This window comes from Pseudomonas sp. RA_5y_Pfl1_P24, from assembly GCF_963970945.1.
Classification (GTDB): Bacteria; Pseudomonadota; Gammaproteobacteria; order Pseudomonadales; family Pseudomonadaceae; genus Aquipseudomonas; species Aquipseudomonas tritici.
Genome location: NZ_CAXAOJ010000019.1, coordinates 1 through 56,020 on the forward strand (window position 1 = coordinate 1; position 56,020 = coordinate 56,020).

General features: G+C 60.6%; 54 protein-coding genes and 1 pseudogene (1 of these 55 cut by a window edge). 25 read left to right on the plus strand and 30 right to left on the minus strand.

Annotated features, from left to right (window positions below; all coding sequences use genetic code 11):
- Positions 1-158: 158 nt before the first annotated feature.
- Positions 159-779: a TetR/AcrR family transcriptional regulator gene (locus AACY30_RS24830; RefSeq protein ID WP_339468924.1), complete on the minus strand. Its 621-nt coding sequence runs from the start codon at positions 777-779 to the stop codon at positions 159-161.
- A gap of 116 nt (positions 780-895) precedes the next feature.
- On the opposite strand from AACY30_RS24830, the gene copC reads away from it, so the two are divergent.
- From copC to AACY30_RS24875, 9 genes are all read left to right on the plus strand, one after another.
- Positions 896-1,261: a copper homeostasis periplasmic binding protein CopC gene (gene copC, locus AACY30_RS24835; protein WP_339468925.1), complete on the plus strand. Its 366-nt coding sequence runs from the start codon at positions 896-898 to the stop codon at positions 1,259-1,261.
- 3 nt (positions 1,262-1,264) lie between these two features.
- Entirely contained in the window at positions 1,265-2,122 is an 858-nt protein-coding gene (gene copD / locus AACY30_RS24840; RefSeq protein WP_339541268.1) for a copper homeostasis membrane protein CopD, read from the plus strand.
- A 183-nt stretch (positions 2,123-2,305) separates the two neighbouring features.
- On the plus strand, positions 2,306-3,568 hold the full coding sequence (locus AACY30_RS24845) for an OprD family porin (RefSeq protein WP_339541269.1): 1,263 nt from the start codon (positions 2,306-2,308) through the stop codon (positions 3,566-3,568).
- Between the two features lie 141 nt (positions 3,569-3,709).
- Positions 3,710-4,534, plus strand: coding sequence for an NAD-dependent epimerase/dehydratase family protein (locus AACY30_RS24850; RefSeq protein ID WP_339541270.1), 825 nt, complete (start codon positions 3,710-3,712; stop codon positions 4,532-4,534).
- 30 nt (positions 4,535-4,564) lie between these two features.
- Positions 4,565-5,440, plus strand: a complete 876-nt coding sequence (locus AACY30_RS24855) for an SMP-30/gluconolactonase/LRE family protein (RefSeq protein WP_339428165.1) — start codon at positions 4,565-4,567, stop codon at positions 5,438-5,440.
- 51 nt (positions 5,441-5,491) lie between these two features.
- Positions 5,492-6,454: a TRAP transporter substrate-binding protein gene (locus AACY30_RS24860; RefSeq protein ID WP_339428164.1), complete on the plus strand. Its 963-nt coding sequence runs from the start codon at positions 5,492-5,494 to the stop codon at positions 6,452-6,454.
- A gap of 63 nt (positions 6,455-6,517) precedes the next feature.
- On the plus strand, positions 6,518-7,045 hold the full coding sequence (locus AACY30_RS24865; protein ID WP_339420053.1) for a TRAP transporter small permease: 528 nt from the start codon (positions 6,518-6,520) through the stop codon (positions 7,043-7,045).
- A gap of 1 nt (position 7,046) precedes the next feature.
- A complete protein-coding gene (locus AACY30_RS24870) occupies positions 7,047-8,327 on the plus strand; it encodes a TRAP transporter large permease (RefSeq protein WP_339428162.1) in 1,281 nt (426 codons plus the stop codon).
- Between the two features lie 98 nt (positions 8,328-8,425).
- Complete coding sequence (locus AACY30_RS24875) at positions 8,426-9,298, plus strand: aldose 1-epimerase (protein ID WP_339468934.1); 873 nt, start codon at positions 8,426-8,428, stop codon at positions 9,296-9,298.
- A gap of 119 nt (positions 9,299-9,417) precedes the next feature.
- On the opposite strand, the gene AACY30_RS24880 is transcribed toward AACY30_RS24875, so the two are convergent.
- The 8 genes from AACY30_RS24880 to pedF all read right to left on the minus strand — a co-directional run bounded on the left by AACY30_RS24880 (position 9,418) and on the right by pedF (position 17,497).
- Positions 9,418-10,881 carry a DASS family sodium-coupled anion symporter gene (locus AACY30_RS24880; RefSeq protein WP_339436214.1) on the minus strand — a complete coding sequence of 488 codons (1,464 nt, stop codon included), beginning with the start codon at positions 10,879-10,881 and terminating at the stop codon, positions 9,418-9,420.
- Positions 10,882-10,945: 64 nt separating this feature from the next.
- Positions 10,946-12,316, minus strand: coding sequence for an ATP-binding response regulator (locus tag AACY30_RS24885; RefSeq protein ID WP_339436213.1), 1,371 nt, complete (start codon positions 12,314-12,316; stop codon positions 10,946-10,948).
- The gene (gene ercA, locus AACY30_RS24890; protein ID WP_339428159.1) at positions 12,300-13,463 is read right to left on the minus strand and encodes an alcohol dehydrogenase-like regulatory protein ErcA; all 1,164 of its coding nucleotides are present in this window, start codon (positions 13,461-13,463) and stop codon (positions 12,300-12,302) included. The genes AACY30_RS24885 and ercA overlap by 17 nt, the downstream gene beginning before the upstream one ends.
- Positions 13,464-13,591: 128 nt before the next feature.
- Positions 13,592-13,663 (minus strand): pyrroloquinoline quinone precursor peptide PqqA, encoded by a 72-nt coding sequence (gene pqqA, locus AACY30_RS24895; RefSeq protein WP_010209364.1) that lies wholly within the window; start codon positions 13,661-13,663, stop codon positions 13,592-13,594.
- Between the two features lie 146 nt (positions 13,664-13,809).
- Positions 13,810-15,330 carry an acetaldehyde dehydrogenase ExaC gene (exaC, locus tag AACY30_RS24900; RefSeq protein ID WP_339468937.1) on the minus strand — a complete coding sequence of 507 codons (1,521 nt, stop codon included), beginning with the start codon at positions 15,328-15,330 and terminating at the stop codon, positions 13,810-13,812.
- A gap of 29 nt (positions 15,331-15,359) precedes the next feature.
- Entirely contained in the window at positions 15,360-16,292 is a 933-nt protein-coding gene (locus AACY30_RS24905; RefSeq protein ID WP_339541271.1) for a quinoprotein relay system zinc metallohydrolase 1, read from the minus strand.
- Positions 16,289-17,032: a quinoprotein dehydrogenase-associated SoxYZ-like carrier gene (locus AACY30_RS24910; protein ID WP_339541272.1), complete on the minus strand. Its 744-nt coding sequence runs from the start codon at positions 17,030-17,032 to the stop codon at positions 16,289-16,291. Before AACY30_RS24910 ends, AACY30_RS24905 begins: the two co-directional genes overlap by 4 nt.
- A 3-nt stretch (positions 17,033-17,035) precedes the next feature.
- Entirely contained in the window at positions 17,036-17,497 is a 462-nt protein-coding gene (gene pedF / locus AACY30_RS24915) for a cytochrome c-550 PedF (RefSeq protein WP_339541273.1), read from the minus strand.
- 255 nt (positions 17,498-17,752) lie between these two features.
- Between pedF and exaA the strand changes: the two genes are divergently transcribed.
- Positions 17,753-19,645 carry a quinoprotein ethanol dehydrogenase gene (gene exaA / locus AACY30_RS24920; protein WP_339541274.1) on the plus strand — a complete coding sequence of 631 codons (1,893 nt, stop codon included), beginning with the start codon at positions 17,753-17,755 and terminating at the stop codon, positions 19,643-19,645.
- Between the two features lie 166 nt (positions 19,646-19,811).
- Positions 19,812-20,471 carry a pentapeptide repeat-containing protein gene (locus AACY30_RS24925; RefSeq protein ID WP_339541275.1) on the plus strand — a complete coding sequence of 220 codons (660 nt, stop codon included), beginning with the start codon at positions 19,812-19,814 and terminating at the stop codon, positions 20,469-20,471.
- A 66-nt stretch (positions 20,472-20,537) separates the two neighbouring features.
- On the opposite strand, the gene AACY30_RS24930 is transcribed toward AACY30_RS24925, so the two are convergent.
- Positions 20,538-21,164: a response regulator transcription factor gene (locus tag AACY30_RS24930; RefSeq protein WP_339468945.1), complete on the minus strand. Its 627-nt coding sequence runs from the start codon at positions 21,162-21,164 to the stop codon at positions 20,538-20,540.
- A 155-nt stretch (positions 21,165-21,319) separates the two neighbouring features.
- Between AACY30_RS24930 and AACY30_RS24935 the strand changes: the two genes are divergently transcribed.
- Both AACY30_RS24935 and AACY30_RS24940 read left to right on the plus strand, forming a co-directional pair.
- Positions 21,320-21,859, plus strand: a complete 540-nt coding sequence (locus tag AACY30_RS24935) for a PQQ-dependent catabolism-associated CXXCW motif protein (protein ID WP_339428152.1) — start codon at positions 21,320-21,322, stop codon at positions 21,857-21,859.
- A gap of 27 nt (positions 21,860-21,886) precedes the next feature.
- Entirely contained in the window at positions 21,887-22,552 is a 666-nt protein-coding gene (locus AACY30_RS24940; protein WP_049709073.1) for a response regulator transcription factor, read from the plus strand.
- Positions 22,553-22,596: 44 nt separating this feature from the next.
- Here AACY30_RS24940 and AACY30_RS24945 read toward each other — a convergent pair whose 3' ends face one another.
- From AACY30_RS24945 to AACY30_RS24955, 3 genes are all read right to left on the minus strand, one after another.
- On the minus strand, positions 22,597-24,540 hold the full coding sequence (locus tag AACY30_RS24945) for a PAS domain-containing hybrid sensor histidine kinase/response regulator (RefSeq protein ID WP_445261455.1): 1,944 nt from the start codon (positions 24,538-24,540) through the stop codon (positions 22,597-22,599).
- Complete coding sequence (gene nosP, locus AACY30_RS24950) at positions 24,482-25,627, minus strand: nitric oxide-sensing protein NosP (protein WP_339468947.1); 1,146 nt, start codon at positions 25,625-25,627, stop codon at positions 24,482-24,484. The genes AACY30_RS24945 and nosP overlap by 59 nt, the downstream gene beginning before the upstream one ends.
- A gap of 95 nt (positions 25,628-25,722) precedes the next feature.
- Entirely contained in the window at positions 25,723-26,541 is an 819-nt protein-coding gene (locus tag AACY30_RS24955) for a shikimate 5-dehydrogenase (RefSeq protein WP_339541276.1), read from the minus strand.
- A 155-nt stretch (positions 26,542-26,696) separates the two neighbouring features.
- On the opposite strand from AACY30_RS24955, the gene AACY30_RS24960 reads away from it, so the two are divergent.
- Positions 26,697-27,071: a hypothetical protein gene (locus AACY30_RS24960; RefSeq protein ID WP_339468951.1), complete on the plus strand. Its 375-nt coding sequence runs from the start codon at positions 26,697-26,699 to the stop codon at positions 27,069-27,071.
- A 223-nt stretch (positions 27,072-27,294) separates the two neighbouring features.
- On the plus strand, positions 27,295-27,489 hold the full coding sequence (locus tag AACY30_RS24965; RefSeq protein WP_010211349.1) for a hypothetical protein: 195 nt from the start codon (positions 27,295-27,297) through the stop codon (positions 27,487-27,489).
- A gap of 285 nt (positions 27,490-27,774) precedes the next feature.
- Here AACY30_RS24965 and AACY30_RS24970 read toward each other — a convergent pair whose 3' ends face one another.
- A complete protein-coding gene (locus tag AACY30_RS24970; protein ID WP_339468953.1) occupies positions 27,775-28,842 on the minus strand; it encodes an AI-2E family transporter in 1,068 nt (355 codons plus the stop codon).
- A gap of 233 nt (positions 28,843-29,075) precedes the next feature.
- Here AACY30_RS24970 and trhP point away from each other — a divergent pair, with 233 nt between their 5' ends.
- Positions 29,076-30,398, plus strand: a complete 1,323-nt coding sequence (gene trhP / locus AACY30_RS24975) for a prephenate-dependent tRNA uridine(34) hydroxylase TrhP (RefSeq protein WP_339541277.1) — start codon at positions 29,076-29,078, stop codon at positions 30,396-30,398.
- A gap of 59 nt (positions 30,399-30,457) precedes the next feature.
- Here trhP and AACY30_RS27625 read toward each other — a convergent pair whose 3' ends face one another.
- The 4 genes and pseudogenes from AACY30_RS27625 to AACY30_RS24990 form a co-directional block, all read right to left on the minus strand.
- Positions 30,458-31,279: a methyl-accepting chemotaxis protein gene (locus AACY30_RS27625; protein ID WP_445261119.1), complete on the minus strand. Its 822-nt coding sequence runs from the start codon at positions 31,277-31,279 to the stop codon at positions 30,458-30,460.
- A gap of 36 nt (positions 31,280-31,315) precedes the next feature.
- Positions 31,316-32,137: pseudogene (locus AACY30_RS27630) on the minus strand (cache domain-containing protein); the annotation flags it as partial.
- 69 nt (positions 32,138-32,206) lie between these two features.
- The gene (locus AACY30_RS24985; RefSeq protein ID WP_339541303.1) at positions 32,207-33,526 is read right to left on the minus strand and encodes a Na+/H+ antiporter family protein; all 1,320 of its coding nucleotides are present in this window, start codon (positions 33,524-33,526) and stop codon (positions 32,207-32,209) included.
- Between the two features lie 10 nt (positions 33,527-33,536).
- Positions 33,537-33,740, minus strand: coding sequence for a hypothetical protein (locus AACY30_RS24990; RefSeq protein ID WP_339468957.1), 204 nt, complete (start codon positions 33,738-33,740; stop codon positions 33,537-33,539).
- Between the two features lie 24 nt (positions 33,741-33,764).
- Between AACY30_RS24990 and AACY30_RS24995 the strand changes: the two genes are divergently transcribed.
- Positions 33,765-35,912, plus strand: a complete 2,148-nt coding sequence (locus AACY30_RS24995; protein ID WP_339541278.1) for a methyl-accepting chemotaxis protein — start codon at positions 33,765-33,767, stop codon at positions 35,910-35,912.
- Between the two features lie 139 nt (positions 35,913-36,051).
- Here the strand turns inward: AACY30_RS24995 and AACY30_RS25000 are convergent, their stop codons facing one another.
- The 4 genes from AACY30_RS25000 to AACY30_RS25015 are packed head-to-tail and all read right to left on the minus strand — an operon-like array spanning position 36,052 to position 38,643.
- Positions 36,052-37,365, minus strand: a complete 1,314-nt coding sequence (locus tag AACY30_RS25000) for a sensor histidine kinase (RefSeq protein ID WP_339541279.1) — start codon at positions 37,363-37,365, stop codon at positions 36,052-36,054.
- On the minus strand, positions 37,362-38,030 hold the full coding sequence (locus AACY30_RS25005; RefSeq protein ID WP_049709086.1) for a response regulator transcription factor: 669 nt from the start codon (positions 38,028-38,030) through the stop codon (positions 37,362-37,364). Before AACY30_RS25005 ends, AACY30_RS25000 begins: the two co-directional genes overlap by 4 nt.
- The gene (locus AACY30_RS25010) at positions 38,030-38,341 is read right to left on the minus strand and encodes a PepSY domain-containing protein (protein ID WP_339468960.1); all 312 of its coding nucleotides are present in this window, start codon (positions 38,339-38,341) and stop codon (positions 38,030-38,032) included. The genes AACY30_RS25005 and AACY30_RS25010 overlap by 1 nt, the downstream gene beginning before the upstream one ends.
- A complete protein-coding gene (locus tag AACY30_RS25015; RefSeq protein ID WP_065874640.1) occupies positions 38,341-38,643 on the minus strand; it encodes a PepSY domain-containing protein in 303 nt (100 codons plus the stop codon). The genes AACY30_RS25010 and AACY30_RS25015 overlap by 1 nt, the downstream gene beginning before the upstream one ends.
- 158 nt (positions 38,644-38,801) lie before the next feature.
- Between AACY30_RS25015 and AACY30_RS25020 the strand changes: the two genes are divergently transcribed.
- The 7 genes from AACY30_RS25020 (at position 38,802) to codA (ending at position 45,404) form a co-directional block, all read left to right on the plus strand.
- A complete protein-coding gene (locus AACY30_RS25020; RefSeq protein ID WP_339541280.1) occupies positions 38,802-39,881 on the plus strand; it encodes a patatin-like phospholipase family protein in 1,080 nt (359 codons plus the stop codon).
- Between the two features lie 75 nt (positions 39,882-39,956).
- Positions 39,957-40,313, plus strand: coding sequence for a 6-carboxytetrahydropterin synthase QueD (gene queD / locus AACY30_RS25025; protein ID WP_339468964.1), 357 nt, complete (start codon positions 39,957-39,959; stop codon positions 40,311-40,313).
- A gap of 92 nt (positions 40,314-40,405) precedes the next feature.
- A complete protein-coding gene (locus AACY30_RS25030; protein ID WP_339468966.1) occupies positions 40,406-40,852 on the plus strand; it encodes a GNAT family N-acetyltransferase in 447 nt (148 codons plus the stop codon).
- A 3-nt stretch (positions 40,853-40,855) separates the two neighbouring features.
- Complete coding sequence (locus AACY30_RS25035; RefSeq protein ID WP_339468967.1) at positions 40,856-41,479, plus strand: NUDIX hydrolase; 624 nt, start codon at positions 40,856-40,858, stop codon at positions 41,477-41,479.
- A 191-nt stretch (positions 41,480-41,670) separates the two neighbouring features.
- Complete coding sequence (gene codB, locus AACY30_RS25040; RefSeq protein WP_339541281.1) at positions 41,671-42,939, plus strand: cytosine permease; 1,269 nt, start codon at positions 41,671-41,673, stop codon at positions 42,937-42,939.
- Positions 42,936-44,141 (plus strand): PucR family transcriptional regulator, encoded by a 1,206-nt coding sequence (locus AACY30_RS25045; protein ID WP_339468970.1) that lies wholly within the window; start codon positions 42,936-42,938, stop codon positions 44,139-44,141. The genes codB and AACY30_RS25045 overlap by 4 nt, the downstream gene beginning before the upstream one ends.
- Before the next feature lie 27 nt (positions 44,142-44,168).
- Positions 44,169-45,404 (plus strand): cytosine deaminase, encoded by a 1,236-nt coding sequence (gene codA, locus AACY30_RS25050; RefSeq protein WP_339468972.1) that lies wholly within the window; start codon positions 44,169-44,171, stop codon positions 45,402-45,404.
- A gap of 9 nt (positions 45,405-45,413) precedes the next feature.
- Here the strand turns inward: codA and AACY30_RS25055 are convergent, their stop codons facing one another.
- The 5 genes from AACY30_RS25055 to AACY30_RS25075 all read right to left on the minus strand — a co-directional run bounded on the left by AACY30_RS25055 (position 45,414) and on the right by AACY30_RS25075 (position 52,487).
- Positions 45,414-47,564, minus strand: coding sequence for a lipase family protein (locus AACY30_RS25055; RefSeq protein ID WP_339541282.1), 2,151 nt, complete (start codon positions 47,562-47,564; stop codon positions 45,414-45,416).
- Positions 47,565-47,578: 14 nt separating this feature from the next.
- Positions 47,579-48,349 carry a hypothetical protein gene (locus AACY30_RS25060; RefSeq protein ID WP_339541283.1) on the minus strand — a complete coding sequence of 257 codons (771 nt, stop codon included), beginning with the start codon at positions 48,347-48,349 and terminating at the stop codon, positions 47,579-47,581.
- Positions 48,342-49,178 carry a DUF4123 domain-containing protein gene (locus AACY30_RS25065; protein ID WP_339541284.1) on the minus strand — a complete coding sequence of 279 codons (837 nt, stop codon included), beginning with the start codon at positions 49,176-49,178 and terminating at the stop codon, positions 48,342-48,344. Before AACY30_RS25065 ends, AACY30_RS25060 begins: the two co-directional genes overlap by 8 nt.
- Positions 49,178-51,196, minus strand: coding sequence for a type VI secretion system tip protein TssI/VgrG (gene tssI / locus AACY30_RS25070; RefSeq protein WP_339541285.1), 2,019 nt, complete (start codon positions 51,194-51,196; stop codon positions 49,178-49,180). The genes AACY30_RS25065 and tssI overlap by 1 nt, the downstream gene beginning before the upstream one ends.
- A gap of 304 nt (positions 51,197-51,500) precedes the next feature.
- Positions 51,501-52,487, minus strand: a complete 987-nt coding sequence (locus AACY30_RS25075) for a diaminopimelate epimerase (RefSeq protein WP_339541286.1) — start codon at positions 52,485-52,487, stop codon at positions 51,501-51,503.
- Between the two features lie 350 nt (positions 52,488-52,837).
- Here AACY30_RS25075 and AACY30_RS25080 point away from each other — a divergent pair, with 350 nt between their 5' ends.
- On the plus strand, positions 52,838-53,989 hold the full coding sequence (locus tag AACY30_RS25080) for an MFS transporter (RefSeq protein WP_339468979.1): 1,152 nt from the start codon (positions 52,838-52,840) through the stop codon (positions 53,987-53,989).
- Positions 53,990-54,042: 53 nt separating this feature from the next.
- On the opposite strand, the gene AACY30_RS25085 is transcribed toward AACY30_RS25080, so the two are convergent.
- The 3 genes from AACY30_RS25085 to AACY30_RS25095 all read right to left on the minus strand — a co-directional run.
- Positions 54,043-54,960 (minus strand): hypothetical protein, encoded by a 918-nt coding sequence (locus tag AACY30_RS25085; RefSeq protein ID WP_339541287.1) that lies wholly within the window; start codon positions 54,958-54,960, stop codon positions 54,043-54,045.
- Between the two features lie 220 nt (positions 54,961-55,180).
- A complete protein-coding gene (locus tag AACY30_RS25090) occupies positions 55,181-55,435 on the minus strand; it encodes a hypothetical protein (RefSeq protein ID WP_339468981.1) in 255 nt (84 codons plus the stop codon).
- A 169-nt stretch (positions 55,436-55,604) separates the two neighbouring features.
- Positions 55,605-56,020, minus strand: the 3' portion of a protein-coding gene (locus AACY30_RS25095; protein ID WP_339468982.1) for a hypothetical protein. The gene runs 157 nt beyond the window's last position; 416 of the gene's 573 nt are visible here — the last part of the coding sequence; its start codon lies off the right edge, out of view; its stop codon occupies positions 55,605-55,607.

The following is a 56,020-nucleotide window of genomic DNA, read 5'->3' on the forward strand; positions in this document are numbered from 1 at the left end:
AAGCCTGCGTTCGGCCAGCGTGGTTGATGGGGCGCCTGAGATCAAAATCAAAAACAGATCAAAAGCCAGAGCAACCGCTGCTCAGCCGAGCTCGGGCATCGGGCGGAAAGTTGTGTAGATACCTATGCTGCGATGGGGCCTTCAGCCGCACCGTGACATCAAGGTTCCAACCCAATCCCCCGCAAAATCACCCCTGTCACCGTCTGTATCGCCTTCTCGAATTGCATATCCGACAAAGGCTGGTGATCATTCAGGATGTTCACCTGATGATCAAAGTCGGCATAGTGCTGGGTCGAGGCCCAGATCATATACAGCAAGCTCGACGGCTCAACCGGCAGGATGCGTTTGTCCTCCACCCACTGGCGAATTTTCGCTTCCTTCATCTTGGCCCAGTCGTACAGGCTTTCATCCAGCGCCTCCCCGAGTGTCGGCGCGCCGTGGATGATTTCGTTGGCCCAGACTTTCGAGCCATACGGCCGGGTGCGCGAGCGCTGCATCTTGGCGCGGATGTAACTGCTGAGTACCACCCGCGGATCATCAAAGGTCTCGAAGCTCAGGGCGTCCTGCTTCCACACTTCCAACAGGTCGAACAGCACCGCGCTGTACAACTCACTTTTGGTGGTGAAATAGTAGTGCAGGTTTGAGCGCGGCAGTTGCACTTCTTCGGCGATATCGGCCATGGCGGTGCTGCCGTAGCCTTTTTCGGCGAAGATTTTCTCCGCCGCCAGCAGGATTTTTTCGACGTTGACCCGACGAATTCCGATCTTGTGATTGCCCATGAGGGCTCCCTGACAACGAGAGAGCTCAAAGACTACCATTCGCTCTAGATCGGGGCGACAGGCTGAGCCGAAACTTCGTACACTGCCTGCTCCTGCCCAGTGATTGGTATTGAACAATGTTGATCAAGAAAACCCTGACCACCGTCGCCCTGCTCGCGTCCTTGCTGGGGGCTTCGGCGGCGTTTGCCCATGCTCACCTGAAAAGCGCCACACCCGCCGCCGACAGCACCGTCGCCGCCCCCGCTGATCTGCACCTGACCTTCAGTGAAGGCGTCGAGGCCACCTTCACCAAGGTGTCCCTGAGCAAGGACGGCACCGAAATCGCCATCAAGGGCCTGGAAACCCCGGACGCCGACAAGAAAACCCTGGTAGTGACGCCTGCCGCCCCACTGGCTGCTGGCAACTACAAAGTGGTGTGGAACGCCGTCTCGGTCGATACCCACAAGAGCAATGGCGAATACAGCTTCAAGGTCGGCCAATAACCCATGGCAACCCTGCTGGTGCTGTGCCGCTTTGCGCATTTCATCGTCGTGTTGCTGATGTTCGGGGCCTGTGCATTCAGGCCCTGGCTGCTGGGCGCTGAACCGCAGCCGGTGCTGGATCGGCAACTCGAGCGTATCACCCGCAGCCTCGCTGGGTTGGGCCTGTTCTCCGGCGTCGCCTGGCTGCTGTTGATCACCGCCAGTATGGCGGGCAGCTGGGACGCGGCGTTGCAACCGGCCACCCTCCAGCTGGTGCTGGGCAAAACCTTTTTTGGCCAGGTGTGGGCCTGGCATTTGCTGCTGAACCTGTTGCTGGTGATTGTGCTGATCAAACCCTGGCCGCTATTGCGCCTGCCGTTGACCGCATTGCTGCTGGCGACCCTCGCGCCTGTGGGCCATGGCGCCATGCTGGATGGGCTCAGCGGGCAATTGCTGATCCTTAATCAGGTGGGGCATCTGGTCTGCGTGGGCGCGTGGCTTGGGGGGTTGCTGTTGCTGGTGCTGATCCTCAAACAGCCGCAGCCATTCACGCTGGAACCGATCCTCAGGCGTTTCAGCGGCGTGGGTTATGCCCTGGTCGTCGGTTTGCTGATGACCGGATTGATCAATGTGCGCGTGTTGACCGGGCAGCTGTGGCCGACGCCGCTGTTCAGCGGGTTTGCACTGATTCTGTTGATCAAGGTGATGTTGGTGTTCGGTATGCTGGCCCTGGCGGTGCTGAATCGATTGCGTATTGAGCATTGCGAACAGCGGCTGGGCGCTTTGAAAACCAGTGTGATGCTTGAATGGTTACTAGGTGTTTCAGCGGTGGCGGCCGTTTCCTTGCTAGGGACCTTGCCGCCAATGGTCATAGCCGGCTAAATCCACTGCACCTCAAGTGGAACGCTCCCACATTATTTGACCCTGGCCACACGCAATCTCCGTGGCGCAGATCATCGTACAACTTCTGCTTGACACATCCCGAAATCCCCGCAAATATCCCACCCAATGTTGTACGACAACGTATGACAAACAATAAAAATAACAATCGAAGGGAGCTTCACCGTGAGTCAATTCGCCCGCAATTCCTCCGCGCGTATCGGCCTCCTCGGCCTCAGCAGCCTGGCGTTCACCCTGCCGCTCAATGCCCAGGCCGAAGGTTTCATCGACGACGCCAAAGCCACGCTCAACCTGCGCAACGCCTACTTCAACCGCAACTTCACCAACCCGACCAACCCGCAGGGCAAGGCCGAAGAGTGGACGCAGAGCTTCATTCTCGATGCCAAATCCGGCTTTACCCAAGGCACGGTCGGCTTCGGGATTGACGTGCTCGGCCTGTATTCGCAAAAGCTCGATGGCGGCAAAGGCACCGGCGGTACCCAGTTGCTGCCGATCCACGATGACGGCCGCCCCGCCGATAATTTTGGGCGTCTGGGCGTGGCGCTGAAAACCAGGCTGTCGAAGACGGAATTGAAGGTGGGCGAATGGATGCCCGTGCTGCCAATCCTGCGCTCCGATGATGGTCGCTCCCTGCCCCAGACGTTTCGCGGCGGCCAGGTGACCTCCAACGAAATTGCCGGCCTGACCCTCTACGGCGGCCAGTTCCGCGGCAACAGCCCGCGAAACGACGCGAGCATGGAAGACATGTTCATGAACGGCAGAGCCGCGTTTACCTCGGACCGTTTCAACTTCGGCGGTGGCGAGTACACGTTCAACGACAAACGCACCCAGGTCGGCGTGTGGTACGCCGAACTCAGCGATATCTACCAGCAACACTATTTCAACCTGACCCACAGCCAACCCGTGGGCGACTGGACCCTGGGCGCCAACCTTGGCTTTTTCAATGGCAAGGAAGACGGCAGCGCCCTGGCTGGCGACCTCGACAACAAGACCGCCTTTGCCCTGCTCTCGGCCAAATACAACGGCAACACCTTCTATGTGGGCCTGCAGAAACTCACTGGCGACAGCGCGTGGATGCGGATCAACGGCACCAGCGGCGGCGCCCTGGCCAACGACAGTTACAACGCCAGCTACGACAACGCCAAGGAAAAATCCTGGCAAGTGCGCCATGACTTCAACTTCGTGGTGCTCGGCCTTCCGGGGCTGACCATGATGAACCGCTATATCAGCGGCAGTAACGTGCACACCGGGGCGATCACCGATGGCAAGGAATGGGGTCGGGAATCGGAGCTGGCGTACACGGTGCAGAGCGGCGCGCTGAAGAACCTCAACGTCAAATGGCGCAACTCGACCATGCGTCGGGATTTCAGCAATAACGAATTTGATGAGAACCGGATTTTTGTCAGCTATCCGATTTCACTCCTGTAATTCGCACATTTACGTAGCCGCTGGCGCTCGGCAGCGGCTACACAAGAGTGACTTCGACCAATGGCGCGTTGACAACCTGGGGAATCCTTAACGATAATTTTGAAAAGTCATACGACAACCTACAACAATAATGGAACCCTCATGACCACCACCACACTTACGCCCGTTCCATTCAACCGCCTGCTGCTCACCGGCGCCGCGGGCGGCCTGGGCAAAGTCCTGCGTGAACGCCTGCGCCCTTACGCCCAGGTACTGCGTCTGTCGGACATCGCCAACATGGCCCCGGCTGCCGACGCGTGCGAAGAAGTGCAAACGTGCGACCTCTGCGACAAACAAGCCGTGCACCATTTAGTGGAAGGCGTCGACGCGATCCTGCACTTCGGCGGCGTATCGGTTGAGCGCTCGTTCGAAGAAGTGCTCGGCGCGAATATCTGCGGTACTTTCCATCTCTACGAAGCCGCGCGCCGCCATGGCGTCAAGCGTGTGATTTTCGCCAGCTCCAACCACGTGATCGGCTTCTACAAGCAGGGCGAAAAACTCGACGCCCACTCCCCTCGCCGTCCAGACAGCTACTACGGATTGTCCAAGTCCTACGGCGAAGACATGGCCAGTTTCTACTTCGATCGCTACGGCATCGAGACCGTCAGCATCCGCATCGGCTCCTCGTTCCCGGAACCGCAGAACCGCCGGATGATGCACACCTGGCTGAGCTTCGACGACCTGACCCAACTCCTCGAACGCGCGCTGTACACACCCAACGTCGGCCACACCGTGGTCTACGGCATGTCGGATAACCTCGACACCTGGTGGGACAACCGCTACGCCGCGCACCTGGGCTTCGTCCCCAAAGACAGCTCCGAAGTGTTCCGCGCCCAGGTCGAAACCCAGCCACCGGTCGCCGCCAACGACCCGGCCAAGGTCTACCAGGGTGGCGCATTCTGCGCTGCTGGGCCGTTCGGTGACTGAGCGCACACCACCCCAAGGGAATGAGTTGCCATGACCGCTGAACTGATTGTCGATGCGCGCAATGCCGTGGGCGAATGCCCGGTGTGGGTGCCCGAGGAAAACGCCCTGTACTGGGTGGATATCCCCAACGGCGGCCTGCAACGCTGGAGCGCCGCCACTGGGCATATCGCTGCGTGGACAGCCCCGCAGATGCTCGCCTGCATCGCCCGCACGGATGCGGGCAACTGGGTTGCCGGGATGGCAACCGGCTTCTTCCAGCTCACCCCGCACAACGATGGCAGCCTCGACACCACGCCACTGGCGAGTGTCGAGCACCCACGCGCGGACATGCGCCTGAACGATGGCCGCTGTGATCGCCAGGGTCGTTTCTGGGCCGGCAGCATGGTGCTGAATATGGGGTTGAACGCGGCCGAGGGCGTCCTCTACCGCTACGCGTCAGGCCTGGTGCCCCACGCTCAGCTGGACGGTTTCATCACCCTGAACGGCCTGGCCTTCAGCCCCGACGGCCGCACGATGTACGCCTCGGACTCTCACCCGCTGGTGCAGCAGATCTGGGCGTTCGATTACGACATCGACAGCGGCACCCCATCCAATCGCCGCGTGTTCGTGGATATGCACAACCACCTCGGCCGACCCGACGGCGCGGCGGTGGACGCCGACGGCTGCTACTGGATCTGCGCCAATGACGCCGGGCTCATCCACCGCTTCACCCCCGAGGGTCGCCTCGACCGTTCCCTCACCGTACCGGTGAAAAAACCCACCATGTGCGCCTTTGGCGGCAGCCGCCTGGACACCCTGTTCGTCACCTCGATCCGTGATGACCCGAGTGAGCAGTCGCTGTCCGGCGGCGTGTTTGCCCTCAACCCCGGCATCACCGGTTTGCCGGAGCCTACGTTCACCCTTTAGCTGCATCGCTATGCCTTGAATACAACAATAACAAGACAGGAATGAACCCCCATGGACTTCAAACGCACCTTGCTCGCCGCTGCATTCTTTACCCTCAGCAGCGCCGCTAACGCGCTGGAAATCAAATTCGCCGACATCCACCCCGCCGGCTACCCCACCGTCGTTGCAGAAGAGAACATGGGCAAGGCCCTGACCAAAGAAAGCAACGGCGAACTGACCTTCAAGTATTTCCCTGGCGGGGTCCTCGGCTCCGAGAAAGAAGTGGTCGAACAGGCTCAGGTCGGCGCCATCCAGATGACCCGTGTCAGCCTCGGCATCGTCGGCCCGGTGGTGCCGGACGTGAACGTGTTCAACCTGCCGTTCGTGTTCCGCGACCAGGCGCATATGCGCAAGGTCATCGACGGTGAAATCGGCGATGAAATCCTCGCCAAGATCACCGACTCCGAGTTCGGCCTGGTGGCCCTGGCCTGGATGGACGGCGGCACGCGCAACCTCTACACGAAAAAGCCGGTGCGCAAAATCGAAGACCTCAAGGGCATGAAGATTCGCGTGCAAGGCAACCCGCTGTTCATCGACGCCTTCAATGCCATGGGCGCCAACGGCATTGCCATGGACACCGGCGAAATCTTCAGCGCCCTGCAGACCGGCGTTATCGACGGCGCAGAAAACAACCCGCCCACGATGCTGGAACACAACCACTTCCAGAACGCCAAGTTCTACACCCTCACCGAGCACCTGATCCTGCCTGAACCCATCGTGATGTCGAAAATCACCTGGAACAAACTCACCCCTGCGCAACAGGACATGGTCAAGAAAGCCGCCAAGGCCGCCCAGGCTGACGAGCGCGTGCTGTGGGACGCCAAGTCCGCCAGCAGCGAAGCCAAGCTCAAGGCCGCCGGCGTCGAGTTCATCACCGTCGACAAAAAACCCTTCTATGACGCCACCGCAGCGGTGCGTGCGAAGTACGGCGCGCCTTACGCCGACATCATCAAGCGTATCGACGCCGTTCAATAACGCCCCTCCCCTAAGCAAGGCCTGGCGCGGTCCACACTGACGCGCCCGGTTACGGTGAACGCCATGAAGAATTTACTGCTGCGCATCAACGACCGCATCTACATGACCTGCATCTGGGTCGCCGGCCTTTCGGTTCTCGGCGTCGCACTGATTATTCCCTGGGGCATCTTCGCCCGCTATATCCTCGGCACCGGCGCAAGCTGGCCGGAGCCTACCGCCATCCTGCTGATGCTGGTCTTCACCTTTATCGGCGCCGCCGCGAGTTACCGCGCCGGGGCGCATATGTCGGTGGCCATGGTTACTGACCGCTTGCCGGCGCAACAACGCCGCCTCGTCAGCATTTTTTCCCAATTGCTGATGGCGACGGTCTGCCTGTTCATGACGATCTGGGGCACCAAGCTGTGCATGTCCACGTGGAACCAGTTCATGAGCGCCATCCCTACTCTGCGCGTGGGCATTACCTACATGCCGATCCCGATTGGCGGGCTGCTGACGCTGATTTTTGTCGTGGAAAAACTCCTGCTCGGTGACCAGAGCAACCGTCGGGTCGTGCGCTTCGACCTGGTTGAAGAAAGCGAAGGGGCCGCCTGATATGGACGCATTGATTCTGTTGGGCAGTTTTGTCGCCTTGATCCTGATCGGCATGCCGGTGGCCTACGCGCTCGGGCTGTCGGCGCTGATCGGCGCGTGGTGGATCGACATCCCGTTCCAGGCCCTGATGATTCAGGTGGCCGGCGGGGTGAACAAGTTTTCGCTGATGGCGATTCCGTTCTTTGTGCTGGCCGGGGCGATCATGGCCGAGGGCGGCATGTCGCGGCGGCTGGTGGCGTTTGCCGGGGTGCTGGTGGGCTTTGTGCGCGGCGGCCTGTCCTTGGTGAACATCATGGCTTCGACGTTTTTTGGGGCAATTTCCGGCTCGTCGGTGGCGGACACCGCCTCGGTCGGCTCGGTGCTGATCCCGGAAATGGAACGCCGTGGTTACCCCCGCGAATTCGCCACGGCGGTGACCGTCAGCGGTTCGGTGCAGGCCTTGCTGACTCCGCCTAGCCATAACTCGGTGCTCTATTCCCTCGCAGCCGGCGGCACCGTCTCCATCGCCTCGCTGTTCATGGCCGGCGTGGTCCCCGGCCTGTTGATGAGCGCGTGCCTGATGGCGCTGTGCCTGATCTTCGCGAAAAAACGCAATTACCCGAAGGGCGAAGTCATCCCCTTGAAACAGGCGCTGAAGATCGCCGCCGACGCGCTGTGGGGCCTGATGGCAATGGTGATCATCCTCGGCGGCATCCTCTCGGGGATTTTCACCGCCACCGAATCCGCCGCGATAGCCGTGCTGTGGGCGTTCTTCGTGACCATGTTCATTTACCGCGACTACAAATGGAACGAGCTGCCCAAGCTGATGCACCGCACGGTGCGCACCATTTCCATCGTGATGATCCTGATCGCCTTCGCCGCCAGCTTCGGCTACATCATGACCCTGATGCAGATCCCGGCGAAGATCACCACGATGTTCCTGACCCTGTCGGACAACCGCTACGTCATCCTGATGTGCATCAACGCCATGTTGCTGTTGCTCGGCACAGTGATGGACATGGCGCCGCTGATCTTGATCCTTACGCCGATTCTGCTGCCGGTGGTGCTGGGTATTGGCGTCGACCCGGTGCACTTCGGCATGATCATGCTGGTGAACCTCGGCATTGGTTTGATCACCCCGCCCGTGGGCGCGGTGCTGTTCGTGGGCGCGGCGGTGGGCAAGACCACCATCGAGAAGACCGCGAAGGCGCTGCTGCCGTTTTATGCCGTGCTGTTCCTGATCCTGATCGCCGTGACCTACATCCCGGCGCTGTCGCTGTGGCTGCCAAGCGTGGTGCTGTAAACCTTTATCAAAAACACAACAGATTCAAATGTGGGAGCGGGCTTGCCTGCTCCCACATTGAACCTCTGCGTTGGGCCTATTTCATACGGCGAGACACCATGTCGTCACACCTCATCGAACTCAGCGATCAACTCACCCACCTCACCCTCGCGCCGGCCACCGGCGCCAGCATCGTCAATTGGACGGTACGAGCAACCGGGCAGCCTTTGCTGCGCCATAGTGACCAACAAGCGCTGAACACCGGTTTGCCGGGCAAACTGGGCTGCTATCCCTTGGCCCCCTGGTCCAACCGAATTTCCCGAGGCGGTTTCGACAACCCCGACGGCTGGCTGGCCCTGGCGCCCAATAGCCTCACGGACCCCTTGCCGATTCATGGTTCCGCCTGGCAGCAGGCGTGGCGGGTGGTGAGCCAGTCAGCGAGTGAAGTGGTACTGGCCGTGGAGTGCGACACGCCGTTCGCCTATCGCGCCGAGCAGCGCTTTCGATTGAGCAAGGGTGAGCTGAGTATTACGCTGAGCGTGACCCATCTGGCAGAAACACCCGCGTGGCATGGCCTGGGATTGCATCCCTACTTGCCACGTCGGCCGGGCACACGCTTACAGGCCGAGGCGTCACAGGTGTGGATGAGTGATGCGTCCAAGTTGCCTACGCTCTTGGCGCCCGTGCCGGATGCCTGGGACTTCCGGGAACTGAAAACCCTACCCGAAGGCCTGGTGGACAACGGCTTTTGCCAGTGGGATGGGCATTGCGTTATCGAGCAACCAGAGTTGGGCTATACGCTGGAATGCCAGGCCAGCGGCGCCGATTACTTCCTGCTGTACTGCCCGCCGGGGCTGGGGTTCTTTTGCATCGAGCCGGTGAGCCATCCGGTGAACGCCCATCATTTGCCGGGCAGGCCTGGGCTGAGACTGCTGGAACAGAGCCAGTCGATCCACCTCAATTTCAGCATGAAATACAGCCCAAATGTGTGAGGGGACTTGCTTGCGAATGCGCTGGATCAGTCACAAACACGTCGCCTGACACCCTGCTTCGCGAGCAAGCCCGCTCCTACAGTCGGATCTCATGCGTGCTGAAGACCACATTCCAAATGTCAGATCCAACCAAGCCAACTCCAGTAAGTCGCCGCAAACACCAGCATCAACAGATAGCCAATCAGCGTCACCAGAAGCCCCACCTTGGCAAACTGCCGCGCCGTAAACGTCCCAGTCCCCATGCACACCATGTTCTGCGGCGCATTGATCGGCAGGATAAACCCATAGCTCATCACAAACCCCAACAGCATGGTCATGCCCAACCGGCTGAAATCCCCCGGCAAGGTCTGCAGCACCGCGATCAGGATCGGCAGCAACGCCGAGGTCAATGCCGTGGCGCTGGCGAACCCCAGGTGAATCAGGATCAGGAATGCGCCAAGAATCGCAAACATCCCCAACGGCCCAACTTGATCCAACCCCGTGTGGGCCACAACAGCAGAACCCAGCCATTGCCCGGCCTGGGTGGTCAGCAGCGCAGTGCCGAGGCTGATGCCAACCCCGAACACAATCACCGTGCCCCACGGAATGCGTGACTGCACATCCTTCCAGGTCATCACACCGATGCCCGGCATTAGCAGAAACACCAGCCCGGCATAGGTCGTGGAGGCGGTGTCGAAACTGTGCAGGCGGCCTTCCGTGGCCCAGGCCAGCAGCAGCAATACCGAAACGCTCAACAGGCGCTTCTGCGGCCCGGTCATGGGCCCGATCTCCACCAGCGACTGCGCCACCGCCTCTTTACCGCCCGGGATGCTGTCGGTTTCCGGCGGCAGCAATTTGAGCACCAGGAACAGCAACACCGCCGACATGATCAACGCCCACGGCGCGCCGGCGATCAGCCAGTCGATCCATGACACGCGCTGACCCAGCATCTTGTCCATGAAGCCGACGGTCAGCAGGTTCTGCGCGGCGGCGGTCTGGATGCCGACGTTCCAGATGCTAGTGCCCTGGGCGACGACGATCATGATGCCAGCGGCGATATTCGAGCGTTTGTCGACACCAAAGGCCGCGATCACGCCCATCATGATCGGCACTACGCAGGCACTGCGCGCCGTGGCACTGGGCACCACGAGGCTGAGCAGGATGGTCACCGCAATCGCCCCCAGCAGGATGCGCCGGGTGCTGGTGCCGACCCGACTCAAGGTCACCAGGGCGATACGCCGATCCAGGCCGGTGTGGGTCATGGCGGCGGCGATAAACAGCGCGCCGGCCACCAGCGCCAACGCCGGGTTGGAGAACCCGGTAAGGGCCATGCTGATCGCCGGGCTGGTGCCGATCAAGTGCGTCGGGTCTTGCAGCGACGGCGCGGTCCCCAGCAAAAACGCTATCAGCGAAGTGATCATGATCGCGCTGGCTTCATAGGACACCGCTTCGGTGATCCACACCACCACGGCAAACGCAAGGATCGCCAGCATGCGGTGCCCGGCCACGGGCAAGTCGGCGGGCAGCGGCAACAGCAGCACGCCGGTCATTACCAACACCGCGACAACCAGGCCCAGGGGTAATTTAAAGGATGCCGCGCTCATCGGGTGCTCCAAGGCTCTAAATCAAGGCTTGAGCATGGGGCAAAACCACCTGCGGCGTGTTGACCTAGGCCAATAACTGACTCAACACCGCGCGTAACTTGCCGGGCTTGACCGGTTTGTTCAACAGCGGTGCTTCGAGGCGACGCAAGGCACGTCGGCATTGGTCAGTGCGGTCAGCCGTGATGATCACCGCAGGAATGTTCTGCTCGAAATGCTCGCGCAGGTGCTTGACCACCGCACAGCCCACCACCCCATGGTCCAAGTGATAGTCCGCCAGGATCAGCTCCGGCGCCCTGCCCTGCAAAGCCAGCAACGCACCCGCCTGGTCGGTGGCGGTGACCACTTCGCAGCCCCACTGCCCGAGCAGCGCGCGCATGCTTTCTAGGATGCTCACTTCGTTATCGATCACCAGCAAACGCCGCCCAGGCAGCGGGTTGCCCGTGCTCGGTTGCACCGGCAACTGGCTGATCGGCAGGGGCATTTCGTCACTCAACGGCACCTCGATGCTGAACATCGAACCCCGCCCCGGCCAGGAACGCACGGCAATCGGATACCCCAGAATCTCGGCGATACGCTCGACAATCGCCAACCCCAGCCCTACGCCCTTGCGGTCCGAGGCGCGGCCGACGTCGAGCTGGTTGAACTCGAGGAAGATCGCCTGCAGCCGGTCGGCCGCAATCCCGCGACCGGTGTCCCACACTTCCAGGCGCAGGCGACCCCCTCGGCGTCGAGCACCGAGCAAGATGCAACCTTCGTCGGTATAACGACAGGCATTGCTGAGGAAATTACGCAGAATCCGCGTCAGCAACCGCAGGTCGGTATTGATCGCATAACAGCCGGTGCGCACCCGCAGGTTCAACCCGGCCGCCAGGGCCACCGATTGGAACTCCGAGACCAGCGGCGCGAACAGCTCATCCAGCCGATACAACGCCACGTCCGGCTTGACGGCCGCCTGGTCCAGCCGCGAGATATCGAGCAAATCGGTGAGCAAATCCTCGGCGCCTTCCAGCGCCTGATGCGTGCGCTCCACCAGCACCTGCTCGACGCTGGGCAACTGTCGCTCGCGCAAGGTGGCGATCAGCAATCGCGCGGCATTCAAAGGCTGCAGCAAGTCATGGCTGGCGGCGGCGAGGTATTTGTCCTTGCTGCGGTTGGCGGCCTGGGCGGCGTCACGGGCATCGCGCAGGTCCTGTTCGATCTGTTCGCGCTGGGCGATCTGCTGTTGCAGGTTGAGGTTGGCTTCGAGCAGTTCATCGGTGCGCGCGGCGACGCGCTGTTCCAGCTCATCGTTGAGGCGGATATAGCGGTTGCGCTCGGCCTCAAGCTCGTCCAATCGCGCGGCGAGTTCCGGGTAATGGCTCTTGCGCGCGGAGTGATTGCCCAGCCCCAGCAACCCGGCGAGGGCGAGTTGCTGGTCCTCAGAGCGCTTCGCCATAGACAACCTCGACGTCGCGCTGGCTCGACTCCCTCGGATTCGTGAGGATGCACGGGTCATGCATCGCATGCTGGGACAGGAAGGGAATATCCGCCACGCGCACGCCATGCAGGCCGAGGGTTTCATGGAAGCCAATCGCATGCTTCAGTGCGATCAGATGCTCCACCAGCCGCCCGCAGATCTGCCGATGATTGAGGCCGCGGCAGTCGATGCCGAACGTCTCGGCAATCACCTGGAAACGCTCCGGCGCCGAGTTGTAGTTGAACGCCACCACATGCTCCACCAGCACCGCGTTGCACAACCCATGGGGCAAGTCGAGGAAGCCGCCAAGGCTGTGGGACATGGCATGCACCGCGCCAAGGATCGCATTGGAAAACGCCAGCCCGGCCTGCATGCTGCCGAGCATGATTTTCTCGCGCAGGGCAATGTCGCCGGGATTGGCGATCATCTGCACCAGATTGCCGTTGATCAGGCGCATCGCCTCCAGCGCATGCGGGTCGGTCAGCGGACCATGGCCGGTGGAGACGAATGCTTCGATGGCATGCACCAGTGCGTCAATACCGGTACAGGCGGACAGGAACGGGTCCATGCTGGCGGTGGTTTCCGGGTCGATCAGCGCCACGTCCGGGACCACCGCCTTGCTGACGATGGAGAACTTCATGCGTTCCTGCTGGTTGGAGATGATTACGAACTGCGAGACATCCGCCGAGGTGCCGGCGGTGGTTGGGATGAGGATCAGCGGCGGGCTGGGCACACGAATGGTATCCACGCCCTCGAACTCAAGGATGCTGCGCCCGTGGGCCACCGCAATGCCGATGGCCTTGGCGCAATCCATCGGGCTACCGCCGCCAATGGCCACGATCACATCACAGTGGTTTTCACGGTACACCTCGGCGCCGAGCATCACTTCTTCGACCCGGGGGTTGGGCGACACGGCGGTGTACAGGCAGTAGTCGACACCAATGGCTTGCAGGCTGGCTTCCACATCAGCCACCCATCCGGCGGCGAGCACCCCGGGGTCGCTGACCACCAGCACCTTGCGCGCGCCAAAGGTCTTGGCATAGTTGCCGACGTTGTGCCGGCAGCCGGCACCAAAGATGATTTCAGGCGAGACGAATTTGCGCAGAAGGCTCAGATTTGGGCTCATTGGAAAGCCTGTTTTTATTATTTTGGAAGAATGCGCTCCACACTAACCCATCCGGCTGCGATTGCAATCAGACCAAAGGGGCATGCTTGCGGCCAGCACCGGCCAGCGCTGGGCTGGCCGGGTGGAGGTCAACGGCTGGCGAAGTACATTGTCACTTCGAAGCCGATACGCAGGTCGGTAAAGGCAGGTTTGGTCCACATGGGGAGTAGTCCTCTTGTTGTACCGGGGGGTTCCGGTGATTTCATTAATGCACGCAGATCAACGGGGGCGAATGCTACTTTCGAAGTAGCAGCCGCACTGCATTAGTCTCAGGTGCACATCAATCAAACTGTGGGAGCGCGTTGAATCAGAAGAAGCCCAGTGGATTGATGTCGTAGCTCACCAGCAAATTCTTGGTCTGCTGGTAATGATCCAACATCATCTTGTGGTTCTCACGCCCCACGCCCGACCTCTTGTACCCACCAAACGCCGCATGCGCCGGGTACAGGTGATAACAGTTGGTCCACACACGACCGGCTTTGATCGCTCGGCCCATGCGGTACGCGCGGTTGATGTCGCGGGTCCACAAACCGGCGCCCAGGCCGAACTCGCTGTCATTGGCTATCGCCAACGCTTCGGCCTCGTCCTTGAAGGTAGTCACACCGACTACCGGCCCGAAGATTTCCTCCTGGAACACGCGCATCTTGTTGTGCCCCTTGAGCAAGGTCGGCTGGATGTAATAGCCACTGGACAGGTCGCCTTCCAAACGTTCGGCCGCGCCGCCAGCCAGCAGTACCGCACCCTCTTCCTGAGCGATCTTCAGGTAGGAGAGGATCTTGTCGTATTGCTGCTCGGACGCCTGGGCGCCGACCATGGTTTCGGTGTCCAGCGGGTTGCCGCGCTTGATCTTGACGATCTTCTTCATCACCTCGGCCATGAATGCATCGTAGATCGACTCCTGCACCAGCGCCCGCGATGGGCAGGTGCACACTTCGCCCTGGTTGAAAAACGCCAGCACCAGGCCTTCAGCGGCTTTTTCGATAAATTGCGGCTCGGCCTGCATGATGTCTTCAAAGAAGATATTCGGCGACTTGCCGCCCAGCTCTACGGTGGACGGAATAATGTTCTCGGCCGCCGCGTGCATGATGTGCGCGCCCACCGGGGTGGAGCCGGTGAAGGCGATCTTGGCGATGCGCTTGCTGGTGGCCAACGCCTCCCCCGCTTCGCGGCCAAAGCCTTGCACGATGTTGAGCACGCCCGGCGGCAGCAGGTCATTGATCAGCTCGGCAAATACCATGATCGACAGCGGCGTCTGCTCAGCCGGCTTAAGCACAATGCAGTTACCGGCGGCCAACGCCGGCGCAAGTTTCCACGCAGCCATCAGCAGTGGGAAGTTCCACGGGATAATCTGCCCGACCACACCCAGCGGCTCGTGGAAGTGATAGGCGGTGGTCAGTTCGTTGATCTCGGCGGCACCGCCTTCCTGGGCGCGGATGCAACCGGCGAAGTAGCGGAAATGGTCAGCAGCCAGCGGCACGTCGGCGTTGAGGGTTTCGCGCACGGCCTTGCCGTTGTCCCAGGTCTCGGCCACGGCCAGCACTTCGAGGTGCTGCTCGATGCGGTCGGCAATGTTCAGCAACACCCGCGAGCGGTCCTGGGCCGACGTCTTGCCCCAGGCATCAGCGGCGGCGTGGGCGGCGTCGAGGGCCTTGTCGATATCGGCGGCGCTGGAGCGCGGGAATTCGGCGATGACGTCGCCGGTGACCGGCGACGTGTTGGTGAAGTACTCACCGTTGATCGGCGCGACAAACTCACCACCGATGTAATTGCCGTAGCGCGGCTTGAAGCTGACGATGGCGCCGGGCGTGCCAGGTTGTGCGTAGATCATGGTGAGGCCTCTGTCTGTTGTGGGTGTTGTCAGGGGTGCAGGCGTTGCATCTGCTCGCGTTCGTACTGCGGGTACAGGTGGGTCACGCTGCGGATCAGTTCGTAGCGGCTGAGGTTGATCGCCGCGAAACGTTCGGGGATCGGGCTGCGGATCAGCTCAGGCATATCGCGACCTTGGGCGGCGCCGTCGCGCAGGAGCTGGTCGAGCCAGGTGAGGTAGTCGCGCATCTGTTCGAAGGGTTTTGCATCCGCCGCGATCGGGCCGTGGCCGGGCACGATCAGCGTCCAGGGCAAGCCTTGCAGGGTGGCGATATCGGCCAGCCACAGTGCAAGGCCCGGTGAATTGGGCGTGGTGAGCGCGCGCTGGTAGAACACCAGGTCACCGGCAAACAGCACGCCGGTCTTGCGGTCGAATATCGCCAGGTCGGCACCGGTATGGCCGCGCAGGTGCAGCAGTTGCAGGTCGTGGCTGCCGAAGGTTTTTACGCCCGCTTGCAACACTTCACCCGGCAACACCACTTCAGTGCCGCGCATCCAGTCGCCAACCCTGCGGTACAGGTTCTCGGCCATGCTGTCGCCCTGCTCGTGCAGTAACTCGGCGGTGCCGGCCAGGGCGCCGATGGTCACCTCCTTGAACGCTTGGTTGCCGAGCGCATGGTCGGGGTGGTGGTGAGTCAGCAACACCTGGATCACCGGCTTATCGGTGACGCTGGCGATGGCCTGTCGCAGGGCTTCGCCGTAGCGCTTGGACGGCCCGGTGTCGATCACCACCACGCCGGGTTCGGTGACGATGAACCCGACATTGACGATGTTGCCGCCGTTGTCCTTGGCGAAATTATCGGTGCTGCCTTCCAGCAGCCAGGTGTTGTCGGCGATCAGGCGGGGTTTCAGGCCGTAATCCAGCTCGGCCAGCACCGGCTGGCTGAGCATGATCAGCCAGAGCAGAATCCAGCGCCGGGTCATGGGATGACCGCCTCGAATTGACTGCCGCTGGTGTCGCGCAAAGTCAAACGCGTGGGCTCGGCGCCTTCGATATCGAAGGCCAGGTTGGGGTTTTCGCTGACGGCGGGGAACAATTCCAGGCGTGCCAACAGCTCACCGTTGGCACCGTGAAGTTCGGCATTGTTAACGAAAAACTCGGGAATACCACTGACCATGCCGTTATCCATCGGATGGGCAACTTGCAGCTTCACCCGGCTGAATTCCGCGCGCGGGTAGCGCCCGCCGAGCACTTCGCCGAGGTGGTCTTCCCAGCCCGCTTGCGTGCGCACCACGCTGGACGCCGTGCAACCGCCGCCGGCGGCATCGATCAGTGTCGAACCGACATGCCACATCCCGTCCCGGGTCAACACCGCCGCGCGCAACGGCGTGGCCTGTTCGATGCGAATCCGGATCGACAGCCACGCCAGCACGCGCTCCACCGGCTGGAAGTCGACAATCTGTGGCAGCGGGTTGAGTTCGGCCCAGGCAAGGATCTTCACCACCTCGCCCTTGAACGCACGGGCATCAATCTCCAGCGGCACCTGGCGCGCGTCCTCGGCGAACGGCGGCGCCAAGAGCTTCACGCGCTCGTCGAATACGAACGGCGCATTGTCGAGAAAACGTTGGTGGTAGTAGGCCCACATCACCGAGGGCACCGGGTCGACGGGCGCGCCCCAGGCCAGCACCGGCAAACAGCAGACCCACCACCCGCGCAGGCGCATGGCTTACTCCTCGACGTGCACGCTGTCGAGGTAAGTGCGCACCGCCCACAGGGCTTCCTGGCTCAGGTAGTCAGCCATCTTCGGCATGTACACCCGGCCATCGCGCACGGCGCCGTGGCGGACCCGCTCGACAAACCACTCATCCCCGGGGTCGCCGGCATCCAGCATGCGCAGGTCGGGGGCGATCCCGCCGGACTTGGCTTCCAGGCCATGGCACGCCGCGCAGTTCTGGTTGTACGCCGAGGCACCGATTTCGACGGCCTTGTCATGCTCTGAGGAGGTGCGATAAGGGTTGGTCGCGGCCCAGCCATCGGCGTCCAGCGGCACGCCGGCATCCTTGACCGGGGTGAGGCCTTTGGTTTCCACGGCAGTTGGGGTCACGTTGCCGTGGGCCCAGGCGGAACCGGCACCTATCGCAGCGGTAAGGAGGCAGGCGGTCAGCAAGGCGTTGCGTTTTGTTTTCATTATTTTTTCCCCTAAGGAGTGCACGCAAAACCTCTTGGCAGAGGCTATGGCAACCATCTTAGGAAGCGCCCGGCGGCACCCGTATGCTGCTTTGGTGGGCGGGTTCTCATCCGTTGGTAGCAGGCCTTGTGGGGCACTGCTAAATCAGAGGCGGTTCGGGAAATTGTCCCGGCAACACCGGGACTTTTTCCGTATTCGCCAACCCGTCCAGGCAGCAACCTGTGCAGGCCAAAACCTCCACTGGGAACTGCAACCATGACAATAAGATCGCTACCCGCCCGCTCACCCCTAAGCCTTGCCGTGCAAGCCTTTCTGCTGGTGGGCAGCCTGTCCCTCAGTGCTGCAAGCTCTGCTGCCGCCGAACCTGCGAAACCCACCCACAACGTCACTTGGGAAGACATCGCCAACGACCACCTGACGACCAAGGACGTGCTGCAATACGGCATGGGCACCAACGCCCAACGCTGGAGCCCCCTGGCCCAGGTCAACGACAAGAACGTGTTCAAGCTCACCCCGGCCTGGTCCTACTCGTTCGGCGACGAGAAGCAACGCGGCCAGGAATCCCAGGCCATCGTCAATGACGGCGTGGTCTACGTCACCGGCTCGTATTCCCGTGTGTTCGCCCTTGATGCAAAGACCGGCAAGCGCCTGTGGACCTACAACCACCGCCTGCCCGACAACATTCGCCCGTGCTGTGACGTGGTCAACCGTGGCGCGGCGATCTTTGGCGACAAGATCTACTTCGGCACCCTCGACGCGCGCCTGATCGCCCTCGACAAAAACACCGGCAAAGTGGTGTGGAACAAAAAATTCGGTGACCACGCCGCCGGCTACACCATGACCGGCGCCCCGGTGCTGGTCAAAGACAAGGTCAGCGGCAAGGTGCTGCTGATCCACGGCAGCTCCGGCGATGAATTCGGCGTGGTCGGCCAGCTGTTTGCGCGCGATCCGGACACCGGCGAAGAGGTCTGGATGCGTCCGTTCGTGGAAGGCCATATGGGCCGCCTGAACGGCAAGGACAGCACCCCGACCGGCGACGTCAAGGCGCCTTCGTGGCCAGATGACCCGACCACCGAAACCGGCAAAGTCGAGGCCTGGAGCCACGGCGGCGGCGCGCCTTGGCAGAGCGCGAGCTTCGATGCCGAGACCAACACCATCATCGTCGGTGCCGGCAACCCTGGCCCATGGAACACCTGGGCGCGCACGTCCAAAGACGGCAACCCCCACGACTTCGACAGCCTCTACACCTCGGGCCAGGTCGGCGTCGACCCAAGCACCGGCGAAGTGAAGTGGTTCTACCAGCACACGCCGAACGATGCCTGGGACTTCTCCGGCAACAACGAACTGGTGCTGTTCGACTACAAGGACAAGGACGGCAAGGTCATCAAGGCCACCGGCCACGCTGACCGCAACGGTTTCTTCTATGTGGTGGACCGCAACAACGGCAAGCTGCAGAACGCCTTCCCGTTCGTCGACAACATCACCTGGGCCAGCCACATCGACCTGAAGACCGGCCGCCCCGTGGAGAACGAAGGCCAGCGTCCGGCCAAGCCATTGCCCGGTGAAACCAAAGGCAAGCCAGTGGAAGTCTCGCCGCCGTTCCTCGGTGGCAAAAACTGGAATCCCATGGCCTACAGCCAGGACACCGGCCTGTTCTACATCCCGGGCAATCAGTGGAAAGAGGAATACTGGACCGAAGAGGTCAACTACAAGAAAGGCTCGGCTTACCTTGGGATGGGCTTTCGCATCAAGCGTATGTATGACGACCACGTTGGCACTCTGCGTGCGATGAACCCGACCACCGGCAAGGTGGTGTGGGAACACAAGGAAGCCATGCCGCTGTGGGCCGGCGTGCTGGCGACCAAGGGCAACCTGGTGTTCACCGGGACCGGCGACGGTTTCTTCAAGGCTTTCGACGCGAAAACCGGCAAGGAACTGTGGAAGTTTCAGACCGGCAGCGGCATCGTCTCGCCGCCGATCACCTGGGAACAGGATGGCGAGCAGTACGTCGGCGTGACAGTCGGCTATGGCGGCGCGGTGCCGCTGTGGGGCGGCGACATGGCCGAGCTGACCAAGCCGGTGGCACAGGGTGGGTCATTCTGGGTGTTCAAGATCCCGAGTTGGGATAACAAAACCGCGCAAAAATAAGCTTGTAAATGCGGGACCGCCTTGCAGTGAGCGGGCTTGCCCCGCGCTGGGCTGCGAAGCGGCCCCAAACCACGGCGTCTCGGTCTCTCTGAAACACGGCGCCGTCCCTGTTGGGGCGGCTTCGCCGCCCAGCGCGGGGCAAGCCCGCTCACTAAAAGGTCTCGTGATGAACTACCTGCCTTTATTACTGCTGCTGTCACTTCCCTTGGCTCACGCCGCCGACGACGGCGACGACGGCGACGACGCCCCCCTGATCATCAACGGCTGCACCATCGCCGAACACAGCCAGTGCCCCGGCGCCAACCTCAAGGGCGCCAACCTGCGCAACCAGAACCTGAGCAAAATGAACCTGGCCGGTGCCGACTTGCGCGATGCGGATCTGCGCCACGCCAACCTGGACCTCGCCAACCTGGAGAAAGCCCAACTGCAAGGCGCCAACCTGACCCGCGCCAGCCTGCAGCAAGCCAATCTGCGCCTGGCCGACTTCACCGGTGCCACGTTGATGGCCGTGCAAGGCTGGGGGATGTTTGCCCAAGGCGCGCAATTCGAAAACGCCAACCTCAGCGCGGCCTACCTGCAATTTGCACGGTTGTCAGGGGCGAAGATGCACAAGGTCAACCTGCGTGCGGCTGACTTGGAAATGACGTGGTTGAGCAAGGCCGACCTGCAAGGGGCGGACCTCAGTGATGCCAATCTGCAAGAAGCCAAGTTCGGTGAAAGCAACCTGGAGAAAGCCACGCTCACGGGGAGTCGTCAGCATTATGCGAACTTTCAGGATGCGAATATGGAAGGTTGCAAAGATTGCCCCACTACGTGGGATCGATGAACCAATGCGGTTCACTGTGGGAGCTGGCTTGCCTGCTCCCACAGGGGGGGATTTGTGCGCATCAGGTTAACCGGCGATGCGCACCACCCCCATATCAATTCCCAAATGCACCAACTCGGCATGGGAACTCACCTGCAACTTGCTCTTGAGCAAGGTCAGGTAATTGGACACGGTCTTGCTGCTGATACTCAGCTGGGCCGCAATCGAGCGGGCCGGGGTACCTCTGGCGAGCATCAGGAAAATCTCCAGTTCGCGCTGGGTCATGCTCTGCAAACGGCGGTCTGTGGGGTGATAGGCCAGCTGGGTCGCCAGGTCCTGTTCGATATAGGTGTGACCGTCGAGGATGCGCTCCACCGCGTCCAGCATCACCGCAGGCGACGCGCTTTTGGTCAGGTAGCCCGATGCACCCGCCTCCAGAGCCTGGCGCACCAGGGGCAACTCGGCGTGCTGGCTGAAAAACAGCACGCGCAACTGCGGCAAGCGCTGGCGCAGGCGGCGGGTGGTTTCCAGGCCGCTGATACCCGGCAGGCCGAAGCCGATGATCACAAGGTTGGGCACCGCCTCATGCACGCGCGCCAGGGCTTCTTCGCCACTGGCCGCTTCACGCACCAACACACCCGGCAGGCCGCTGCGCAACAGCCCGGCATAGCCCAGGCGGACCACGGCGTGATCATCGACCAACAGGATATTCATAATGCCTCCAATGGCAGCGGCTCTCGTCCCATGCTAGAACCCCGCGCCGCGCCGCGACCTACTACTTTGGTACTGGTTTTGCTGTCTATCGTCGCATTCCCAAGGCAGCGGGACTGGCGTGTAATAGGTGCATAACGATAACGACTGGACCCGCCATGCTGCCCGTTCGACTGCCCCTAGCGGCCCTGTTGTGCCTGTTCATCACGCATGTACACGCCGACCCACCCCTGTTTTCCGCCGACGGCTACCGCATCAGCGTGTACCGCAGCCCTACGCCCGATCAACTGCCCGGGGCGACCATCGTCGACACCCCGGCCCTGCGAGCCCTGCTCAACCAGACGCCCGCGCCGGTCCTGATCGACGTGTACCGGCGCCAGTGGCTGCAAGGCCGTTTCATCGAAGACCAGCCTCACGCCAATCTGCCAGGAAGCCACTGGCTGGCCAACACCGGCGACGGTGACCTCTCACCTGAATGGCAAGGCTATCTCGTGCGACACCTCTACACGTTCACCGGCGGCAACCTGGCACGCCCGCTGGTGTTCTACTGCCGCTCCGATTGCTGGCTGAGTTGGAACGCGGTAAAACGAGCCGCCGAGCTGGGCTATACCTCTGTGTACTGGTATCGCGATGGCTTGGATGCATGGGAAGCGGCAAACCTGCCAGTGATGACTGCCACACCCGAACCCTTTGAATAAAAAACCACAACAAGAAGGTGAACGGCCATGTACAAAATTTTGATTGCCGACGATCACCCGCTGTTTCGCGAGGCGATCCATAACGTTATCAGCGACGGTTTTCCCGGCAGCGAGGTGATGGAAACCGCCGACCTGGACAGTGCCCTCGCCCTGACCCAGGAACACGACGACCTCGACCTGATCCTGCTGGATCTGAACATGCCCGGCATGCACGGCCTCAACGGTTTGATCAACCTGCGCAACGAGTCACCGACTATCCCGGTGGTGATTGTCTCGGCCGAACAGGACAAGCAAATCGTGCTGCAAGCCATCACGTATGGCGCCGTGGGGTTCATCACCAAGTCCTCGCCCCGCCTGCAAATGACCGAGGCGATCCAGCAGATTCTCAACGGCAACGTGTACCTGCCGCCGGACATCATCCGTTCCCAGAAAAACACCGGGCAACGGCGCATGAACGACAATCCCGGTTTCGCCCCGGAGCTGTTGCAGGCACTGACGCGCAAGCAATTGCTGGTGTTGGAACGGATGACCAAGGGCGAGTCGAACAAGCAGATTGCGTACACCCTGGAGATTGCCGAGACCACGGTGAAGGCGCATGTGTCGGCGATCTTGCGCAAGTTGAATGTGCATAATCGGGTGCAGGCGATACTCAGTGCCGGGGATATTGATTTCGGCTCCTACCTGCGGCGCTGAACCGCCAGACAGAACACAAGTTCCCACATTTTGATTGCCTTTTGTCAGGGCCGACTGAGCAGATGACTCATCGCAGTCTTCAGCTTCATCGGCCGCACCGGCTTATGCATCAACGTATGCCCCAGCTCACGAATCTGCTGTTTCAACTCATTGCTGTAATTGGCAGTAATCATCATCGCCGGTATCGCACGGCCCCGCCGCGCGTTGATGCGGGCCACTGCGTCAATGCCGTTCTGGTCGTTGTCGAGGTGGTAATCGGCAATCAGCAAGTCCGCCTCGGCATGGTAGTTGTCCACCTGTCGCGCCAAGTCCTGCTCCGACAGCGCGGTGACCACCCGGCAGCCCCAGCCTTCGAGCAACGTGCGCATGCCTGCACAAATCGCCGCGTCGTTATCCAGCACCCACACGCGCGCACCCTGCAAGCGTTCGAGCATCGGCTCGCTCATGCACGGCGCCGGCGAGGACTTGGGCGCGGTGGCGCTCAACGGCACTTCTACCGAAAACATCGAGCCTTTACCCGGCCAGGATTTGACGCTGATGCGATGGCCGAGCATCCCGGCGATCTTTTCCACGATGGCCAGGCCCAGGCCCAACCCGCGATCCTGATCCGGGCGCTGCACATCGCCGCGCTTGAACTCCTGGAAAATCTCCTCCAGACGCTCTTCGGCAATGCCCATGCCGCTGTCCCATACTTGAATCAACACGCGTTGATGCTGGCGCCGGCAACCCAGTACTACGCGGCCCTTGTAGGTGTAGCGAATCGCATTGCTCAGCAGGTTGCGCAGGATCCGCGCCAGCAGCTGGATATCGCTGCGCACCAGCGCCGAGCAGTCGATAAAGTGCAGCGCCAGCCCCTCGGCGCGGGCCAGTTCGGTGTATTCGACGGCGAGGTTGTCCAGCAACTCACTGAGGGCAAACGGCGCGATATCGGCCTTGATCACCCCGGCATCCAGCTTGGAAATATCCACCAGGGTGCCGAGCAGGTTTTCCACGTCTTCCAGGGAATTGCTGACGTTGCGCACCAGGGTTTCACTGGGGCGTTCGAGCAATGCGCTGGTAAATAGGCGCGCGGCGTTCAGCGGTTGCAGCAGGTCATGGCTGACAGCGGCGAGGAACTTGGTTTTCGACAGGTTGGCCTGTTCGGCCTCCCGCTTGGCTTCACGCAGGCGGGTTTCCATGCGCCGGCGCTCGTCGATTTCCTTGAGCAACTGGTCGTTGAGCGAGGTGAGTTCCGACGTGCGCTGGGCCACGCGTTGCTCCAGGTGCTGGTAGGCCTGGTGCAAGGCCTCAGCGGTGCGCCGGCGTTCGGTGATGTCGCGGATCAATACGAAGATCCCCACCACTTCGCCACTGGCCAACAGGTTCGGCACATAAGAACGCAGCATGTAGCGCTCCTGATTGTTGATGTTGGTTTCGGCGAATTCAAACGTCACGCTTTCCCCCGCCAGGGCGCGGGCGACGTAGGCATCCAGGCGTTGGCAATGCTGCTCGCTGTGCACTTCGCGCAGGCTCTGGCCGAGCATCATGCCGCGCGGCCAGCAGTACCATTCCTCATAGACTTTATTGGTGAATTCGTAGACCAGCTCAGCATTCAGGTAGCCGATCAGCGCCGGCACGTTGTCGGTGATCAGGCGGATCCAGCGTTCGCTTTCCTGGGCCTTTTGCGCCGCTGCCTGTTCGCCGCGCAGGGCTTCGGCGCGCAGCCGGGCGTTGATCAGCAGGTGGTTGCTGGCCTTGAGTTCAGCCATCGCCTGGTTCAGCGCATCAGTGCGTTCGCGTACTTGCTCGGCCAATACCACCGAATGCTGGAAGGTGGTGTAGGGGTTGTTGCCCTGGGTTATGCCGGACTCGATGCGCTCGATCAGCGCCGCATTGATCCGCGCCAGCTTGTGGTTGTCCTGTTGCAGTCGCGCCACCAGGGCGGGCAGGTCAGCGTCGGCCTCGGGCAATGGCGACACCGGTGAAAGTCTGGTTGATGTGCATGCCATTGAACTGTTCTCCGTAGGTGTTGAAGCCCATCACCCGCTGGTCGCGCAGATAGCTGCCGATCTGCTCGAGGGTGCCGTTGTCTTCCAGTTCCAGGCGCCGCAGGAAACAGTCGCAGCCAATGGTCAGCAGCAGGTCGCCAAGGCGCGACTGCAGGCCGTCGAACAGGGTTTGCAGGTTCGGCAGAATCGGGCCGGGCTTCATCGCGGTCAGGACGATGCCGTTTTCCACCGCGCAGTAGAAACTCAGGCTGAGGTCTTCGTGCACCTGCTGGATCGCGCGCACGTAGTACTGGTCGTGGATGCGCACCGCCAGCGGGTGCGCGGCGAAGGTGCGGTGGTCGAGGTTGGCCACGGCCACACCGATATGCCGCGCGTATTCTTCGGCGGCAGGCTCGGCGTTGAGTTCAAAGACCCGTCGCGACGGGCTGTCTGCGCCGGTGACCACCAGCTTTTCCGAGCGCGGCAGGATGTGGTGGGTGGTGAACACCTCGAAATCCAGCCAGGTATTGACCAGTACCACCACCGCTGCGCCGCTGTGGAACACGCCGTTGAAGTAGACGTGGGTGTGCGTGAGGAAATTGTCGTCACCCGCCGAACCGCCAAAGTGCGGGATATCGCCCAACGCGGCGCTGAGGGCCGCGAGCACCATTTCTTCTCGGCTGGACAGGCCATCGAGCAGGGTCAGGGCGAAGGTGTTGCCCTTGATCGGCGCCAGCGTATTGCTGCGGCAACCGCCGACCAGGCGTTCGACCATGTCCTGGGCGTTGATCAGGCTGAAGTGTTCCACCTGGTCGATCAGCTCAGTGGCGATGGAAAAGTGAGCGTGGTTGAAGCCCACCGCCGTGATGCAGTTGCGGCCATAGCCTTGGGACGTGATCTCGCCGGCGCTGGTACAGCCGACCACGCGCACGCTGCCGAAGCATTGTTGCAGCGCGTGGCCCAGAGCCTGCAAATCATAGGAGGCCGAGCAGAAAAACAGCACGAAACCCAGGTACGGATGCAACAGTTGCCGCGCCAGCTCTTCGGCGGCCTGCCCGGCATCGGTGGCCTGGGACATGGCACTGACTACGCCTTCACTGTTGTGCATCGTTGGCTCCCCCTCTGAGGCACAAGTGTACGAAGGGCCAGGGGGGAGACCTATGCTACTTGGGTACTGGGTGGGGGATGCGATGGGATGAGGTTTCAGGCACGCGCAAATGCCACGGCTTTCTCGAATTGCTCAGGGGTCGGACGCACACCGGTATAGAGCACAAATTGCTCCAACGCCTGGATCGCGATTACTTCCAACCCAGTAATCACCCGTTTGCCTTTGGCACGGCCCCGCACGATCAATGGGGTTTCAGAGGGGATCGCCACCACATCGAACACCGTTTCGGCAGCCTCCACGGCTTCGGCATCAAACGCCAGGGCGTGCGCCTCAGGCCCGCCGGTCATGCCGATAGGTGTCACGTTGATCAGCATCTGTGGGCGCAATTCACCCAAGTCGGGCAACCATTCATAGCCCAGGTTCTGCGCCAAGGCGCGGCCTGCGGCTTGATTACGCGCCACTATTACGCCGCTAGCGTAGCCGCCATCGCGCAAGGCACTGGCCACGGCCTTGGCCATGCCGCCGCTGCCACGCAGGGCGAATGTCGATGACTGCGGCACGGCGTGCTTTTTCAGCAGTTGCTCAATGGCGATGTAATCAGTGTTGTAGGCCTTGAGATGCCCATCGGTGTTGACGATGGTGTTTAGCGAGTCGATGGCTTGAACTGAATCGTCGAGTTCGTCCACTAAGGCAATGGCGGCCTCCTTGAACGGCATGGAAACCCCGCAACCACGGACGTTCAGCGCGCGGATACCACCGATCGCGCCGGGCAAATCCTGGCTGCTGAAGGCTTTATAGTAGAAGTTCAGACCCAACTGTTCGTACAGGTGGTTATGAAAACGCAGGCCAAAATTCCCGGGGCGCGCCGACAGCGACATGCACAGCCGCGTGTCCTTGTTGGGGTGCATCTGCATGGGTAACTCCTTGAGTAAGCGATTCGATACAGACCTTACACAACCTTTACCTAGCGGCTGTGCTGTTTTTCAGAAATACGTTGTCTTAAAAGTATCCCCGCGACATTACTTGAGTCCATTGATTGCAGACCACAAGCGCAGGGGCTAACCGAGGAATGACCATGATTCGTACAATCCCCAAGATCGCCTTGCTTGTTGGCGCACTCGCGATGGCAGGCCAAGCCTCCGCCCACGGTGGTGGTTGGGGTGGCCCGGCCGTATTGGGTGCCCTGGTCGGCGCAGCAGTCGTGGGCTCCGTGGTTGCCAGCCAGCCACGTGAGGTCTATGTGCAGCAGCCGGTGTATGTGCAACCGCAACCGGTGTACGCCGCGCCGCCGCCGGTCTATTACGCACCGCCGCCACCGGTGTATGTGCAACAACAGGTCTACTACCGCCCGGCGCCGGTGTATTACGGTCCACCGCGTGGTTATTACGGCCCACCGCGCGGCGGCTACGGCCCCCACCACGGCTACTACGGCCGCGGCTGGTAATCGATCCCGCTGAAACGGGCCTCGCAGGTTGCGAGGCCTTTTTTTGTCTGAAAAGTCCGGATTCATCCTGCAAAGGTCGTTCCGAAGACAATGCCCGCTGCGTATTCGCACATCATCAACACCAATGTCTACTTGCTCGACCGGGCCTCACGCTGTCATGTTTGTGCCACGACACACTGCACTATCGAGCCTGTCCACCCAATAACAACAAGGACGACTGACCATGCCCACGCAAAACCCACACCGCACCGCTGGCCTCTGCACGTCCAGCAAGGTGTACAGCGCCCTCACCGAGCTCAAGCACCTGGAAGGCCACCGCAGCGCCAAATTCCTCGCACTGCTGGCAGAAAACCTGGTGCGCAAGGGTTTGCTCAGTGAGCAGGAAGTGGTGAACATGCTTGATCAGGTCGTGGACTGACGCATCGCGTTGATGTCGACTATCGAGACGGTTGATTTTTCCTACGCCGCCCAGCCCCGTAAGGTGACCTCCATAGCGATTGGAGGTCCTTATGCCTACTGTTCAGATCATGTCCGTCATCGGCAGCGCCGTCCCCGTCCCTCTTCGGGAGCTGGGCTTGCTCGCCTGCTGGTACGTAGTACGCGATGGCGAAGCCATCAGGGGGCCTTTCAGGAGCAGTGGAGAAGCAGTTGCAAGCCTCAAGCTGCAAGCTTGAGGCTAAAAGCTTGAAACTTACAGCTGCCCCTAAGGCAAAGGCAACTTGACCCGCGGCTTGCTTTCCACAAACAACGCCCAACTGGACATGAACAGCGCCGCCACCAGCGGCCCGATCACAAAGCCGTTCAAGCCAAACACCGACAGCCCGCCCAGGGTGGAGATCAGGATCAGGTAGTCCGGCATTTTGGTGTCCTTGCCCACCAGGATCGGACGCAGCACGTTGTCCACCAAACCAATCACAAACACGCCAAACAGCGCCAGCACCACGCCCTGCCAGATCGAGCCGCTCAACAGGAAGTAAGCGGCCACCGGCCCCCACACAATCCCCGCGCCCACCGCCGGCAACAACGACAGAAACGCCATCAATACCGCCCAGAGCAACGCACTCGGGATATCGAGGAACCAGAAGATCAACCCGCCCAGCGCACCCTGGGTCACGGCCACCAGCACATTGCCCTTGACCGTGGCACGCACCACCCGATTGAACTTGAGCTGCAACCGGCGCTTCTGCGGTTCGGCCAGCGGCACCGCCGTGCGCACCTTGCGCACCAGGTCCGGGCCGTCGCGCAGCAGGAAATACAGCAAATACAGCATGGTGAAAAAACTCACCAGGAAATCAAACGTGCCCTGGCCGAAGCTGAACGCCTGGGTCGCAAAGAACTGGCTGCCCTGCATCGCGCTCTTGACGATCTTCTCGCGCAAGCCTTCCAGGTTGCCCATGCCAAAACGGTCGAGCAGGTGCTGGAAATACGGCGGCAGCACGTTTTTGAACTGCTCGATATACGCCGCCACGTCCAACTTACCACTTTCAACGTTTTTATAGAGCGTCGCGCCCTCTTGCACCAGCAAGGAGCTGGTGATGATCACCGGCAGGATCGCAACTATCAAGCAGGCACTCAAGGTGGCCAGGGACGTAAGGTTGCGGTTCCAGCCAAAGCGCTGCTGCAGGCGGCGCTGCATCGGGGCAAAGATAATGCCAAGGATCACCGCCCAGAATACCGCGCCGTAAAACGGCAGCAATATCCAGATAAAGGCAATGGTCACCAGGACCAGCAACAACAGCAGGGTTTTGAATTGCAGGTTGGTTTGATTCATATCCGGTCCATGTCAGAAAAGCAGTGGCCTCGTGTAGGCCCTGTTGCTTAGTCCGCAGCGAAACCTGGGAGTGCCCTGGGTTATCGAACAAGCATAGGCCTCACTCAACGGCTTTGGCCTCCTTCAACAGCGCCTGTCGATACACAGCGATACAAAAAGCCCAAACAACGACCTGGATCAATAAACCGTCGTGGCCGCTCGGCTACCTTCGCGACCTTTTGCGACCCGTGCCCATGCCTCCCATCCTCGCCCCCGAACTGCTCGCCCCTGCCGGCACCCTGAAAAACATGCGCTACGCCTTCGCCTACGGCGCCGATGCGGTCTACGCCGGCCAGCCGCGCTACAGCCTGCGAGTGCGCAACAACGAGTTCGACCACGCCAACCTGGCCCTCGGCATCAAGGAAGCCCACGCGCTGGGCAAACGTTTCTATGTGGTGGTGAACATCGCGCCGCACAACGCCAAGTTGAAGACCTTCCTCAAGGACCTGGCCCCGGTGATCGCCATGGACCCGGATGCGCTGATCATGTCCGACCCCGGGTTGATCATGCTGGTGCGCCGGCACTTCCCGTCGATGCCGATCCATCTGTCTGTGCAGGCCAACACCGTGAACTGGGCCAGCGTGGAGTTCTGGCAGCAGCAAGGGATCTGCCGGGTGATCCTGTCGCGGGAACTGTCCCTGGAAGAGATCGGTGAGATCCGCCAGCAAGTACCGGCCATGGAACTGGAAGTGTTCGTGCACGGTGCCTTGTGCATGGCCTATTCCGGACGCTGCCTGCTCTCGGGTTATATGAACAAGCGTGATGCTAACCAGGGCTCCTGCACCAACGCGTGCCGCTGGAAATACCAGGCCACGCCAGCAGTGGAAAACGCCACGGGCGATATCGTCCAGGTGTTTCAACCGGAACCGACCCTGGGCATTGGCACACCGACCGACCAGGTGTTCCTGCTGCAAGAGGCCAACCGCCCCGATGAGCAAATGCCCGCCTTTGAAGACGAGCACGGCACCTACATCATGAACGCCAAGGACCTGCGCGCGGTGCAGCACGTGGAGCGCCTGACGCACATGGGCGTGCATTCGCTGAAGATCGAAGGCCGCACCAAATCCCATTTCTACTGCGCGCGCACCACACAGGTGTATCGCCGCGCAATCGATGATGCGGTGGCCGGTCGCGCCTTCGACCGCAGCCTGATGACCGACCTCGAATCCCTGGCCCAGCGCGGCTACACCGAGGGTTTCCTGCGCCGCCATGTGCACGATGAGTACCAGAACTACCAGAGCGGCAGCTCGGTGTCGCAGCGTCAGCAATTCGTCGGAGAGCTGACCGGCGAGCGTCGGGGCGAGTTGGCCGAGGTCAAGGTGAAGAACCGCTTTACGGTGGGCAATCACCTGGAATTAATGACACCGGCCGGCAATTTTCACTTTGATCTGGAGAGGATGCACAACAGCCGGGGCGAGGCTGTCGAGGTCGCGCCGGGAGATGGGCACACGGTGTATGTACCGGTCCCGGCGGAGATGGATGTGCGCTTTGGCTTGCTGATGCGTGATGTCTTGTAGCCGCTGGATCGCTTCTTAACACCGCCGAGCATGGGTGGTTTCAGCTTGCTATGGCGGCTTCAGATCCTGAACTGACCGACCAATTGCCCCAACCGTTGACCCAGCTCCGCCAGGCTACGTGAGGTCTGCGCGCCCAGCTGGGTCTCGTCGGCCACGCTGTCCACCGCCACGGCAATCTGATGCACGCTGCGGTTGATCTCTTCGGCGACCGCGGTCTGCTCTTCGGCGGCGCTGGCGATCTGGGCGTTCATCGAATTGATGGTGCCGATCAACTGGGCAATGGTGTCCAGCGACGCGCCAGCTTCGTTGGCCTGGGCCGAGGTGCCATCCCCGGCATCGCTGGAACGGCGCATGGCCTCCACGGCGGCTTCGGTGCCTTTTTGCAGACGATCGATCATGCCCTGGATTTCCTGGGTGCTGGTCTGGGTGCGGCTGGCCAGGGCACGCACTTCATCGGCGACCACGGCAAAACCACGCCCGGCCTCCCCTGCCCGCGCCGCTTCGATCGCCGCGTTGAGCGCCAGCAGGTTGGTCTGTTCGGCGATGGAGCGGATCACGCTGAGGACACTGACGATAGAGGACACGTCTTGCTGCAAGCTGTCGAGGGACACACCGCTGCTACGGATGTCGTTCACCAGCGCATGGATCTGCGCGATGCTGCCGTCCACCACGCGCTTGGCGGCCTGGCCTTCGGCGTCGGTTTGCTGGGCAGCCACCGAGGCGCCCTGGGCACTGCGCGCCACTTCTTGCGCAGCGGACGACATCTGGTTGATCGCAGTCGCCACCTGGTCGGTCTCGTGGCGCTGGCGCTCCATGGCCTGTTCGGAGCGCTGGGCCTGGTCGGAGACCTGGCTGACCAGGCCAGTGAGTTGGGTGGTCATCTCGGTAATCTGGCGCACCAGGCCGTGGATCTTGTCGACAAAGCGGTTGAACGCGCCGGCAAGATCGCCCAGCTCGTCCTGGCTGGTGATGGCCAGGCGGCGGGTCAAGTCGCCTTCGCCGGCAGCGATATCGTCGAGGTTGGCTTTCATCAAGGTCAGCGGACGCAGGATGGTATTGGCCAGCACCATGCCGACGGCAGCGATCACCAGCAGCACCACCACGGCCACGCCGAGGATGCTCAGCAACACGCCTTCCATGCGTTTCTGCACCTTGGCCTCGACCACCGCGACCTGGGCTTCGATGCCGTCCAAGTTGACGGAGGTACCGATGACCATGTCCCATTTAGGCAGGTATTCGGTGTAGCCCATTTTGGGCACGAGTTCGGTCTGCCCCGGTTGGGTCGAGCTGTATTGCAGGTAGTGGGTGCCGTCCTTGCCGACCTTGACCAGGTCGCGGTTGACGTAGACGCCGTTGGGGTCGCGGTTGTCCTTGAAGCTCTTGCCCACGCCGTCTGGGCTGTTGCCCTTGAACAGGCGGATGGTCTCGGAGTCATAGCCGAAGAAGTAGCCGTCCTTGCCGTAGCTGGTGTTGGACAGCAACTTGACCACCTCTGCGCGCGCGGCGGTATCGCCGGGGGCGGCGGCGTCGTAGAGCGGCTTGACGGTGCTCATGGCCACTTCTACATAACTTTGCAGGGTAGCCTTGGCTTCGTTGAGCAGGCGCTGGCGGGTTTCATCCACCTCGTTGCGCGCCTGTCCTTGCAGGATCCACACGGTGGTCAGGCTGATGACCACCGCAAACAGCAACACCGGCACTACGGCGAGGGACAGAACTTTGGCCTTGAGGCTCAGACGCATGGCTTTTCTCTCTTATTAGTCACGACTTGAGAGGCTATCGGCCAATTGCGCGGATTCTGTAGCGGGCCGTCAGAGGGTCATCGCCGCCAGCCAGCCAAACGCCAGCAATGGCAGGTTGTAGTGCAGGAACGTCGGCACCACAGTGTCCCAGATATGGTGGTGCTGGCCGTCGATATTCAGGCCGGAGGTCGGGCCGAGGGTGGAGTCAGAAGCCGGTGAGCCGGCGTCACCCAAGGCACCCGCCGTGCCGACGATGCACACGATGGCGACCGGGCTGAAGCCCAGTTGCACACACAGCGGCACAAAGATCGCGGCCAGGATCGGCACGGTGGAGAACGACGAACCGATGCCCATGGTCACCAGCAGCCCGACCAGCAACATCAGCAATGCCCCCACGCCACGGCTATGGCCGATGAACGCCGCCGACGTCTCCACCAGCGAGCGCACATCGCCGGTGGCTTTGAGCACTTCGGCAAACCCCGACGCGGCAATCATGATGAAGCCGATCATCGCCATCATCTTCATGCCTTCGGTGAACAGGTCATCGGTATCGCGCCAGCGCACGATGCCCGACACCGAGAAGATCAGGAACCCGGCCAGTGCGCCGATGATCATCGAGTCCAGCCACAATTGAATGATGAACGCCGAAGCAATCGCCACCCCAGCCACCAGCAGGGTCAACGGGTTGTACTGCACCGCCACCTGCTCGACGCGCTCGATTTTTTCCAGGTTGTACACACGCTTTTTGCGGTAGCTGATAAACACTGCCACCAGCAGGCCGACCACCATGCCCAGGGCCGGCAAGCTCATGGCGTGGGTGACGCTGACCTGGCTGATGTCCACGCCGCTCTTGGCCACGTTGGCCAGCAGGATCTGGTTGAGGAAGATATTGCCAAAGCCCACCGGCAGGAACATGTAGGGCGTGATCAGGCCGAAGGTCATCACGCAGGCGATCAGGCGGCGGTCCAGTTGCAGCTTGGTCAGCACATACAACAGCGGCGGCACCAGCAACGGGATAAACGCAATGTGGATCGGCAGGATGTTCTGCGAGGCAATCGCCACCCCCCACAGCAGGCCGATCAATAGCCATTTGACGTGACTGCCACCGCTGGCTTCCTGGCGGTCCACCCGCAGCAGCGCCTTGTCGGCCAGGGCATGAGCCAGGCCAGACTTGGCAATCGCCACCGCGAAAGCGCCGAGCAAGGCGTAGGACAAAGCCACGGTGGCACCACCGCCCAAACCGCCATTGAAGGCCGTGAGCGTGGCGTCGATGCCCAGCCCACCGGTAAGGCCGCCCACCAGTGCGCCAACGATGATGGCGATGACCACATGCACGCGGGACAGGCTGAGCACCAGCATGGTGCCGACCGCGGCAATAACTGCGTTAATCATGGTTACCTCAAGCAAAAAACGTAAACAACAGGCATGCCTGCGCCCGGGCGGCCATCGGGCGGCAGCCGACGTACAGGCTTGAAGGAGGTCTTATTAGAGGGCGCGCACTTTGCCGCAGGTGGGCGCGCATGTCAAAAAGCGGCGCCGCTTTCAGGTTTAAATTGATCGTTTGAATTAAGAAAATTTGAACTCGGCCGATAACCGGGCTCATGTGTTTTCAGGTAAGGATGTACCGATGTCGCTTAGGCAGCTCTCCATTCAATGGAAAATCACCCTGCTCGCCGGCCTGTGCCTGCTGGGAATCGTGACCCTGCTGGTGGGTCTGTCGCTGTATCGCATGGAGCAGAGTTCGCAGCAGGTCAAGGCGTCCAGCATGCAGATGCTGGATGAAGCCGCCCAGGCGCGCATCGAAGCCCAAGGCGAAGTGCAGGCGCTGGGTATTCGGCAGCAGTTCATGGACGCCTATCAGTACGGCCATGGTTTTTCTCGTCAGGTGCTGTTCTTGCGCGAACAGGCGGAAAAACGCTTTCTCGACGCCTTCGACACCCGCGAAGACCTGACCCGCCAGGTCAAGGCCGCGTTGCAGGCCAACCCGGACTTGCTCGGTTTGTCCCTGGTGTTCGAAGCCAATGCCCTGGATGGCAAGGATGAGTTGTTCGCAGGCCAAGCCGAACTGGGCAGTAACGACAAAGGCCGCTTCGCCCTGTACTGGTCGCAGCCGACACCCGGCAAGCTGACCTCAATGGCCTTGCCGGAAAGCGACATGTCCGACGCCAGCGTCGGCCCCAGCGGTGAAAAGGCCAACGCCTGGTTCACCTGCCCGCGCACCACCCTCAAGCCGTGCGTGATCGAACCCTACTTTTATGTGATCGACGGACAAAACGTGCTGATGACCAGCATCGTTTTTCCGTTGATGGTCAATGGCAAAGTCATCGCCTCGTTATCGGTCGACATCAACCTCAACAGCCTGCAGGCCGTGAGCCAACAGGCCAGCCACAAGCTGTATGACGGCCAGACCCACGTCAGCATCCTCAGCCCTACAGGTTTGCTCGCCGGCCACAGCCAGGACGCCAGCAAGCTCAGTCAGCGCCTGGACCAGGTCGACAGCGCCAACGGCGCACAATTGATCAGCGCACTGTCTGGCAGCACCCACATCCGCAGCCTGCGTAGCGACCACCAACTCAAGGTGCTGGCGCCGTTCGCGCCGATCCCGGATGGCAAGCCGTGGGGCGTGTTGCTGGATGTGCCGGAGAAAGTCCTGGTAGGCCCGGCCGAAGCGCTCAAGGCGCAACTGGACGCCGACAACACGCGCGGCACCCTGCTTGAACTGGGCCTGGGCCTGCTGGCGGCAGTGGTCGGCCTGATCCTGGTGTGGCTGATGGCACGCAGCGTGACCCGGCCGATCCTCGGCGTAGCGCAGATGCTCGAAGACATTGCCAGCGGCGAAGGCGACCTGACCCGACGCCTGGCCTACGACAAGCAGGACGAGTTGGGCCAACTGGCCGGCTGGTTCAACCGTTTCCTGGACAAGCTGCAACCGATCATCGCCGAGGTGAAGCGTTCGGTGCAGGACGCCCGTGGCACCGCCGACCAGTCCGCCGCAATTGCCACGCAAACCAGCGCCGGCATGGAACAGCAGTATCGTCAGGTCGACCAAGTGGCCACTGCTTCCCACGAAATGAGCGCCACCGCCCAGGATGTGGCGCGCAGCGCTGCGCAGGCGGCCCAAGCTGCACGCGATGCCGACCAGGCGACCCGCGACGGCCTCACAGTAATCGACCACACGACCCGCAATATCGGGGAGTTGGCGGCGGATATGAGCACGGCCATGAACCAGGTCGAAGGCCTGGCTGCCAATAGCGAAAAAATCGGTTCGGTGCTGGAAGTGATTCGTGGTATTGCCGAACAGACTAACCTGTTGGCGCTCAACGCCGCCATCGAAGCGGCCCGCGCCGGTGAGGCTGGACGTGGCTTTGCGGTGGTGGCTGATGAAGTGCGCAACCTGGCGCGGCGCACCCAGGAGTCCGTCGAGGAAACCCGCCTCGTCATCGAGCAGTTGCAAGGCGGCACAGAAGAGGTCGTCAGCGCCATGGACAACAGCTATCGCCAGGCCCAGGGCAGCGTCGAACAAGTTGGCGAGGCGGTGACCGCCCTTCGCCAGATCGGCGAGGCCGTCACGGTGATCAGCGACATGAACCTGCAAATCGCCAGCGCTGCCGAAGAGCAAAGCGCGGTGGCCGAGGAAATCAACAGCAATGTGGCGACGATTCGCGATGTGACCGAATCGCTGTCGGAACAGGCGAATGAATCGGCGCGGGTGAGCCAGGCGTTGAATAGCCTGGCGAATCAGCAGCAGGGGTTGATGGATCAGTTCCGGGTCTGACGGTGTAATAGATCCAATGTGGGGCTTGCTCGCGAATCCGGTACATCAGTCGACATATTCAGAGACTGACACACTGCATTCGCGAGCAAGTCGAATCGTCGCACCGCCGCTCCCACATTTTGATTGTGGTGTGTCAGGACTAACGCTTGGGCAACTCAATCAGTACTTTCAAACCGCCCAACGCACTTTCCTGCAACTGCAACACCCCGCCCCACACCTCGACGATATCCCGCACGATGCCCAACCCCAGGCCATGCCCATCAATCTGTTCATCCAGCCGTGCGCCGCGGCTGAAGACTTGATCGCGCAGGGTTTCGGGTATACCGGGACCGTCGTCCTCCACCGCCAGCACGTAGCTGTGCACAGTCTCTGTGACGGCCAGGCGCACCTCGGCATCCGCCCATTTGCAGGCGTTATCCAACAGATTGCCCAGCAGCTCCAGCAGGTCTTCACGGTCCCAGGGCAGTTGCAGCCCGGGCGCGGCGTGATAGCTCAGGTCCAGGTGCTCACCGTGGATCATGTTCAAGGTGGCGAGCAGGCCCGGCAATTCTTTGTCACAGTCGAACAACGCTCCCGGCAAGGTTTCACCGGCCAGGCGCGCACGGTTGAGTTCACGGTTGAGGCGTTGCTGCACGTGTTCCAAGTGATCACGCAGCAGCTTGCTCAGTTCAGGGTGATCCTTCAGCGCTTCGCTTGACGCCGCGCTCAAGAGTACCGCCAGCGGGGTCTTGAGGGCGTGTCCGAGGTTGCCCAAGGCATTGCGCGAACGCTTGAGGCTGTCTTCGGTGTGGGCCAGCAAGTGGTTGATCTGCGCCACCAGCGGCTCCAGCTCCAGCGGCACCTGGGTGTCGAGTTGCGAACGCTGGCCCTGTTGCAGTTGAGCAATCTGGTTACGTGCGGTTTCCAAGGGCCTCAAGGCGCGGCGCACGGTGAGCCGTTGCAGGACCAACACCAGCAGCAGCGCCGCCAGCCCCAGCACCAGACCGATCTGACGCATCAGGCGAAAGCTTTCCCGCACCGGCGTGTAGTCCTGGGCCACGCTGATGGAAATCGACTGCCCGAAGCGTTTGTAGTCCTCGCGCAACACCAACAGTTGCTGACCTTCCGGCCCCAGTTGCAGGTTGCCCTTGAGGCCGGCCTCGGACAGTTGCGGCAGCTCCTGGTCCCACAGCGAGCGGGAGCGCCAGTGCGTATCGGCGAAATCAATGCGGAAATAGTGCCCGGAAAACGGTCGTTGGTACGCTGGCGACAAGCGTTTCTCATGCAGTTGCAAGCCATCTGGGCCGCGTACCAGCGCCACCAGCAGGCTCTCACTGTCGTTGCGCAGACCCGCTTCCAGGTAGCGCTGCAAGCCCGCTTCAAACAACCAAAGACTGGTTTGCGCCAACGCAACGCCGACAATCACCATCACGCTGACCAGGCCCAGGCTCAGGCGCCGCTGGATCGACCTCATTCGGCGCTGGCGCCAAACCGGTAACCCTGGCCGCGCCGGGTTTCGATCACGCTGCGCCCCAACTTGCGGCGTAGGTGGTTAACGTGGACTTCCAGCACATTGGAGTCGCGCTCGGTTTCGCCATCATACAAATGCTCGGCCAAGTGGCTTTTCGACAGGATTTGCTCGGGATGCAGCATGAAGTAGCGCAACAGGCGGAATTCGGCGGCGGTCAGCTGGATCTCTGCACCATCGCGCAGCACGCACTGACGCCCTTCATCCAAGTGCAGGCCAGCCGCTTGCAGGGTGGGCTGATTGGCCTGCCCATGGGAGCGGCGCAGCAGCGCCTGGATGCGCAGGTGCAGTTCCTCGGGATGGAACGGTTTACTCAGGTAATCGTCGGCGCCAGCCTTGAGCCCTTCGATGCGCTCGGCCCAGGAGTCACGCGCGGTGAGAATCAGTACCGGGATGGCCAGCGCGGCGGCCCGCCATTGCGCCAGTACTTCAAGCCCAGGCAAACCGGGCAGGCCAAGGTCGAGGATGATCAGGTCATAGGGTTCGCTGCGTCCCTGGTACACCGCATCGCGGCCATCAGCCAGCCAATCGACGGCATAGCCCTGGCGTTGCAAGCCGGCCAACAGTTCATCGGCCAGAGGTACGTTGTCTTCCACCAAAAGCAGGCGCATCAGTCTTCCTCGTCTTTGATCAGCGCACCCGTGGATGCATCCAACTTGATCTCACGCACCACGCCGTCGGCGGTGACCAGTTCCACTTCATAGGCATATTTACCGTGCTTTTTCTCAAGTTCGGCCTCCAGCAGACGCGACCCCGGATGACGCGCCATGGCCTGGTCCAGCAACTGCTCCAGCGACAGGATCACGCCGTTCTGGCGCAGGACCAAGGCCTCGTCCTGATCAAGATCGCGGGCTGCCAGGCTTGAGCAAAAAACCAGGAGCAGCAACGCCATTCGACTGCCGGCGTATAAATTTACCTTCATTACGTTTCCTGATGATTCTTGAGAACCTGCCCGGTGAGCGCGTCCAATTCAACCTCCCACTCGATGCCGTCGGTATCCTCCAGTTCAACTTGGTAAAGATACTTGCCGTACTCCTCGTCCAGGTCGGTATCCAGCAGTGTTGAACCCGGGTGCAAGGCCAGGGCCGTGGCTTCCAACTGATCAAAGGCGATAATTGTAACAGTGGCAGGCACTTTCAGTGGTTTGTCGGGGTCCACGGCTTGGGCCTGGATCGCCGTGAAGGCGATGATACCGGCGGCGACCAGCCCTGTAAGGCGCTTCATGGGGAGTCTCCGTTTCAAGATTTTTCCTGCGTCGGCCACCGTACCTGTAGCAACTTAATTGAAACTGAATTGCCATCATGGCAATTTCCGACATCCCCCTTCCCCAATTATTGTGCGAGATTTTCTATACAACCCTGCTCGCTTCCACAGAGACCGGTATGACAGCGATTCACATCAAGTTTCCAGCCCTGACCCTAAAGGCCGGTAAACGCGCCTTTGCGCGCATTCGCGAACAGGGCCTGGCGCCTGCCGACGTCGGCATCCTGCCTGGCGCGGCCGGCGGCCCCAAGGCGCTGGGTATCCAAGGCCTGGACCTGGCGCTGTTTGGCGATTGGTTGCCGCGTGCACCACGGGAACGCGCGCTGATCGGCGCGTCCATCGGCTCCTGGCGGTTTGCCAGTGCGTGCCTGCCGGACCCGGTGCAAGGTCTGCTGGACCTCGGGCGCCTGTATAACGAACAACGCTTTGCCAAAGGCGTGAGCATGGCCACAGTCAGCCAGAGCTGCCAGCGCATGCTCGACGACCTGCTGGCCGGCCGCGATGCGCAGGTGTTGGAAACACCCCACTATCGCCTCAACATCATGGTGGTCAAGAGCCACGGCCTGCTTGCCGATGATCACCGTGGGCGCCTCGGGCTGGGCTTGTCGTCGGTGATTGCCGATAATTTGCGTGGCCGCGCACGGCTGTCGCGGCACTTCGAACGGCTGATCATCCACGACCCGCGCCAGGCGCCGCCGGTGCATCCTTTGAAGGATTTTCCGTCACGCTTCCTCGACCTGGAAGTGGGCAACCTGCGCCAGGCGCTGCTGGCGTCGGGCTCGATCCCCATGGTGATGCAAGGCGTACGCGACCTGCCCGGCGCGGGCGCCGGCACCTACCGCGACGGCGGCCTGCTCGACTACCACCTCGACCTGCCTTATCACGGCGATGACATTGTGCTGTACCCGCACTTTACTGACCGGGTCATTCCCGGCTGGTTCGACAAAGGCCTGCCGTGGCGGCGCAGCAATCCGCAGGGTTTGCAGGATGTATTGCTTCTGGCGCCGTCCAAGGACTACCTCGCCCGCCTGCCCCACGGCAAACTGCCGGACCGCAGCGACTTCAAGCGCTTTATGGGCGACGATCCGAGCCGCAACACATATTGGCAGACCGCGATGAGCGAAAGCCGGCGGTTGGGGGATGAGTTTCTTGAGCTGGCGGATAACGGAAAATTGGGCGAGCACTTACTGGCGCTATGACCAAGCGGTATGCGCGACAAGGGATCAAGCTGTTAAACTCGCCGCCTGCCAGACATCGACCGAGCTGAAAACACTGTGGAAATCTTCAAGGAATTTACATTCGAATCCGCCCACCGCCTGCCCCACGTACCGGAAGGCCATAAATGCGGGCGCCTGCATGGGCATTCGTTCAAGGTGGCGATCCACCTGAGCGGCGACCTGGATCCCCATACCGGCTGGATTCGCGACTTCTCGGAGATCAAGGCGATTTTCAAGCCGCTCTACGAACGCCTCGACCACAACTACCTGAATGACATCCCAGGCCTGGAAAACCCGACCAGCGAAGTGCTCGCCAGGTGGATCTGGAATGAGCTGAAACCCTTGCTGCCTGAGCTCAGTGCGATTCGCATCCACGAGACCTGCACCAGCGGCTGCATTTATCACGGCGAGTAAGCCTGCGATATGAAAAAACCACCCACGCGGTGGTTTTTTTGTGCCTGCCCCCCTTACAGTCGTGGCTACGCTGCCACTAGGAGCACGCGGCTATGATGCGCCCCGCCACTGTCCATGATGTTGTAGCCATCGAGGCCATCGTCCAGGCAGCTTACTCGCCGTATATCGCACGAATCGGCCGTAAACCCGGGCCGATGCTCGAGGATTATCGCCAACGGGTGGAAGCCGGCGGCGTGCACGTGCTGGAAAACGCACGGCGAGTCCAGGGCTTTATTGTCCTGCTGGAGGCCGACGGCGCGCTGTTGCTGGATAACCTGGCCGTCGCCCCTGAGGCACAGGGCCTGGGTTTCGGGCGGTTGCTGTTGGACTTTGCCGAACAGCAGGCGATCGACGCAGGTTTCGCTGTGGTCCGCCTTTATACCAATGAAGCCATGACCGAGAACATCGCGCTCTACCATCGCCGCGGCTATGTTGAAACCCATCGCGCCGAGGAACACGGCCTGCGGCGCATATACATGACCAAGCATCTCCAGGAGTAACCCATGGAAAACATTTGGCTGGCCCAAGCCAAACGCTTACAGGCGCTGGCGTCCACGGGGCTGCACTTTTGCACTGATGATTTCGAGCGCGAGCGCCTGGAAGAAATTGCCGAGATTGCCCACAGCATGCTGGCGCAATTGGGCAATGTCCCGTTGGAACGTATCTGCGGACTGGTCACAGATTTTGCCCAGCGTTATTCGACGCCAATGATTGACGTGCGCGGTGCGGTTATCGAAGGCGACCGGATTTTGTTGGTGCGGGAGTTGACCGATGGTTGCTGGGCGTTGCCGGGTGGGTATGCGGATATCGGCTTGTCGGCAGCCGAAAACATCGTCAAAGAGATTCGCGAGGAAGCGGGGCTTACGGTAACCGCCAGGGCGCTGTACAGCGTGACGCACAAGGCCAAAGGCTTGTATCGACCGGATGTGCGGGACTTCTACAAGCTGTACTTCCTGTGTGAATCGCTGGATCAGTCGGCACCGATGGCCGGATTCGAAACCACTGATGTGGGCTTTTTCCGCCTTGATGCACTACCGCCGCTGTCCCGTGGGCGCACCATCGAAAGTGATCTGGAGGCCGCCTTTGCCTTCCATCGCGGCGACACGACCCAGACGCTGTTTGACTGATCCACTTTGTATCACTGCTGCACCGCTTTCGTGCCCGACTGGGCACTGCGACCATTCATTGCTGTGCTTGCCCCCTCTTTCGCTATAAAAACTGTGCACAGTGCACAGCACCTACCGTGCGCTCGTCACTGTTGCCGGATTGGCACGCACGGTGCAACAGCGCTGCGTCACTCACTCAGGGAGCAAGGCACATGACGCAGCAAGAACCGGGCAACGACTACCCCCTCAGCGAAGTCCCCATGCATGCGCGCAAGGGCCTGGCATCGACCGCCATGGTGCTGCTGGGCTTTACCTTTTTTACCGCGACCATGTTTGCCGGCGGCAAGCTGGGGGTGGCGTTCAGTTTCGTCGACATGCTCGGCGTGGTGGCCCTGGGTAACCTTTTGTTGGGTATGTACGCCGCAGGCCTGGGTTACATCGCCTTCAAGAGCGGGCTGAATTCAGTGTTGATGGGGCGCTTCTGCTTTGGCGAAGTGGGCAGCAAACTCAGCGACTTGATCCTCGGCTTCACTCAAATCGGCTGGTATGCCTGGGGTACTGCCACTGCTGCCGTAGTGCTTGGCAAGTATTTCGAACTGAGCCAGGGCAGTGTGCTTGCGTTGATGGTGTTGTTTGGTCTGGTGTTCTGCGCCACGGCCTACATTGGTTATCGTGGGCTGGAAATTCTGTCCTACATCGCGGTGCCAGCCATGGGCATTCTGCTGTTTCTGTCGATGTGGGTAGCGACAGTGAAAGTCGGTGGACTGGACGGACTGCTGGCAGTGGTACCGACCGCTGAGCTGGACTTGTCCACGGCGATTACCCTGGTGTTCGGCACCTTTGTCAGCGGCGCGACCCAGGCCACCAATTGGACGCGGTTTTCGCGTTCGGCCAAGGTGGCCGTGCTGGCGAGCCTGATCGGTTTCTTTATCGGCAACGGCTTGATGGTGCTGATCGGCGCCTACGGTGCCATCGTCTACCAGCAACCGGACGTAGTCGAAGTGTTGTTGCTGCAAGGCTTTGCCATGGCGGCGATGGTCATGTTGCTACTCAATATCTGGAGTACCCAGGACAACACCATCTACAACTTCGCCGTGGCCGGCTGCAACTTGCTGCGCACCAAGCGGCGCAAGACCGTGACCCTGGCCGGTGCGGTGATCGGCACCCTGCTGGCGTTACTCGGCATGTACGACCTGCTGGTGCCCTACTTGATTGTGCTGGGTACGGTGATCCCGCCGATTGGTGGGGTGATCATGGCGGACTTTTTCTATCGCTATCGCGGCCACTATCCACGCCTGGCCGATGCCCGCCTGCCGGCGTTCAACTGGCCAGGACTGGTCGCCTATGCCGTGGGCACAGTGCTGGCATTCAGTTCGCCCTGGGTCGCGCCATTGGTGGGCATCGTCGCCGCGTCGTTGACCTACATCGCGCTCACCGCCGTACTACGGGTGCGAGCGCCGTTGGCTGACGCTCAAGCATGAGCTTGACCATTGCCGATGTGCTCGCCCTGCCAGGTTTGGAATCCATGCGCCTGCGCGCGGGCGAGGCAGGTCTGGATAACGGCGTGCGCTGGCCTTATGTGGCGGAAAACAGCGGGATCGCCGAATGGGTGCTGGGCGGCGAACTGGTATTCGTCACCGGGATCAATCACCCGCGTGACGAAGCCAACCTGCTGCAATTGCTGGAGGAAGCCTGCGAGCGTCAAGTGGCTGGGCTGGTGGTTCTGACCGGGCCGTCCTATATCCAGGCGATCCCCCAGCGCTTACTCGACGCTGCCGAAGCCGCCGGCATGCCGCTGGTCGAACAGCCCTACTCGCTGAAAATGGTATTGGTGACCCAAGCCATCGGTTCGGCGCTGATCCAGTCCGAGCAGTTGGGGCGCTCACGGCATGACGTACTGGAACGCTTGCTGACCGGCGACTACCAATCCCTGGATCTCTTGCTGCACCGGGCCACGCAGTTGGGCATGCCGCTGGCCGGGCATTGGCAGGTGGTGCAACTGCAACTGGAAGGCAGTGAATCGCTGTTTGCCCAGGGTGATGCGGCTTCTGTGGAGGCGCAACTGGCCCGACAACACGACGCCATCAGCCGCCGCTTGCGTCAGTTCTCGGCCGGGTTGCCGGTGCAGGGTCGAGCCGGGCAATGGACGTTGCTGCTGCCGGCACAGGACGCTGCCGCAGCCTTGGCCAACCGCCAACAATTGGCCAACTGGCTCAACCCACTGAATCTGCGCCTGTCGCCGCTTAAATTGTTTATTGGCCTCAGCGCCGCCGCTCACCCACCCGCACGCCTGGCCCAGGCGCAGGAGGAAGCGCGCCAGGCACTCGCGGCTGCGCGGCGTTTCAGCGAACGCGCCGGGCTGTGCGTGTACGACGAACTGGGCGTGCTCAAGCTGCTAAGCGGCGTGCGTGATCGCGCCCTGCTCGACCAATTCCTAAATGAACGCCTCGGCCCCTTGCTGCGCCACGACCTGCACCATGGCCCCAGCCTCATGCCCACTCTGGAAGCCTGGTTTCACGAGAATGGTAACCTTGTGGCCGCTGCCCAGCGCCTGGCCGTGCACCGCAACACCCTGACACACCGCGTCCAGCGCATCGAAGCCCTGTGCGGGCTGACGCTGGATAATGCTTATGATCGCCTGGACATCGGCATTTCGCTGATGATCTGGCGGCTGTCTGCCTGACTGTTTTTAGCCAAGAGGAACTTGCCCATGCACATCATCAACGCCCGCCTGCGCGACCGTGAAGGCCTGCATGATCTGCACCTGGAACATGGCCGGATCGCCAGCATCACCCCACAATCGGGAGCACCAAGTGCAGCGGCCGACGCCCTGGACGCCGCCGGCAATCTGGTGATTCCACCCTTTGTCGAACCGCATATCCATCTCGACGCCACCCTGACTGCCGGCGAACCGCGTTGGAACATGAGCGGCACCTTGTTCGAAGGCATCGAATGCTGGGGCGAACGCAAAGCCACCATCACCCAGGAAGACACCAAGACCCGCGCCAAAAAGACTCTCCAGACCCTCGCCGCCCACGGTATCCAGCATGTGCGCACCCACGTCGACGTCACCGACCCGGACCTCACAGCACTCAAGGCCATGCTGCAAGTGCGTGAAGAAAGCACGCACCTGATCGACCTGCAGATCGTCGCGTTCCCCCAGGAAGGCATCGAGTCGTACCGCAACGGCCGCGAGCTGATGGAAGAAGCCATTCGCCTGGGCGCCGACGTGATCGGCGGTATCCCGCACTTTGAATACACCCGCGACCAAGGCGTGAGTTCGGTGAAGTTCCTGATGGACCTGGCCGAACGTACCGGCTGCCTGGTGGACGTGCACTGCGACGAAACCGACGACCCGCACTCGCGCTTTCTCGAAGTGCTGGCCGAAGAAGCCCGCAGCCGCGACATGGGGGCCCGCGTCACCGCCAGCCACACCACGGCCATGGGCTCCTACGACAATGCCTATTGCGCCAAACTCTTTCGCTTGCTCGGGCACTCGGGTATCAGTTTCGTCTCCTGCCCCACCGAAAGCATTCACCTGCAAGGCCGCTTCGACACCTTCCCGAAACGCCGCGGCGTCACCCGGGTCAACGAACTGCTGGAAGCCGGCATGAACGTGTGCTTCGGCCAGGACTCCATCGTCGACCCCTGGTACCCCCTGGGCAACGGCAACATCCTGCGGGTGCTCGAAGCCGGTTTGCACATCTGCCACATGCTCGGCTACCGCAACCTGCAAAACGCCCTTGACCTGGTCACTGACAACAGCGCCAAGGCCATGGCCCTGGGTGACCGCTACGGCCTGGAGCCTGGGCGGCCAGCCAACCTGTTAATCCTTTCGGCGGACAGCGACTACGAGGTCATCCGCAGCCAGGGCTTGCCGCTGTACTCGATCCGCAATGGCAAAGTGTTGATGAAGCGTCAGCCAGCGCAGGTGGAGTTTATGTAAACGTCTCGGTCATACGATCGAGTCGATATCCAGCGTTTGCGCCCTCCCCCACTCGGTTTGCGTGGCGGGAGGGATACTGGCGACCTGGGCCGGTTCACAGTTTTCACGGTGGCTGAACCAGCGCTTGAGGCTGGGTTGCAAATGGGCACTGTGGGCGTGAATGCCGTAGACATCACGGGCGTCCAGACGGCGCCAGCGCAGGGTGGCAAGGCGCTCGCGGCTGGTGTGCAAGCGATCGATCTCGGCGTTCAAGGCTTCGTTGTGTTCATAGCCACGGTCGTTGGCAGGTCTTAGCCGGGCCAGTTCCCTGCGTTTGTTTCGCAACTGCTGGCGCATGCCTTCGAGTGCATGATCAAGTAATTCAAACTCTCTTGGCGTGACCAATGGGCCGTCGCTTTCCTGGGTTTGTTGCCAGCGACGTAGCGTCGCCCAGGCAGCCGGGATGTAGCTGGCGGTCATGAAGTGTTGGTTGGCTTGGAGCAGCTGTTTCAGCAGGTTATCGCGGTCGGGCATGTCGCCATGCAGTTGCAACGCTCGGTTGCAACCGGCCTCTTGAATGGATTCACAACCGGGCTTCCAAAGCACTGAAGAACGCGTGCCATCCGCGAGCATGATCGGCATGAAGTGTTGTTGTTCGCCATGGTGCTGATAAGGGTTCCCACCGAAACGAACCAGACCGGCGGCGAACAGCAGGCCGCCAGGTGCAGGGGCACTGAAGAGAGTGACGGCGCCAGGGACCCAGAGTTTGGCGATGGTATTCATCCACGGAGCTGGGACACTGGGGACGGGGTCGTTGTGGTTGACGATACGGTGGTGGACCAGGGTGGAGGCGCCCGCGGTGAATTCGGCATCGGCGGCGCGGGGGGCGCCGTAGGTGTAGAGCAGGATGTTGTAGTTGGCATCCGGTGCTCGCCGCAGGCCTTCTGCCAAAAGCAAAGCGATCGCGCCGCCCAGGCTGTGGCCGCAGATGATTATTCGTTGGTTGGTGTGGAACCGACCAAGGTATCGCAATACAAAATCGCGCATCGCCTGGTAAGCCTGGTAAAAACCTTCGTGTGCCTTACCAGCACCGTCAACGAAAGCTACCTGATGGGCGTTTGCATCCCGTAGCCCATCAGCAGCACTGGCGGTACCACGCACCGCGATCAGGATCACCTCTTCGTGGTGGCTGATAAATGCTTGCGTGTCGGTACCCAACTCTTCGTCATCAAAAAAATGCAAACTCGCAGGGTGCTCTTGCTTCTCCTCCAGTTCTGGTCGGTTCTGGGGATACAACACAGGATCGAAGGGTAGAATCTCGAAACGTCGAGAGTACGGGACCTCTTCGTAGAGCGGGTAAAAACGCTGGTCCTGCTCTGCATCGACGCGCCAGGCTTCGTGATAACTCGAGAGTTTCTCAGCGAAAAAATGACCGACGCTGGGATCAAAAGGGAAGCGAACTTCGTCTTGAGGCTTTTGAGGTGGCTCTTGGCCGAATTTGCAATAACTCAAGGTAGCCATCAACGCTAACTGATACAGGTTCAAGGCGCAGAAGCTGTCATCGGTTGAAAGCATCGGACGGAATGCACGCAGTGGTCGAACCTCAAGAACGGTGTGGTTATTGGGAAATAACACGACTCCCGCCAAAGTCGATTGAGACGGCCCAAACCCCAGATCCGCCATCATTTTCAGTGCGTGTCGTTGGGGCTGATGAGTTCGCGGAGCAATCGGCGGCAAGTGGGCGACATGGCGAACCAAATCGCGGACCTCAACTTGATAGAACCGGTTGGCCGTTTGTCTAGCAGGGTTACCTTCAGTACGCTGACCGTCAGAGACTGCAAATCGAGTCTGTTCAGCGCGAATTTGGAGTTCGGTGATAGGGAGCTTGTAAGTAGGGCGTAACATCAGCCATTTATACGGCTGCTCTGTTCCGGAATACAGGTCGTCAAAAACAAGCACCACAGGTCCACAGTAAATATCTTGTAATTTGGCAAACCCTTCTCCATTCAGCCTGCCTTTGTACTGCTGCCCTGCACTATCGTGGACGGTGTAAGGCAAACCACCGTATGCCGCTCCAACGCCCAGTTCATCGACCAGGCAAAAGCTCACCCAATGCCCTCGCAATGAACAGGCCGGTTTGCTATCACTGAAAAAAGATCGCTTCCGTGCATCTAGCTTCATGAACTTGTCCCTTATTACTTACACGATGGATAGACGTCACATACGCGACCATCCGGCATTTTTACAGGCTTAAAATCGGTGATATTGCCATTACAAAACGCAAACAAATCTTCAAAGCTCTCACCTTTACAACGCTTCCAGCCGGCTGGAACGGCTAACCAGTTATCACCCACTGCGGGGGCTTCCTCATCAGTAACGCTCAGTACCACCCTGAGTGTTTTTCCCGGCAATTGATCCCGTTCAACAAGAACTCCTGCACGCTGTTCTTGCGGCTGACTCGCCAGCCCGAAGGGCTTACATACAAGCACCTTGATGATCGCGTGCTGCGGCCCCACTGTCCGAAATAACCACTGACATTGCTTATGCAGTTCCTGAATCCCTGTTTCTGGCATCCCAGGTAAATCGGCGTTCGACGGATCTCTAATTGAGAAACCTGCAATATCGCCACTTACGTCCGTATCACGCTTTCCCCACTTCGCATAAATATCAAAATTCACACTACGCAAAACCGTAGGACAACCTTCAATCACCTCAGCCAATGGCAGTTTAAAACTCACCCGTTCAGCCACAGGCTTGTAACGCGCAATAAAGATCTTCCTCTCGGGTCTTTTGCCTCGACGCCTCGGCAACGTGCAGATCTCCCCGGTCGCTGGCCCATAGTTGGCGCCGCCGATGAAGCGGAATTCCGCAGGTAAATCCACCTCCAACGTCACGCTATCAACCGGCTCTCCCGCACAGCCCATTAGCCCTAACGCGACCAACACGCCAACACTTCGCCTACCCATCCTTTTCCCCCATCAATTTCCACTGCTCCACCATCCGTTGAAAATGATCCTGCGGTGTTTCACCCACCTTCGGTTGCCACCGGATGAAGCTGTTCCTTGTGGCCTCCTCCAACCTGCGCACCACCAAAAATTCCAGCTGCTCCGGCCCCCGCCATTGCCAGGCCCGCGCCTGTTCCAGCACCTGTGACAGCCAGATTCTCGGGTCCTGGAATTCCACCAGTGAGACCAAGTTTTCGCTGTGCTCGGTCAACAGGTAACGCAGGATATTGGCGTGCAGGATGGCTTCGGCGTTTGGGTTGGGCGTGTTCAGCCAAGGGATCGGGTCAGGCAGCGAATGCTCACCGGGGGCCGGGTTGTCAGCCGTGCGCCAGCGGTCTTCGTGCCAGTAGCACACGCTGATCAACGGGCCGAGGAATACCGGCCAGTGCTCCAGGCACAGATAGGCCAATGCACGCGCCAGAGTGCGGTTGTCGTGAAAACGGTACATCGATTGCTCGCCTTCCTGCCCCACCAGCAAACGGTCGCGCCAGTGTTGAGCCACGCCTGTCAGGTCCTCGCTTGGCAAAGCGCCCAGCCAGCCCCAGTTCGTTTCGGGCTGTTGCAAGAGGTTGAGCAGCACGGGCTCGCTTATCTGTTTCAACAGAAGGATCACCGGGCCTTCCACCGCCAGTTCCGCCAGCGCGGTCTCGCCATAGAGGCTGCGATACTCTGACAAACTGCGCGCCGCCAGCAGCGGCTGTCGCGCGTTACTCTGCCCCTCAAGGATCAAACACAGCTGTCGCCCAGCCTGCTGCTGTTGAGCCATCCAATGGCCTGGCAGGTTCTGCATCAGGCAGCCCTCCCCGGCAGCTCACACAGGCCTTCACGACAGCGCTCGCACACCGGGCAGTAATCCGCCCCCAGGTGCCTGGACAGGTTCATGATGCTGCCTTGTACATTGGAGACCCGTGGCACATCGGACACCGTCAAGGTGTTCGCCAGTAGGCCTCCTGACGGTGAACCACCCTGGGTGATAGGGCGACTGCTGAAGATGCCGCCCGCCTGGATGACCAGATGCTCTCCTCCCGCCCGGAGGCTCAGTTGCGCACCGGCATCGATCACCAGGCTGGCGCCGGACTTGAGGTGAAGCTGCTGCCCCGCCTCAATGACCAAGTTCTGAGTCACGTGGGTCCGGCTATCGCCTTGCACATCAAGGTAGTCGCTCGCCTTGAGCACGACTTTACGATCGCCGGTGACATGACGATGCTCTTCACTTTCAACGTGAATCGTGCTTAAACCATGGATAACTTCTCGCCGCTCCCCCGCGACCTCCAATCGACTGTCATGACCGACCCGTTGCTCCAAGTCGCGCTGCGCACGCAGGTAAACAAGCTCTTCGCCACGACGGTCTTCCAGGTACATTTCGTTGGAGCCCTCGCCGCCAAGGGAACTGCGGCTGCGCAAAACACTACGGGTCTTGTGCTGCGGCAAAGGATAGGTCGGCCGGTGCAGCGCGTTCGGCAGGCAACCGTTGATCAGCGGCCGGTCCGGGTCCCCTTCCAGGAAGGTCACCAGCACTTCCATGCCCACGCGCGGGATCATCGTTGCGCCGAACCCGTCTCCGGCCCACCCGGACGCAACCCGAACCCAACAACTGCTTTTATCATCCGCCTTGTCCAGGCGGTCCCAGTTAAAGCGCACTTTCACCCGGCCATAGGCGTCGCAATGCACGTCCTCACCGTCTGGCCCCGTCACGGTTGCGGTCTGGCTGCCATTGATGGTCGGTTTGGGGTGCTTGAGGGGCGGCCGATGCACAGCTTGCCAGGGTGTCGCGATAAAGCGATTGCGATACCCCCGGAACACGTCAGCCGCAGGTGTAGCCTCCTCCAGCACCTGTGGTTGATAACCCTCGTGACGCACCGAAGTGATCAGCCAAAGGTCGTTGCAGGAGGGGTCGGGATGATCACGTAGTTCAAGGAAATGCCCACTGCGCAGTAAGGGTTGATCACTCTTGCCCAATGCTTGATGCCGGTCGCGTTGGTGACGCTCCAGCCCTCGACGCGCCAATTGCTTGCCACGGGCATGGCCGGCAAATCCAGCGGGGTACCGATAGTCCTCAAGCGGGAGTATCGAAGCAGAACCCGCGCTGTCCTGCAGGTGCAACGAGGGATGTTCAAAGTCGTGATCCCGGCGCACCGTCTTTTGGCTACGGGTGGCCAAGCGCTGGTCGAAACGCTGGATCACTTTTGTATCCGCTTGCAGCCCGCCGTCGGGGCAGTAGCGCTGCACGGGCAAGCGGCGAAACACGGTCTGGTCATCACCAAAGACCAACAGGTGAGCGTCCGCACTGTGACGAAAATGGTAGTGAATACCCTCCTCTTCACACAGCCGCTGGATGAAGTGCAAGTCACTTTCCGCGTACTGCACACAGAACGTGCGCGGCGGATAAACCACAGGGCCTAGCTCGAATGCATAGGCGTCCGCCAGGATGCCATGCTGCTCCAGGACCGCCGCGATGATCTGCGGCACGCTGCGCTGCTGGAAAATCCGCTGGTCATGCCGGTGTGCAAGGTAAGCCAGGCGGGGCGCCAGGGTCAGGTGATAACGAGTGATGCGCCGGCCCGGGTCATCCCGGCCCACGGCGTAAACCTGACCATGCAGGCCTTCGTTGATTTCGCCAAAGTCCAGGTAGGCGGGTTGGTGAAGCAACGCCTGTAGATCAAGGGAAGGGTTTTCACTGACCACCTGCACGTGGATAAAGAACGGTTGATCAAGGACCTCACTGCCTTTGAAGGCCAGTACTTGTAAGTCGATATTTATGCGTGGAAGAATCAGATTGAAACGTGACAAAACAAACGCGTTAACCATCCGTTGTTACCCGCCGTTAATGAATGAACGCCCTGAGATACTTCCTCTCGCCAAACATGTAATACGTTGCTGAGAAAAGTCCTTGAACGCCTCGAAGCTTAGCGATTCCAGGCAGAAATCGGCCGTTTTAAAATAAAAAAGAAGTTTCGTACGACGAAGTTGGAAGTGTCTTTTACAAAATAAGAAAATGAGTCAATGAGCCACTTCCTAGCAATAAGAAATGTCCTACGCAAACTTTCGCTGGAACGACTAACAGATAGAGAAACAGCTGACACCGGATCGAAGCATCAGCGGTTGAACAACCTCACGCCTGCCGCTTTGCAGCCCCGAAGAGACTGACACTCAGCAACGTCTCGCCCTTAGCGTGCAAACGCACCGGCGCAATGCCACCCGGCATCACCACGGCAACCTCACCGCTCTCAACCCATCCAGCACGCCATGCCGCGCAAGCCACAGCGCTGGCGCTGGTTCCGGAAGACGCAGTGGGCCCTTCCCCGCGCTCAAACACCCGTGCGATGACTCGGTTGCCGGGCTGGCGCGCCGCCCATTGCAAATTGATACCGGCCACACAGGGTTCACCGCCACCCGCTGGGGGCGAGAAGGCAATCGCTTTCAAGGGTTCGAACAGGGCTGGCTGCTGCATCTGTGCGTTATCCGGCAATGCCGAAACGTGCTCGACCAGCGTCACACAATGAGGGTTGCCCACCCGCACAAACTGACTGGTTGCCCACTGTGGGTTGATCACCGCCAACGCGCTCACGTGGCTCAGTTCAATTGCGCCAAGCATCGTCCGACCAACGGCCTGCGCCCCCACCGCCATGGGCCCGAAAGCTGGAAAACCTAGCTCAAGCCAGAACCCGGCAACCTGTTCATGGACTGCCGGCTCAACCCGTGTCGGTACCGGTGTCAACGCATCCGACTTGTCGTGATGCACCCGCAACTCACTGGCTCCAGTCATCAGGCCCTGGTCACTGAGCGCCTGTGCGAAAATCGTCAAGCCATTGCCACTGCGCTCGGCCAAAGAGCCGTCGGTGTTAACGATCAGCAGGTCAAACGGCGGCTCGGCCTGGAACGGGCCGACCAGCAGGCCGTCACTGCGGTGGGCCTTTGCGCCGGCCAGGCGCGGTGTCGAGCCCCAATCGCATTCGCAGGCGATGGCGGATGTTGTCCAACGGTCACGAGTCTGCGCGGCCAAGGCAGCGCTTTCGGGCATATCAATACCTTTGCCTCTTAATGAGGCCGGGCTGACCACGCCGTAGATATTGCCGCGAGCGTCATAGAACAGGGTCATGACGTTGTTTGCCTGAAGTGTTTCATCAATGATGTCCGTCCGCTTGCCTACCTATTGAGACAACAGCGTATTACACAACCTACCGATGATGGGAGGCGGCCTGGAAGGTGGGAATCCACCGTGAGCATCCAGGGGTTCAAAAGCCCCCACAGGGATTACGCACCTTCCAGACCGCCTCCTACACACTCGATACTGCACACGTGGCTGCAAACTGCCCCTACGTTCCAGGTTTTAAAAACCAAGTCCACGACCAGTAGAATCCCAGGAGAGCCCGGCTCGCCTGCCACGGCCTGATATGCAACGATGTGGCGCCGGACATCGTTCGTTGAACGCAAGACCAAGGATTTTTCATGACTGCCATCCCTACCTCAGCGCCCGTGGCTCCCGGGCGGCTGGAGCAAATGTCGACCCGTATCGCTTTCTTTATCGCCGGTTTCGGCATAGCGGCCTGGGCGCCGCTGGTGCCGTATGCCAAGGCCCGCGCCGGACTGAGCGAAGGTACGCTGGGCCTGCTGTTGTTGTGCCTGGGTGTCGGCTCGATCATCGCCATGCCCGCGGCGGGTGCGCTGGCTTCGCGCTATGGCTGCCGAAAGGTGTTGAGCGCCGGGACAATCATGATTTGCCTGGCGTTGCCGATGCTGGCGACGGTCAGTTCAATTCCGTTACTGATAGCGGGCTTGTTTCTGTTTGGTGCTGGCTTGGGCGCGGTGGATTCCACCGTCAACCTGCAGGCGGTGATCGTCGAGCGGGCCAGCGGCAAAACCATGATGTCTGGCTTTCACGGGCTGTTCAGCCTGGGAGGGATCGTCGGCGCGGCGGGGGTTTCGGCATTACTGGGGCTGGGCCTGTCGCCGCTACAGGCAACCCTCGGGGTGATCGTCATTACGCTGGCGGCGCTGCTCAAGGCCGCACCGCATCTGTTGCCTTATGGCAGTGAGAGTTCGGGCCCGGCTTTTGCCGTGCCCCACGGCGTGGTGCTGTTCATCGGTTGTCTGTGCTTTATCGTGTTTCTCGCCGAAGGTGCGGTGCTCGACTGGAGCGCAGTGTTCCTCAGTGACGAGCGCGGCCTGGACGAAGCCTATGCTGGCCTGGGTTACGCGGCATTTGCCTTGACCATGACTGCCGGGCGGTTGACCGGTGACGCAATCGTGCGCCGGCTGGGCGCGACCTGGGTCATCGTGGTCGGTGGCGCCCTCGCCGCCGCCGGCACATTCCTCGCCACATTATCCCCAGCCTGGGAAGTGGCATTGTTGGGTTATGCACTCGTAGGCGCCGGGTGCTCCAATATTGTTCCAGTGCTCTATTCCGCGGTCGGCAAACAAAATGTCATGCCAGAACACATTGCCGTGCCAGCCATTACAACCTTGGGCTACGCGGGGATATTAGCCGGGCCTGCCGTGATTGGATTTATCGCCCATGGCAGCAGCCTGGCAACCGCCTTCCTGTTGATAGGCGTGTTGCTGGCAGCGGTGGCGGTCAGTGGGAAAATACTGCGGGTATGACCGCATAACGGCATGAGCAGCGTCTTTCAAGATGCTCATGCACGCGTGTGCCCTTACTGTCCCCTCTGTGCCTTATCGTTCTCCAGCCAGCGGTCAATGCTGTAGTTCTTCAACCACCCATCGTCATTCAGGCTACCGAACGGGCTGTAACCGTTGGCTTTGTAGCTATCCAGAGAAGCCATCAACCGGGGTCGCTCCATTAGATTCTTGGCCAGGTAAACTTGTTGTTCGCTGTATTTTTTCAAAGGAAACCCGGTGCGTACATCCCGCAGAGGCTCACCGTTGTTGCCCGTCTGATTGGGGTCCTTGCTGATTTCGATAATCGTGTCTTTTTTCACGTAACGATGTCTTTGTGTACCGAAAAGGAAAGTGCGGTCTTCCGACGTGTCCCGCAAATCATCGAACATACCCTTGAATGCCTGGACGACCTGCGCGTCAGTTTTCGCATGGAACGGATCCGCGCTCTGCGTGTTGGGGTTGGTATTACCGATCTGTGAGGCGGCCGCTGAGGTAAGGCTTTCATGCGTGATTTCACCGCCCTTTGCAATAATGGCTTCGTTTAGCCGGGGGCGGTTGAGTATCTCTCGCGCCAACATAATCGTGCGCTCTGAGACCTTGCTGCTGTTGGGTTCCTCTTTGGCAATCTCCTGCAAAGAGCCTTGGGTCAGTCGTCCCTCTTTCTTGAAGGCGTCCAGCAATGGCAGGTTGTTCTTCAGGTCAGTCGCCAGCAGATGGTCGTCTGAGCTGACAAAGGGGTTGCCAACCTTCGTCATGCCTCCGTACAGATTCTGACCGTCAAAGTGCCGGTCGGCGCCATTCGCGAATCGGGAGTTGATTGGCTGCGCCGCTGGCAGCGGTTTACCTAATGCGCGAGCATCGACCTCAAAACGAGACTGACCGTTTCCCGTCGGCCCTGATGTCGCTGGCGCCGCCGTTTGCGTAAAGCCCGGATTATTGACACTACCAATCATGATTCACCTCCACCCTATCTAGATTCCGTAGCCTGGGCCTGATTGCCTGATCCTCGAAAACGCCTCGAAATCAAGATGGCACAAGCACCGACTGAGTGGTTCTCAGAAAACAATGGTTCCGCAGACGGTCGTCCAAGACGCCCGATATGACCCGGTGAATCTTGAGCGTTTGTAACCGCCTCAGTTTTGCGGGCCATCCATGGCCTGGAATGGCCTGCTGCTAGCGGCGGGACAACTTGCTCCACAAGCTGGCAAACACTGAAAGCACAGGGCTGGGCGCCGACTCTTCCATGAACACCCGAGAGCCTTTGTCAAAATCTTCGGCGGTGGGCGCCTTGAAGCTGAACTTGGGCGAGGATGTGAGGTTGAGCCCCTGCAGCTGGGACGCTCTTGGGCTTTCTGCCTCCTGCGTAAGCCCGGCCAGGGTCGAGGCGTTGTACTGGGAATGACGGGATTCAAATGATGTCGAATTCATGGTCCAGACCTAATCCGGTAGATGAAGGCCCCCACCGGTAATCAATGACCGGTGGATATTTTCTTGGTGGTGCATTTGCGTAAACGGTTCCTGCACGCCAGGCTTGTATTTACTGCATCAAACGCCTGTGAACTTCTGCCGCGTGTGCACGGCAGAAGACAGCCCAGGTCTAACGAAGCAGTGCGTACAATTCCTGTCGAGAGATCTTGCCATCGCGTTGCCAGCTGACGATATTGTCCATCGCCGACCTCAGATCTGAACGGGACATGATTTCCCTCGACAGCTGGGTGAGATGGTCGGTGTAAGGGTTGCCCGTCAACGGCTGCATAGCGCGTGCCTTGAGCTCTCTGAGCTTTATCGTGCTGCTGAAGTAGCCACCCTTCAATGCGTTGAAATTATTCAGTACGTCTTGGACGATCTGTTTGTCGTCATTCAATTTCAAGGGGTTATCTGAACGAACAAAGCTCCGGATATCGTTCTTGGACAAACGGCCATCCAATGCACCGGTGCAGCCATTTCGGTCAAGCGATTGCAACAACCCGGGACGCCGCAGCACCTCGTTCGCCAGTCGGATGTTCGGGTCTT

What these genes read in the sequence shown, in the direction of transcription:
- AACY30_RS24855 (WP_339428165.1), top strand. Translation starts at nt 4,565, where the DNA reads ATGACCGCTGAACTGATTGTCGATGCGCGCAATGCCGTGGGCGAATGC.
- codB (WP_339541281.1), top strand. Translation starts at nt 41,671, where the DNA reads ATGACGCAGCAAGAACCGGGCAACGACTACCCCCTCAGCGAAGTCCCC.
- AACY30_RS24925 (WP_339541275.1), top strand. Translation starts at nt 19,812, where the DNA reads ATGAACTACCTGCCTTTATTACTGCTGCTGTCACTTCCCTTGGCTCAC.
- AACY30_RS24935 (WP_339428152.1), top strand. Translation starts at nt 21,320, where the DNA reads ATGCTGCCCGTTCGACTGCCCCTAGCGGCCCTGTTGTGCCTGTTCATC.
- AACY30_RS24850 (WP_339541270.1), top strand. Translation starts at nt 3,710, where the DNA reads ATGACCACCACCACACTTACGCCCGTTCCATTCAACCGCCTGCTGCTC.
- trhP (WP_339541277.1), top strand. Translation starts at nt 29,076, where the DNA reads ATGCCTCCCATCCTCGCCCCCGAACTGCTCGCCCCTGCCGGCACCCTG.
- tssI (WP_339541285.1), bottom strand. Translation starts at nt 51,196, where the DNA reads ATGGTTAACGCGTTTGTTTTGTCACGTTTCAATCTGATTCTTCCACGC.
- AACY30_RS25075 (WP_339541286.1), bottom strand. Translation starts at nt 52,487, where the DNA reads ATGACCCTGTTCTATGACGCTCGCGGCAATATCTACGGCGTGGTCAGC.
- AACY30_RS24865 (WP_339420053.1), top strand. Translation starts at nt 6,518, where the DNA reads ATGAAGAATTTACTGCTGCGCATCAACGACCGCATCTACATGACCTGC.
- AACY30_RS24860 (WP_339428164.1), top strand. Translation starts at nt 5,492, where the DNA reads ATGGACTTCAAACGCACCTTGCTCGCCGCTGCATTCTTTACCCTCAGC.
- exaC (WP_339468937.1), bottom strand. Translation starts at nt 15,330, where the DNA reads ATGATCTACGCACAACCTGGCACGCCCGGCGCCATCGTCAGCTTCAAG.
- AACY30_RS25060 (WP_339541283.1), bottom strand. Translation starts at nt 48,349, where the DNA reads ATGGGTAGGCGAAGTGTTGGCGTGTTGGTCGCGTTAGGGCTAATGGGC.
- AACY30_RS25065 (WP_339541284.1), bottom strand. Translation starts at nt 49,178, where the DNA reads ATGCAGAACCTGCCAGGCCATTGGATGGCTCAACAGCAGCAGGCTGGG.
- AACY30_RS24905 (WP_339541271.1), bottom strand. Translation starts at nt 16,292, where the DNA reads ATGACCCGGCGCTGGATTCTGCTCTGGCTGATCATGCTCAGCCAGCCG.
- AACY30_RS24930 (WP_339468945.1), bottom strand. Translation starts at nt 21,164, where the DNA reads ATGAATATCCTGTTGGTCGATGATCACGCCGTGGTCCGCCTGGGCTAT.
- AACY30_RS25085 (WP_339541287.1), bottom strand. Translation starts at nt 54,960, where the DNA reads ATGATTGGTAGTGTCAATAATCCGGGCTTTACGCAAACGGCGGCGCCA.
- AACY30_RS24880 (WP_339436214.1), bottom strand. Translation starts at nt 10,881, where the DNA reads ATGAGCGCGGCATCCTTTAAATTACCCCTGGGCCTGGTTGTCGCGGTG.
- AACY30_RS24940 (WP_049709073.1), top strand. Translation starts at nt 21,887, where the DNA reads ATGTACAAAATTTTGATTGCCGACGATCACCCGCTGTTTCGCGAGGCG.
- codA (WP_339468972.1), top strand. Translation starts at nt 44,169, where the DNA reads ATGCACATCATCAACGCCCGCCTGCGCGACCGTGAAGGCCTGCATGAT.
- exaA (WP_339541274.1), top strand. Translation starts at nt 17,753, where the DNA reads ATGACAATAAGATCGCTACCCGCCCGCTCACCCCTAAGCCTTGCCGTG.
- AACY30_RS25030 (WP_339468966.1), top strand. Translation starts at nt 40,406, where the DNA reads ATGATGCGCCCCGCCACTGTCCATGATGTTGTAGCCATCGAGGCCATC.
- AACY30_RS25080 (WP_339468979.1), top strand. Translation starts at nt 52,838, where the DNA reads ATGACTGCCATCCCTACCTCAGCGCCCGTGGCTCCCGGGCGGCTGGAG.
- AACY30_RS25035 (WP_339468967.1), top strand. Translation starts at nt 40,856, where the DNA reads ATGGAAAACATTTGGCTGGCCCAAGCCAAACGCTTACAGGCGCTGGCG.
- AACY30_RS24995 (WP_339541278.1), top strand. Translation starts at nt 33,765, where the DNA reads ATGTCGCTTAGGCAGCTCTCCATTCAATGGAAAATCACCCTGCTCGCC.
- ercA (WP_339428159.1), bottom strand. Translation starts at nt 13,463, where the DNA reads ATGAGCCCAAATCTGAGCCTTCTGCGCAAATTCGTCTCGCCTGAAATC.
- pedF (WP_339541273.1), bottom strand. Translation starts at nt 17,497, where the DNA reads ATGAAAACAAAACGCAACGCCTTGCTGACCGCCTGCCTCCTTACCGCT.
- AACY30_RS25020 (WP_339541280.1), top strand. Translation starts at nt 38,802, where the DNA reads ATGACAGCGATTCACATCAAGTTTCCAGCCCTGACCCTAAAGGCCGGT.
- AACY30_RS24870 (WP_339428162.1), top strand. Translation starts at nt 7,047, where the DNA reads ATGGACGCATTGATTCTGTTGGGCAGTTTTGTCGCCTTGATCCTGATC.
- AACY30_RS25005 (WP_049709086.1), bottom strand. Translation starts at nt 38,030, where the DNA reads ATGCGCCTGCTTTTGGTGGAAGACAACGTACCTCTGGCCGATGAACTG.
- AACY30_RS24970 (WP_339468953.1), bottom strand. Translation starts at nt 28,842, where the DNA reads ATGAATCAAACCAACCTGCAATTCAAAACCCTGCTGTTGTTGCTGGTC.
- AACY30_RS24875 (WP_339468934.1), top strand. Translation starts at nt 8,426, where the DNA reads ATGTCGTCACACCTCATCGAACTCAGCGATCAACTCACCCACCTCACC.
- AACY30_RS24955 (WP_339541276.1), bottom strand. Translation starts at nt 26,541, where the DNA reads ATGCAGATGCACCCCAACAAGGACACGCGGCTGTGCATGTCGCTGTCG.
- AACY30_RS27625 (WP_445261119.1), bottom strand. Translation starts at nt 31,279, where the DNA reads ATGACCACCCAACTCACTGGCCTGGTCAGCCAGGTCTCCGACCAGGCC.
- nosP (WP_339468947.1), bottom strand. Translation starts at nt 25,627, where the DNA reads ATGCACAACAGTGAAGGCGTAGTCAGTGCCATGTCCCAGGCCACCGAT.
- AACY30_RS24910 (WP_339541272.1), bottom strand. Translation starts at nt 17,032, where the DNA reads ATGCGCCTGCGCGGGTGGTGGGTCTGCTGTTTGCCGGTGCTGGCCTGG.
- AACY30_RS25010 (WP_339468960.1), bottom strand. Translation starts at nt 38,341, where the DNA reads ATGAAGGTAAATTTATACGCCGGCAGTCGAATGGCGTTGCTGCTCCTG.
- AACY30_RS24965 (WP_010211349.1), top strand. Translation starts at nt 27,295, where the DNA reads ATGCCCACGCAAAACCCACACCGCACCGCTGGCCTCTGCACGTCCAGC.
- AACY30_RS25090 (WP_339468981.1), bottom strand. Translation starts at nt 55,435, where the DNA reads ATGAATTCGACATCATTTGAATCCCGTCATTCCCAGTACAACGCCTCG.
- AACY30_RS25045 (WP_339468970.1), top strand. Translation starts at nt 42,936, where the DNA reads ATGAGCTTGACCATTGCCGATGTGCTCGCCCTGCCAGGTTTGGAATCC.
- AACY30_RS24990 (WP_339468957.1), bottom strand. Translation starts at nt 33,740, where the DNA reads ATGAGCCCGGTTATCGGCCGAGTTCAAATTTTCTTAATTCAAACGATC.
- copD (WP_339541268.1), top strand. Translation starts at nt 1,265, where the DNA reads ATGGCAACCCTGCTGGTGCTGTGCCGCTTTGCGCATTTCATCGTCGTG.
- AACY30_RS25015 (WP_065874640.1), bottom strand. Translation starts at nt 38,643, where the DNA reads ATGAAGCGCCTTACAGGGCTGGTCGCCGCCGGTATCATCGCCTTCACG.
- copC (WP_339468925.1), top strand. Translation starts at nt 896, where the DNA reads ATGTTGATCAAGAAAACCCTGACCACCGTCGCCCTGCTCGCGTCCTTG.
- AACY30_RS24885 (WP_339436213.1), bottom strand. Translation starts at nt 12,316, where the DNA reads ATGGCGAAGCGCTCTGAGGACCAGCAACTCGCCCTCGCCGGGTTGCTG.
- AACY30_RS24945 (WP_445261455.1), bottom strand. Translation starts at nt 24,540, where the DNA reads ATGGCATGCACATCAACCAGACTTTCACCGGTGTCGCCATTGCCCGAG.
- AACY30_RS24830 (WP_339468924.1), bottom strand. Translation starts at nt 779, where the DNA reads ATGGGCAATCACAAGATCGGAATTCGTCGGGTCAACGTCGAAAAAATC.
- AACY30_RS25000 (WP_339541279.1), bottom strand. Translation starts at nt 37,365, where the DNA reads ATGAGGTCGATCCAGCGGCGCCTGAGCCTGGGCCTGGTCAGCGTGATG.
- AACY30_RS25055 (WP_339541282.1), bottom strand. Translation starts at nt 47,564, where the DNA reads ATGAAGCTAGATGCACGGAAGCGATCTTTTTTCAGTGATAGCAAACCG.
- AACY30_RS24960 (WP_339468951.1), top strand. Translation starts at nt 26,697, where the DNA reads ATGACCATGATTCGTACAATCCCCAAGATCGCCTTGCTTGTTGGCGCA.